The 57,671-nt window shown below is 48.3% G+C and carries 54 protein-coding genes and 1 tRNA gene (2 of these 55 cut by a window edge); 31 read left to right on the top strand and 24 right to left on the bottom strand.

All coding sequences use genetic code 11. The annotated features are described in order from the left end of the window. The 3 genes from QCB45_RS05230 to QCB45_RS05220 form a co-directional block, all read left to right on the top strand. A protein-coding gene (locus QCB45_RS05230) for an ATP-binding cassette domain-containing protein (RefSeq protein ID WP_279419794.1) crosses the window boundary here: on the top strand, nt 1–458 show its 3' portion. 379 nt of this gene lie to the left of the window's left edge; 458 of the gene's 837 nt are visible here — the last part of the coding sequence; its start codon lies off the left edge, out of view; it ends in the stop codon at nt 456–458. Between the two features lie 110 nt (nt 459–568). Next, complete coding sequence (locus QCB45_RS05225; protein ID WP_279419793.1) at nt 569–1,099, top strand: sigma-70 family RNA polymerase sigma factor; 531 nt, start codon at nt 569–571, stop codon at nt 1,097–1,099. Next, nucleotides 1,096–1,932: a DUF3379 family protein gene (locus QCB45_RS05220; protein ID WP_279419792.1), complete on the top strand. Its 837-nt coding sequence runs from the start codon at nt 1,096–1,098 to the stop codon at nt 1,930–1,932. Before QCB45_RS05225 ends, QCB45_RS05220 begins: the two co-directional genes overlap by 4 nt. A gap of 9 nt (nt 1,933–1,941) precedes the next feature. On the opposite strand, the gene QCB45_RS05215 is transcribed toward QCB45_RS05220, so the two are convergent. Then, nucleotides 1,942–2,427 (bottom strand): hypothetical protein, encoded by a 486-nt coding sequence (locus tag QCB45_RS05215; RefSeq protein ID WP_279419791.1) that lies wholly within the window; start codon nt 2,425–2,427, stop codon nt 1,942–1,944. 121 nt (nt 2,428–2,548) lie between these two features. Continuing rightward, nucleotides 2,549–5,251 carry a bifunctional acetate--CoA ligase family protein/GNAT family N-acetyltransferase gene (locus QCB45_RS05210; protein WP_279419790.1) on the bottom strand — a complete coding sequence of 901 codons (2,703 nt, stop codon included), beginning with the start codon at nt 5,249–5,251 and terminating at the stop codon, nt 2,549–2,551. Between the two features lie 28 nt (nt 5,252–5,279). Between QCB45_RS05210 and QCB45_RS05205 the strand changes: the two genes are divergently transcribed. Next, nucleotides 5,280–6,206 (top strand): histone deacetylase family protein, encoded by a 927-nt coding sequence (locus QCB45_RS05205; protein ID WP_279419789.1) that lies wholly within the window; start codon nt 5,280–5,282, stop codon nt 6,204–6,206. A gap of 337 nt (nt 6,207–6,543) precedes the next feature. Here the strand turns inward: QCB45_RS05205 and QCB45_RS05200 are convergent, their stop codons facing one another. From QCB45_RS05200 to QCB45_RS05155, 10 genes are all read right to left on the bottom strand, one after another. After that, the gene (locus QCB45_RS05200) at nt 6,544–7,716 is read right to left on the bottom strand and encodes an HprK-related kinase B (protein ID WP_279419788.1); all 1,173 of its coding nucleotides are present in this window, start codon (nt 7,714–7,716) and stop codon (nt 6,544–6,546) included. Nucleotides 7,717–7,718: 2 nt separating this feature from the next. Further along, complete coding sequence (locus QCB45_RS05195) at nt 7,719–8,627, bottom strand: GAK system ATP-grasp enzyme (RefSeq protein ID WP_279419787.1); 909 nt, start codon at nt 8,625–8,627, stop codon at nt 7,719–7,721. Next, complete coding sequence (locus tag QCB45_RS05190) at nt 8,620–10,269, bottom strand: aminoglycoside phosphotransferase family protein (RefSeq protein WP_279419786.1); 1,650 nt, start codon at nt 10,267–10,269, stop codon at nt 8,620–8,622. The genes QCB45_RS05195 and QCB45_RS05190 overlap by 8 nt, the downstream gene beginning before the upstream one ends. Before the next feature lie 11 nt (nt 10,270–10,280). Beyond that, nucleotides 10,281–10,583: an amphi-Trp domain-containing protein gene (locus QCB45_RS05185; protein ID WP_279419785.1), complete on the bottom strand. Its 303-nt coding sequence runs from the start codon at nt 10,581–10,583 to the stop codon at nt 10,281–10,283. 166 nt (nt 10,584–10,749) lie between these two features. Continuing rightward, complete coding sequence (locus QCB45_RS05180; RefSeq protein ID WP_279419784.1) at nt 10,750–11,961, bottom strand: metallophosphoesterase; 1,212 nt, start codon at nt 11,959–11,961, stop codon at nt 10,750–10,752. Nucleotides 11,962–11,973: 12 nt separating this feature from the next. After that, nucleotides 11,974–12,693, bottom strand: a complete 720-nt coding sequence (locus QCB45_RS05175) for a histidine phosphatase family protein (RefSeq protein WP_279419783.1) — start codon at nt 12,691–12,693, stop codon at nt 11,974–11,976. 167 nt (nt 12,694–12,860) lie between these two features. After that, entirely contained in the window at nt 12,861–13,994 is a 1,134-nt protein-coding gene (nrdB, locus tag QCB45_RS05170; protein ID WP_279419782.1) for a class Ia ribonucleoside-diphosphate reductase subunit beta, read from the bottom strand. A 189-nt stretch (nt 13,995–14,183) separates the two neighbouring features. Next, nucleotides 14,184–16,115, bottom strand: coding sequence for an ATP-binding cassette domain-containing protein (locus QCB45_RS05165; RefSeq protein WP_279419781.1), 1,932 nt, complete (start codon nt 16,113–16,115; stop codon nt 14,184–14,186). A gap of 71 nt (nt 16,116–16,186) precedes the next feature. After that, nucleotides 16,187–16,909, bottom strand: coding sequence for a fused MFS/spermidine synthase (locus tag QCB45_RS05160; RefSeq protein WP_279419780.1), 723 nt, complete (start codon nt 16,907–16,909; stop codon nt 16,187–16,189). Nucleotides 16,910–16,933: 24 nt separating this feature from the next. Next, a complete protein-coding gene (locus QCB45_RS05155) occupies nt 16,934–17,473 on the bottom strand; it encodes a protein disulfide oxidoreductase (protein WP_279419779.1) in 540 nt (179 codons plus the stop codon). A 97-nt stretch (nt 17,474–17,570) separates the two neighbouring features. Here QCB45_RS05155 and QCB45_RS05150 point away from each other — a divergent pair, with 97 nt between their 5' ends. Then, nucleotides 17,571–18,200: a thiopurine S-methyltransferase gene (locus tag QCB45_RS05150; RefSeq protein ID WP_279419778.1), complete on the top strand. Its 630-nt coding sequence runs from the start codon at nt 17,571–17,573 to the stop codon at nt 18,198–18,200. A 25-nt stretch (nt 18,201–18,225) separates the two neighbouring features. On the opposite strand, the gene yrfG is transcribed toward QCB45_RS05150, so the two are convergent. Next, the gene (gene yrfG / locus QCB45_RS05145) at nt 18,226–18,888 is read right to left on the bottom strand and encodes a GMP/IMP nucleotidase (protein WP_279419777.1); all 663 of its coding nucleotides are present in this window, start codon (nt 18,886–18,888) and stop codon (nt 18,226–18,228) included. A gap of 35 nt (nt 18,889–18,923) precedes the next feature. On the opposite strand from yrfG, the gene nudE reads away from it, so the two are divergent. Both nudE and cysQ read left to right on the top strand, forming a co-directional pair. Then, nucleotides 18,924–19,499, top strand: a complete 576-nt coding sequence (gene nudE, locus QCB45_RS05140) for an ADP compounds hydrolase NudE (protein WP_279419776.1) — start codon at nt 18,924–18,926, stop codon at nt 19,497–19,499. Continuing rightward, the gene (gene cysQ / locus QCB45_RS05135; RefSeq protein ID WP_279419775.1) at nt 19,500–20,348 is read left to right on the top strand and encodes a 3'(2'),5'-bisphosphate nucleotidase CysQ; all 849 of its coding nucleotides are present in this window, start codon (nt 19,500–19,502) and stop codon (nt 20,346–20,348) included. It abuts the gene before it with no gap. A gap of 23 nt (nt 20,349–20,371) precedes the next feature. Here the strand turns inward: cysQ and QCB45_RS05130 are convergent, their stop codons facing one another. Continuing rightward, nucleotides 20,372–21,205 (bottom strand): HDOD domain-containing protein, encoded by an 834-nt coding sequence (locus tag QCB45_RS05130; RefSeq protein WP_279419774.1) that lies wholly within the window; start codon nt 21,203–21,205, stop codon nt 20,372–20,374. Between the two features lie 416 nt (nt 21,206–21,621). Here QCB45_RS05130 and QCB45_RS05125 point away from each other — a divergent pair, with 416 nt between their 5' ends. From QCB45_RS05125 to QCB45_RS05075, 11 genes are all read left to right on the top strand, one after another. After that, complete coding sequence (locus QCB45_RS05125) at nt 21,622–22,299, top strand: TorF family putative porin (RefSeq protein ID WP_279419773.1); 678 nt, start codon at nt 21,622–21,624, stop codon at nt 22,297–22,299. A gap of 87 nt (nt 22,300–22,386) precedes the next feature. Beyond that, nucleotides 22,387–23,217, top strand: a complete 831-nt coding sequence (locus QCB45_RS05120) for an urease accessory protein UreD (protein WP_279419772.1) — start codon at nt 22,387–22,389, stop codon at nt 23,215–23,217. A 29-nt stretch (nt 23,218–23,246) separates the two neighbouring features. Continuing rightward, nucleotides 23,247–23,549, top strand: a complete 303-nt coding sequence (gene ureA / locus QCB45_RS05115) for an urease subunit gamma (RefSeq protein ID WP_279419771.1) — start codon at nt 23,247–23,249, stop codon at nt 23,547–23,549. A gap of 11 nt (nt 23,550–23,560) precedes the next feature. Continuing rightward, complete coding sequence (locus QCB45_RS05110) at nt 23,561–23,872, top strand: urease subunit beta (RefSeq protein WP_279419770.1); 312 nt, start codon at nt 23,561–23,563, stop codon at nt 23,870–23,872. Nucleotide 23,873: 1 nt separating this feature from the next. Further along, nucleotides 23,874–25,580 carry an urease subunit alpha gene (gene ureC, locus QCB45_RS05105; protein ID WP_279419769.1) on the top strand — a complete coding sequence of 569 codons (1,707 nt, stop codon included), beginning with the start codon at nt 23,874–23,876 and terminating at the stop codon, nt 25,578–25,580. Between the two features lie 14 nt (nt 25,581–25,594). Further along, on the top strand, nt 25,595–26,077 hold the full coding sequence (gene ureE, locus QCB45_RS05100) for an urease accessory protein UreE (RefSeq protein WP_279419768.1): 483 nt from the start codon (nt 25,595–25,597) through the stop codon (nt 26,075–26,077). 15 nt (nt 26,078–26,092) lie between these two features. Continuing rightward, on the top strand, nt 26,093–26,755 hold the full coding sequence (locus QCB45_RS05095) for an urease accessory protein UreF (protein ID WP_279419767.1): 663 nt from the start codon (nt 26,093–26,095) through the stop codon (nt 26,753–26,755). A 41-nt stretch (nt 26,756–26,796) separates the two neighbouring features. Further along, on the top strand, nt 26,797–27,399 hold the full coding sequence (ureG, locus tag QCB45_RS05090) for an urease accessory protein UreG (RefSeq protein WP_279419766.1): 603 nt from the start codon (nt 26,797–26,799) through the stop codon (nt 27,397–27,399). 3 nt (nt 27,400–27,402) lie between these two features. Then, nucleotides 27,403–28,047 (top strand): hypothetical protein, encoded by a 645-nt coding sequence (locus QCB45_RS05085; protein ID WP_279419765.1) that lies wholly within the window; start codon nt 27,403–27,405, stop codon nt 28,045–28,047. A gap of 331 nt (nt 28,048–28,378) precedes the next feature. Beyond that, nucleotides 28,379–29,422 carry an aliphatic amidase gene (locus QCB45_RS05080; protein ID WP_279419764.1) on the top strand — a complete coding sequence of 348 codons (1,044 nt, stop codon included), beginning with the start codon at nt 28,379–28,381 and terminating at the stop codon, nt 29,420–29,422. A gap of 24 nt (nt 29,423–29,446) precedes the next feature. Further along, nucleotides 29,447–31,195: a VWA domain-containing protein gene (locus tag QCB45_RS05075; protein WP_279419763.1), complete on the top strand. Its 1,749-nt coding sequence runs from the start codon at nt 29,447–29,449 to the stop codon at nt 31,193–31,195. A gap of 95 nt (nt 31,196–31,290) precedes the next feature. Here the strand turns inward: QCB45_RS05075 and QCB45_RS05070 are convergent, their stop codons facing one another. From QCB45_RS05070 to QCB45_RS05030, 9 genes are all read right to left on the bottom strand, one after another. Further along, on the bottom strand, nt 31,291–31,653 hold the full coding sequence (locus tag QCB45_RS05070) for a zinc ribbon domain-containing protein (protein WP_279419762.1): 363 nt from the start codon (nt 31,651–31,653) through the stop codon (nt 31,291–31,293). Nucleotides 31,654–31,667: 14 nt separating this feature from the next. After that, nucleotides 31,668–32,900, bottom strand: coding sequence for a formamidase (gene fmdA, locus QCB45_RS05065; RefSeq protein WP_279419761.1), 1,233 nt, complete (start codon nt 32,898–32,900; stop codon nt 31,668–31,670). Between the two features lie 41 nt (nt 32,901–32,941). After that, nucleotides 32,942–33,631 (bottom strand): urea ABC transporter ATP-binding subunit UrtE, encoded by a 690-nt coding sequence (gene urtE, locus QCB45_RS05060; RefSeq protein ID WP_279419760.1) that lies wholly within the window; start codon nt 33,629–33,631, stop codon nt 32,942–32,944. Nucleotides 33,632–33,643: 12 nt separating this feature from the next. After that, nucleotides 33,644–34,390, bottom strand: coding sequence for an urea ABC transporter ATP-binding protein UrtD (urtD, locus tag QCB45_RS05055; RefSeq protein ID WP_279419759.1), 747 nt, complete (start codon nt 34,388–34,390; stop codon nt 33,644–33,646). Nucleotides 34,391–34,436: 46 nt separating this feature from the next. Beyond that, nucleotides 34,437–35,540 (bottom strand): urea ABC transporter permease subunit UrtC, encoded by a 1,104-nt coding sequence (urtC, locus tag QCB45_RS05050; protein ID WP_279419758.1) that lies wholly within the window; start codon nt 35,538–35,540, stop codon nt 34,437–34,439. Nucleotides 35,541–35,552: 12 nt separating this feature from the next. Next, nucleotides 35,553–36,479: an urea ABC transporter permease subunit UrtB gene (urtB, locus tag QCB45_RS05045; protein WP_279419757.1), complete on the bottom strand. Its 927-nt coding sequence runs from the start codon at nt 36,477–36,479 to the stop codon at nt 35,553–35,555. A gap of 143 nt (nt 36,480–36,622) precedes the next feature. Further along, nucleotides 36,623–37,870: an urea ABC transporter substrate-binding protein gene (gene urtA, locus QCB45_RS05040; RefSeq protein ID WP_279419756.1), complete on the bottom strand. Its 1,248-nt coding sequence runs from the start codon at nt 37,868–37,870 to the stop codon at nt 36,623–36,625. A gap of 384 nt (nt 37,871–38,254) precedes the next feature. After that, nucleotides 38,255–40,522, bottom strand: coding sequence for a class 1a ribonucleoside-diphosphate reductase subunit alpha (gene nrdA / locus QCB45_RS05035; RefSeq protein WP_279419755.1), 2,268 nt, complete (start codon nt 40,520–40,522; stop codon nt 38,255–38,257). A 471-nt stretch (nt 40,523–40,993) separates the two neighbouring features. Further along, nucleotides 40,994–42,040: a GGDEF domain-containing protein gene (locus QCB45_RS05030; protein ID WP_279419754.1), complete on the bottom strand. Its 1,047-nt coding sequence runs from the start codon at nt 42,038–42,040 to the stop codon at nt 40,994–40,996. Between the two features lie 207 nt (nt 42,041–42,247). On the opposite strand from QCB45_RS05030, the gene QCB45_RS05025 reads away from it, so the two are divergent. Continuing rightward, the gene (locus tag QCB45_RS05025; protein WP_279419753.1) at nt 42,248–42,823 is read left to right on the top strand and encodes a hypothetical protein; all 576 of its coding nucleotides are present in this window, start codon (nt 42,248–42,250) and stop codon (nt 42,821–42,823) included. Nucleotides 42,824–42,890: 67 nt separating this feature from the next. On the opposite strand, the gene QCB45_RS05020 is transcribed toward QCB45_RS05025, so the two are convergent. After that, on the bottom strand, nt 42,891–43,088 hold the full coding sequence (locus tag QCB45_RS05020) for a DUF2892 domain-containing protein (RefSeq protein ID WP_279419752.1): 198 nt from the start codon (nt 43,086–43,088) through the stop codon (nt 42,891–42,893). Between the two features lie 158 nt (nt 43,089–43,246). Here QCB45_RS05020 and QCB45_RS05015 point away from each other — a divergent pair, with 158 nt between their 5' ends. From QCB45_RS05015 to QCB45_RS04960, 12 genes are all read left to right on the top strand, one after another. Then, nucleotides 43,247–43,624: a winged helix-turn-helix domain-containing protein gene (locus QCB45_RS05015; RefSeq protein ID WP_279419751.1), complete on the top strand. Its 378-nt coding sequence runs from the start codon at nt 43,247–43,249 to the stop codon at nt 43,622–43,624. 87 nt (nt 43,625–43,711) lie between these two features. After that, nucleotides 43,712–43,788, top strand: a tRNA-Met gene (locus QCB45_RS05010). A gap of 375 nt (nt 43,789–44,163) precedes the next feature. After that, complete coding sequence (locus QCB45_RS05005; RefSeq protein ID WP_279419750.1) at nt 44,164–46,173, top strand: hypothetical protein; 2,010 nt, start codon at nt 44,164–44,166, stop codon at nt 46,171–46,173. Nucleotides 46,174–46,412: 239 nt separating this feature from the next. After that, nucleotides 46,413–47,378 (top strand): ABC transporter permease, encoded by a 966-nt coding sequence (locus QCB45_RS05000; RefSeq protein WP_279419749.1) that lies wholly within the window; start codon nt 46,413–46,415, stop codon nt 47,376–47,378. A 14-nt stretch (nt 47,379–47,392) separates the two neighbouring features. Continuing rightward, nucleotides 47,393–48,319 (top strand): ABC transporter ATP-binding protein, encoded by a 927-nt coding sequence (locus QCB45_RS04995; RefSeq protein ID WP_279419748.1) that lies wholly within the window; start codon nt 47,393–47,395, stop codon nt 48,317–48,319. Nucleotides 48,320–48,321: 2 nt separating this feature from the next. Beyond that, a complete protein-coding gene (locus QCB45_RS04990) occupies nt 48,322–48,804 on the top strand; it encodes a ribbon-helix-helix protein, CopG family (RefSeq protein WP_279419747.1) in 483 nt (160 codons plus the stop codon). A 2-nt stretch (nt 48,805–48,806) separates the two neighbouring features. Beyond that, a complete protein-coding gene (locus QCB45_RS04985) occupies nt 48,807–49,550 on the top strand; it encodes an urea amidolyase associated protein UAAP1 (RefSeq protein WP_279419746.1) in 744 nt (247 codons plus the stop codon). Further along, a complete protein-coding gene (locus tag QCB45_RS04980; protein ID WP_279419745.1) occupies nt 49,534–50,175 on the top strand; it encodes an urea amidolyase associated protein UAAP2 in 642 nt (213 codons plus the stop codon). The genes QCB45_RS04985 and QCB45_RS04980 overlap by 17 nt, the downstream gene beginning before the upstream one ends. Before the next feature lie 111 nt (nt 50,176–50,286). Next, a complete protein-coding gene (uca, locus tag QCB45_RS04975) occupies nt 50,287–53,895 on the top strand; it encodes an urea carboxylase (RefSeq protein ID WP_279419744.1) in 3,609 nt (1,202 codons plus the stop codon). Further along, nucleotides 53,885–55,705, top strand: coding sequence for an allophanate hydrolase (gene atzF, locus QCB45_RS04970; RefSeq protein WP_279419743.1), 1,821 nt, complete (start codon nt 53,885–53,887; stop codon nt 55,703–55,705). Before uca ends, atzF begins: the two co-directional genes overlap by 11 nt. A 281-nt stretch (nt 55,706–55,986) precedes the next feature. Then, complete coding sequence (locus tag QCB45_RS04965; protein WP_279419742.1) at nt 55,987–56,994, top strand: fatty acid desaturase; 1,008 nt, start codon at nt 55,987–55,989, stop codon at nt 56,992–56,994. 34 nt (nt 56,995–57,028) lie between these two features. Further along, on the top strand, nt 57,029–57,671 hold the 5' portion of the coding sequence (locus tag QCB45_RS04960) for an N-acyl homoserine lactonase family protein (RefSeq protein WP_279419741.1). It continues 140 nt past the right edge of the window; only the first 643 of its 783 coding nucleotides appear in the window; it begins with the start codon at nt 57,029–57,031; the stop codon falls past the right edge of the window.

Here is a 57,671-nt window from a genome sequence, read left to right as displayed (position 1 = left end):
AGGAAGTTCTTGAAGTCTGCGATATTCTCCATTTAGCTAAACGCGATTACCTGACGCTTTCGGGCGGTGAGAAAAAACGTGCTCAACTGGCACGAGTGCTGGCGCAGATCTGGCCGAAAAACCCGGAATCCGGCGATGCCTTCTCGGGAAAGTGGCTGTTTTTGGACGAATGGTCGGATGGATTGGATTTGAAACATCAGGTTCGTCTAGGGCGGTTTTTCCGTCAGTGGAGTCGGCAAGGGTTGGGCGTGGTGATGATTCTGCATGATCTGAACCAGATATTACAGTGGTCGGATCGATGTCTGTTGTTGAAAGCGGGACGGGTATTCGCACAGGGCGACGCTTCAGAGGTGATGACGGCGGATAATATCGAAGCCGTTCTGGGGGTGAAAATCAATGTCTGGCAGCCTTCGAAGAGCGACGTGCCGATGCTGTTTCCCGACCTGAGGCAAGAGTAGATTCTTTTTTTCAGAAAATACAGCTATCTAGGAAAGATTTTCTCTGTTTTTCGGTCTATAAGGTTACTAAGGTAGTGATTATTTTTTAATAGGAAGACACCGGCGCCGATATGGACAACAAACACCGATTTTTCGAGCAGTTGGTCAGTGCATACAGCAACGACTTGTATCGCTACGCCTACTGGTTGTGCAAGCAGCCGACGGTAGCGGAGGATTTGGTGCAAGAAACCTTTTCCCGTGCTTGGAAGTCTCTGGATAAACTCCACGACGAAAAAGCGGCGAAAGCCTGGCTGATTACAATCCTGCGTCACGAGAATGCACGCATGTACGAGAAGTTTCAGCCGCAATTGGTGGAGATCGAAGAGAGTCTGGCTTCCGATGACGGTAGCAACGAACCTTCCCTGAGTTTGGAGCAGCACCAGCTTCATCAGGCGATCATGGAATTGCCCGTTGAATATAAAGAACCGTTGATACTACAGATTTTGTGGGGATTCAGTGGCGAAGAGATATCCGAGCAGCTCGATCTCAAGCTGGCAACCGTTAATACACGGTTGTTCCGGGCACGCCACCAACTCAAAGAAATATTGAACGGACACACCCATAACCCTTCTAAACAGATTTCGGGAAAGGTTAGAAAATGAATGAATTAGAATTTAGAAAAAGATTGTTGCACAACCCTCAGGTGCTGGACAATGAAATGGTGATGTTTGTGAACCGGGAGCCGGAGTTCAAGTCGCTGATCAAACAGTATCGTGAGCTGGATCAGATGGTTCACGATGTGTTGAAGGTCGAGATTCCCGAAGGGTTGAAAGCGCGGATACTTCTGAACGAAAGTTACCGTGAAATTGCAAAATCTACCCAAAAGGTTTCTGATTTCAATGACGCCTTGGATTCAGCGGACGTGATCGAATGCTCCTGTCGTGTTCAGAAATCCAAGCAGGCCGGATTGGTTTCCTGGTTTTCTCGTGGGCATTTTTCAAAACTGAACGTTAAGGCGAGAGTGGCGGCGAGTGTATTGGTCGCGGTTCTGTTTGTCGGGCTGTGGCAGGCTCAACATTACTATGACTCCACGATTACGGGTGACGAAATGGTGGCACACATTCTTGATCATATGGCGGAAGACCCCTCTTTAATGTTGGCTCAGACCCCGCCTCATTCAGCCGGCGAAATAAAGGCACTATTCACCAAGGTCGGTGCGACGCTTGAGAAACCGATCGGTTCGATGAGCTATGCCGGAGAGTGCGTGATCGAGGGACAGAAGGGGTTGCACATCGTCATGCAGGATGAAGCTGGCCCAGTCACCGTTATCGTGATGCCGGGACAGCAGTTGACCGCGATGGAAGCGTTTAAGGCTGGTGGTTACACCGGCGAGTTGATTCCGGTCAAAGGCGGCATCGTGGCGATTGTCGGCAACAGCATGGAGCAGCTGGCCTTGGCGCAGATGCGTTTCTTTGAGGCGGTTCGTTTCGCTTGAAATTGATTTCTAGCAGGCCTGTTCAGTTTTATCTGCTTTGATTTCCGAGTTGATACTGAGTTTTTGGTAGACACCTAATGCGACCAGAGCCAGTATGGACGTTGTAAAAAGCAGAGCAGGGTAAAGTAGCAGACGTAGGTCGGTGAGTCCCGCTTTGAAAATGTAGACCAATCCTTCCAAGCCGATTGCGATGATGAGAATCGTGACGATTTTGGTCAGCGTCTTGCGTGCTTCTGCAGGTGACCGCAGTTCACGATCTCGGAATAATTCTTCCTCGGCCAGATATTTGGCGACATCGATGATGGCGATTGCGACAATGGTTGCCCCTATCGCTTGCAGCATGTTTTTGATCATGGATTCTTTAGACCAGAAGTCGCTGATGATCTCCCAGATGGAGTGCAGCATTAAAATTAATGCGATTCCGAACAACATTAAAATGGCAAGAAGGTAGAGAAAGTTTCCGAAAATGGTAAAGAGATCTTTAAGTTGCTTCATGGATAATTTTCCTTTCTGTTTCTTAAATCGTGATGTTCTCATTTACAGCAGGAACTGACTGACATTCATTTCAACAGTTGTTCTTGTATTTCGTCAAGCTTGCTCGGGTTTTCGGATGGCGTTAATGAAGCGGGGTTTTCAACAGGTTTAATGAAATGGCCATGACCTGAGGATCCTCCTCTAATGGCGTCAGTTTGAAACCGAAGCTCTTCGCCAACGTCAGCATCCCCTGATTTTCCGTCAGCACCTCGCCTTCCATCTGGTGCAATCCTTTGGCTTTAGCATGTTTTATCAGGCTTTTCAGCAATAGGGCGCCGACGCCTTGATGTTGATAGTCGTCCCTGACCACAATCGCCATTTCGCAGGAGTGGCCGTCCGGATTAGTGGTGTAACGCGTTACGGCGATTTCAATCGTTTCATGGTTGTCATTTTCAGTCGTTGCAATGAGCGCCATTTCACGGTCGTAATCGATCTGGGTGAAGCGAGACAGCATTTCCGGCGTCAATTTCTGCAAGTTGTTCATGAAGCGCAGGTAACGGCTGCGTTTTGAAAGGTTGTCGACGAAATCGACCTCCATTTTGGCATCTTCCGGGCGGATTGGACGGATCGTCAATTCCAGACCGGTCTGGGTCTGGACGTTCTGAACCAATTCCGCAGGGTAAGGGTGAATTGCCATGTGCTGATAAGGCGCTTGATGGGCGCTCGGGCTTTGCACCAGAATACGCGCATCCACCGCCATGACGCCGTTTTCATCCGCAAACAGGGGATTGATGTCGAGTTCGATGATCTCCGGTAGCTGGGACACCATATCTGAAATGCGTAACAGGACGTCGACGATGGCATCTCGGTTTACTGCCGGCAGACCACGGAAACTGTCGAGCATCTTGGCGACTTTGGTCTGCGAAATCATCTTGTTGGCGATGTAATCGTTCAACGGCGGCAGCGCGACAGTCCGATCTTGTAGTACCTCGACTGCGGTGCCGCCGCTGCCGAAAGTGATGGCCGGACCAAACACTGGGTCGCGCATCACGCCCACGAGCAACTCCCGTGCATGATGTGTCGGGTACATGGGCTCGACAGTAACGCCGAGGATTTTAGCTTTTGGCTGGAGTTCCTGTATGCGTTCCATCATGACGCCGAATTCGTGGCGTACTTCCTGTGCGGTGCGCACATTGAGTTTCACGCCGCCGTTATCGGATTTATGCGTCAGGTCGGGCGAGTTGATCTTCAAGCTGACCGGAAACCCTAAAGATTCGGCCGCCACCATGGCCTGGTTGGCGTTGCCGGCTTCGATTGCTGGCGTGATAGGGATGCCGAAGGCGTGCATCACGGCACGGGTTTCGGTACTGCTTAAAATGCTTCTGTGTTCGGCAAGTGCCGCTTCGATGATCAGGCGAGAGCCGCCAACGTCCGCATGGCTGCAATATTGGTCGGCACTGGCCGGAGTCTGCATCAACAACTGTTGGTTCTGGTGATAGGCGGAGAGGAAGGCAAAAGCTTCTACTGCCGCTTCAGGTGTCCGGAAGGTAGGGATTTGATTGTTTCGGAACAGGGTTCTGGCTTCGTTCACAAGGGTTTCGCCCAACCAGGCGGTGAAAATCGGTTTGCCTTTTGGGTGTTTTTTCGTGAATTCGATCAGCGCTTCGGCAACGGCGGTCGGTTCGGTCATCGCCTGAGGGGTAAGCATCACCAGTATGCCGTCGTAAAGGTCGTTGTTCTGACAGATCTGTAATGCCTGCACGTAGCGTTCCCCTGTGGCGTCACCCAGTATGTCGATGGGGTTACCGTGTGACCAGTGCTTTGGCAGACATTCATCCAAGTCCTTGAGGCTTTGTTCACTCGGTTGTGGCAGTTGGATGCCGAGTTCCGCCGCCCTGTCTGTGGCCATAACGCCAGGCCCGCCGCCGTTGGTCAGTATCGCCAGACGGTTCTTTTTCAGTTTGATGTTGTCGGACAGGGTCTTGGCGGCGGCGAAAAGTTGGGAGATGGTCTGTACCCGGATTGCTCCGGCCCGCGCAATTGCGGAATTGAATACATCGTCTCCGCCGATGAGCGCTCCAGTGTGTGAGAAGGCGGCGCGGTTGCCTTCCGGCATGCGTCCGGATTTCAGCAGGATAACCGGTTTCATGCGCGCAGCCGCTTTCAAGCCGCTAATAAACCCGCGCGCATTGGTGATGCCTTCGATGTAGAGCAGGATGCTGTGGGTCTTGGAGTCGCTGGCGAGGAAGTCGAGGATTTCCCCGAAGTCGATGTCCGCCGCGTCGCCGGTAGAAATCACCTGTGAAAAACCGACGTCATTGGCTTCCGCCCAATCCAATACCGCAGTGCAAAGAGCACCCGATTGCGAGACCAGTGCCAGGTTGCCCGGCTTTGCCTGGTTTTTGCTGAAGGTGGCGTTCAAACCGATTTCGGGTCGAAGTATACCGAGGCAGTTGGGTCCCAGTAGGCGCATGCCGTAAGCGTGTGCGGTTGCAGTGATTTGCTGTTGTAGGCGTTTGCCGGCTTCGTCTTCAAAACCGGCCGACAGAATCACCGCATTGGCCACGCCTTTTTCGCCGCAAGCCTGGATGATCGACGCGATGGTGTGGACCGGCGTGGCGATGACGGCCAGTTCCGGCGTTTCGGGTAATTCTGCAATATTTGGATAGCACGCTTGATTTTGTACTTTGGCGTGTTTAGGATTAATCGGGTAGAGCTTCCCTTTGAATCCGGCTTTGAGCATGTTCTGCAGAGCGTTGGCACCGACCGATTCGGGCCGGTCGCTGGCACCGAAAATCGCCACGCTGTTCGGTTTGAAAAGCTTCGACAAGTAATGCGGACCCATATCAATCACCTATTTGGAGAGTGGCCTGATGAATCTCTATATTACTCATTCTCTGTGTCGTTTGCATGACAATGGCGTTTATCATCCTGAGATGCCCGAACGCATCGGCCGGATTCAGGATCAGCTCATCAGTACCCAGTTGTTCGACTGGTTTTTGCATGCGCAATCAAGAGCGGCTACTGATGAGGAATTGGCGTTGGTTCATGATCCGAGGCTGGCGCCAAAGCTTGAGGAGGCGTTGCCGGAAGAAGGGGTGCGCCAGATCGGCGAGGATGTCTACCTGAGTCCCGATTCCATGGTGGCCGCAAGACATGCCGCCGGTGCAGTGCTGGACGGCATCGACGCGGTTGAAAACGGCAAGGCGAAACGGGTGTTCTGCAATGTCCGCCCACCGGGTCATCATGCTGAATACAACGAACCGAAAGGCTTCTGCCTGTTTAACAATGTGGCAATCGGTGCGGCTTATGCTTTGCAAAAGTACGGTTACGAACGGGTGGCGATTGTTGATTTTGATGTTCATCACGGTAACGGCACCGAGTCCTATGTGCGCCGGGAACCGCGTGTCTGGTTCGGTTCGAGCTTTGAACATCCCCTTTATCCTTACAGCGATCCGGTTTCCGATCTGCCGAACATGGTAAAGATTCCGCTGGCCAAGTTCAGCGACAGCGATGTCTTCCGTGAGCACTGGCTAACGCATGGCTTTCCCGCCTTGAAAGCCTTCAAACCGCAATTGATATTGGTATCCGCCGGGTTCGACGGTCACTTTCTAGACCCTTTGGCGAATCTGCGTCTGCATGAAAACGACTATCGTTGGATTACCGGCGAGATTGTCGCGATCGCGGATGAATTTGCCGAAGGGAAAGTGGTCTCGGTTCTGGAAGGCGGTTACGATCTGGCGGCTTTAAGTATGAGCGCCGCCGAGCATATCAAAGAATTGTTCGGTTTGAATGGTTAAGTAATTGCAAACCTAAACGGACAGTCCTACCTATCTTTTTTGAGAAGCCCTTCGATTGTAGCTTTTGCACTTTAAAGTGAGAGAAGGCTTCCCGTCACTATTTTTGCTTGCCCAAAAATAGTAACCACAAAAAGGGCTCTCCATTCCATAAATCGGCAAGTTCTAAACTTGTTCACTGAAAACGCGGAACTCGTTTCACTCAAACAGCCGCGTTTTTTAACCGTTCACGGCATTAAGAACTTTGCACAATTTATTCCAGGGAGAAGGTGAACAAAACCGTTGTGCACAAACTCGATGCTCAATAATTAAAACCGTAATGATTGTTTAGATGTTCGGTTTATTTTTCGATCTTCGACAGGCGTTCGAGAACCTGTTGTTTGGCAGCATCGAAATCGATGTTTCCAGTCACTTCGTAGACATGGCAATGTTTTAGCAGGGTGTTGTAATCGTTTGCGTCGGGTTGGAAGCCGTTCGGCAGAAATCCATTTGAATCCTTTGCGAAGAAAGGCCCCGGCGTTTTCATGATGGCCGGAAGCAAATCGGTTCTTTCACTGATATCCACTTCACTGACGGACGTCGGCTGTTCGGATTGCGCCTGCCAATTGAGAATAAACAGCGCATCCATCAGCGCTTCGGATTGATAACACTCTGGATGATACAGGTTATGAACCGGCGCGTCGTATTTCTGTTCCAGAGCTCTCAGAGATTCACTCGGCATGGCCAAAAAGTCGGCACGCTCCTGTTCACTGATGAGAGGGTGCAAACGCGGGTTGTGCACAATCGTCCCTGGATTGATACGTGGTTGTTTGGGGATGCCGCGCATGTTTAGGGAGCCGTCAGGATTGATTTTCATCAGAAGACGGTCGTTACTGATGAAATGCTGGCCGTGTTCTAGAAGGTGAAGCATCAGCGTCGACTTGCCCCCGCCGGACAGACCGGCAAATGCCACGCCTTTATGGTCAAACTGCATGGCTGAGGCGTGTCCCAGTAGCCACCCATGACGCAGATGATGGTTCAGGTATTGGGTGAGGATGAAGTTGATGATCTGGCTGCTTCGGTTTTCGGCCGGGCCGAATGCCATCGGTTTCAAAGAAGCTATTGACTCGTCTTTTGGCGGAGCCGGTTGCAGGAACAGCATTCCGGTTTTGACTTTATGCAGTAGGCGTACCGGCTGATTTTGGAATTCTGTGTCGCACACAGCATCTTTACGCCCGGTTTTTCCAGGTTCGCGCTGCCAGTCAATCCAAGGCGTACGTTGGATGTCATCGTGCAGTACACCGGTTTGGTAAACGCAGACGGTTTGCGAGTTCGGGAGTTCGGGTTCATTGCCGGGAATTCGGGCGCACAAGCCGGTGAAATAGTCTTCCAGAATAGCCAGAAGCTCGGTTGAATTACTATGAATTCGGATTGGATGGTCGGTCAGGTTCAGTTGCAAGGCGTCGTTTTGAAGCGGCCACTCTTCCGTCAGTTGTAACAGTTTTTCGAGAAGAGGGTGGCCTGTCGAATACATGCTTATTCCGATTGTTGAAGTTGCTGAACGACGTATTCCGCGTACTGTTTCGCCATGTTGACGCCCAAGCCTTCTTGAGCGCCCTTGAAACCGCCGAACGCCGAGACTTCAAAACAGACCGCGCCTTGATCGGTTTCGGCAATGTCGACCGTGGTGTAGCTGAGGTTGAATTGCGCCTGGGCCCGGCGAGCCATTTCGATGATTTCCTCGCCCGGTTCGACCTTGGCGTACTTGCCGCCTGAATGAATGGTGGTGTTCCAACTCGAGCCGTTACCGACTCGGGCATAGGCGCCTTTGTATTCCCCTCCCAAAAAGATCAGTCCCATGTCATGCCCGGGAAGCTTGAGCTTTTTCTGAATGTAGAAGAATTTATGGATGGTGAAATAATCGCGAAGCTGTTGTTTGAGTTTTTTCTCCGAGGTCTTGCAGGAAAGTATTTCCATTCCGCGTGCCTTGGTTGAAAACAGCGGTTTCAAAACCACCTCGCCGAATCGTTGAACGGCTTGGTAAGCGGCGTCGAGGTCTTCGGTGATGATGGTTTCCGGCATCGGTATCTGGGCTTTGGCCAGAGAGACGGTACAGCTCATGCGGTCAACCAGACGGATGATTTCCGCCGGGTTGGAGAAGATCTGCACGCCGCAACACTCTACGAAACGCAGGATCTCAAGACGGTCCAGGACCATCGGAGAATAAGTCTGGGAGATTTTCTTAATGATAATGGCGTCGAATTCACACAGGATGTGATCCTTATATCGTACTTCCGGAACCGAAAGGTCTGCGACCACGTCTTCAATGTCGATGACGCAGCGGAATCCGGTCAAGGCCTCGATTTCATCGGCCAGTATTTCAGTTGACCATTTGCCTGGTATTCCGACAACGCCGATTTTCAGTTCGGATAATGGCTTACTCACGGAAGATTTCCTTTGAAATTCGATAGGTTTCATATTGTTTCGGTTTCAGTTTGATCACTTGTTGCAGCAGGTAGCGGCCGCGGTAGTGCATGGCCTTGGCGTGATCCGTATCCAGTACGAATCGCGTCGAACTCAGGAATGAGCGTGCCAAGCCAAGTGCCATTCTCAGGTGGTAAGTTTCATCGCCGACCTGCTGCGCATAACGTTCGCCGAACTCATAGATCCCCTGCATGGAAAGCGCGATCAGCTTGCGGACGTCAGGATCGAAATTCACCATACGGAAGTTGGAGACCATGAACACCGATAAATCCTGAACGTAATCCGAATATTCAGAGCGGTGCAGATCGATAAAGCTGATCTGTTTTTCAAGCGGATCGTAGATAATGTTGTCGATATTGAAGTCGCCGTGGATGTAGACGCTTTTAGGCGGTTTCAACCGGGCTTCCAGTTTGGCCGCTTTTTTGATCAAGGACTCCAGAGAAACTTGTTCGACATCACCGACCTTGAATCCGCTGAGATCGAAATCCGGATGCACTCTGTAGACGTCATTGAGGCGCTTGTAGAGCTGCCCCATGAAGTCGGCCGAGTGCCGATCCTTGATTTGGGTTTCATCCCAGATTTCAAGCAGCAGCGAGAAGAGTTTGTTCAGGCCCGCTTCCAGATTCGTGCGGTCGAGGTTGCTGATGAACTGGTCGAAGGTTTCACCGGTCACATATTCATATAGCAGGGCGGCTTTGTTGCCGCTCTTGTGATAGGAGTACACCTTGGGAGCGATACCCGGGAATTTTTTGTTCCAGCTTTCGATCCCTTTTTTCTCTTCCAGCAGTTTCTGCTTCTTGCCTTCTTTGAAGATTGCCAGCAACTCGTCGTCGGTTGGATCATTACTGCTGGAAACCCCGGAAATGGTGCAGCCGGATTTGGTTTCCGCAACGCTCGTGATAGAGAAGTGAGGCGCGTTCGGATCAAGATCCAACGCGCTGACGGTTTCGGTCAAGGAGTGGTAACGTTCCAGCTTGATGCTTTGTCCGAGGTTGGCGGAGAGAATCGATTCACCGATACGCAACAAGGCTTCGCCAAGCTGATTGATGTCCTTGATGATAAAGCTGGCGTCCATCAGAGCTTTGGTTTGTTGACCTCTCTTGAGACGGAGCTGGTATTTCTCTAATTGTTCCTGACAGAGTTTGGAAATGCGAAGCTGTAGGCGGCAGATGTCTACGGCGGCCTGAGAAGTGTCCAGCAGCATCGCGGGTTCGATTAGTTCCAGCCCGCTTCTTAAGGTGTCTAAGGCTTTGAATAAATTAGGCTTCTGAATCAGCTTCAGACTGCTTAGGTTCATCGCCTGATAGGCGACGGTTTCCAATTGTCTAGACAGTTCTTTAAGGCTGTGGGCGAGGTGTTGATAGCTTTGCACCAGTATCTGCGATTCGCCGTTTTCACTGTATAGCGGTTGGTTGACCAGGTATTCGGTGCTGCGGTTGAGCAGGCTGAGTTGGTAGTTGTCGATGTAGTCGACTCGGCCCAGGCTTTTTTCGGCTTGTGCACGTTCACCGGTTTCCAGAAACGATTCGACAGCCTGAAGCTGCTTATGCACCTCAATGATCAGGAAGCGTAAGGAATCGAAAAGTTCAGCCGGTGTATTCATTGGAGGCGTAATCAGTCCGCTTTTTGGGCATCAATGAACAGAGGTGTTTCGTCGAATTCCGAATCGGTATCGGACGAGGACCAGCTCAGTTTGATGGTTAGGCTTTGGGATTTCTTGCCCTGCGTCGCCTTGATTTTCAGCTGCGCAAGGGTTTCCGGTGTGAGGGTTAATTCGTCTTCATCATCTGACAGGACGATTTCGCCTTTTTTGAAGCCGCGCATGACTGCTTTCAGATAGCTGGCGATCGCGTCTTTGTCCTGTAGGGACTCGTGTACGAATTCTTGAGTTTTCTTAGCCATGGTGAATGAACTCATAATGTCTCAATGTGGGTTAAGTAGTATAACGCGAAAGCACGGGGCTTCGCGATCAATGTGGTTTAAAAACCATGAAAAATTTGTGACGAGAAAAAGACGAAACCGTCATAAAACCTCTTGTCATTTTCATGGCGCCGGTGGATCAGGAAATACTTGGAAAACCGATTTACGCTTTTTTCAGGTGCTTCGGGTGGAACATTTTGGCTTTCGGAATGTCACTGCTCATCGCCGAAACCAGACCATTGGCGAAAAAGATGGTGCTGGAATAACCGAGTGTCGATATTTTGTTCTTTTTACGACAGTTTTCGTTCAGCTGGGTGTCGCATTCAAAATTCAATAATCCATTACGGATGAAAAGCTGCTGTCCGTTCTTGTGGCTGCGATGACCGTTGACCAGCGCGTAGATGCCAGCCTGTTTCAAGGCCTGTGTACCTTTGACGGTCAATGGCTTGTCGGACGCCCGGTATTTAGTGCGGAAGACGTTTCCGAATTCGCTGTAGTAGATTTCGAATAGCTTGCCATGATCAAGTTGTTGTTGGAAATCGCGGTTAAGGCGGTCGGCCGATTCAAGAGCCACTCTTTGTGCGATGCTATCGTCCAGCCCGGCATGGCAGAACAGGTAACTGCCGGAACGGTGTAGTAGTTTGATTTCTTTAAAGAACCAACTGAATTCACCTTGGGGGTCGATGAACAGTTCACGCGCTTTCTCGACGGCTTGATAGACCTGGATTAGATTCAATCCGTGTTTGTGGCAAGCGTCCAGAAAATCCTGCTGTTTGAAGCGAATCTGTTTGATCTCTTTTTGAATTTTCTCTTCGGTCATGAATGAACGGGCGTGTTCCGGAAAACGCTCAAACCATTCTTCATTTGGGAAGAGTTTGTCGATGATTTCGTTTTCGTCCAGCGTGATCGTTGACTCGTTCTGACAATATTGACGATGAATTTCCGCAAACAGCGCAGCGGTTTTACGTCCCATGCGGGTGAAAAAATGGCTCTGGAAAGGGTCCTGTTTTAAGTCCAAAGCCGACAGGCCTGCGTAAACCCGGATGTCATGATTCCCGGCGAGCAGAACCAGGTCGGCATGCTGTTCACGCAACAGGCTTAGGAGTCTGAACAGTGCCAGATTGCTCGGCCCCTTGTCGAAGCAGTCGCCTCCGATGACGATCTGGGCATGTTGTCCCTGAGTGGTCAGGGTGATATCGTCCAGACGGCTGTCGGTGGTGACTAAGAAACTGGCTTGCAGGGAACGCAGGAACGCCGCTGCATCAGCATGCAGGTCACAGAAGAAGTAGATGTCTTTATTCGGAAACTGCCATTGGTTGACGGGTAAGTGAACCGTCTCGTCCGTTGTCCAGGGAATGATGTCTGCGGTATACATATTGGTTGCCCTTTAATCCAGTGACTCTTCAAAGTGGTGTTGGGAAGCTTGTTGGCGGACTTTCCAGTCTCCGGCAACCTTTCTCCAAGCCGGGGTCTCGTGAGGGTGGTATTCGAAAAACACCGGCACCCCGTAGTACATTGACAGGCCGCGAATCTCTTCGCGCTCCAGAACGCCCAGAATGTGGGCGGCATGGCGGAAGCTGGCCCCGTGTCCGACCATGATTTTCAAGGTGTTGTAACCGGCGTTTTCGGAGAGTTCGGAAAAGGTCTGGGTGATTTCGTCCGCTACTCTCTGTCCGGCTTGCATCAGGGATTCGGCGCCTTCGAAAGGTAACTTGTAATCGCTATCCGACTTCCATTGTTTTGGCGGATTCGGATAGCGTGGGTCTTCTTCCAGAATGGCTTCAATCTCGGAAACGGTCAGGTTGGCAGCCGCACCGACGGAGCGTTCCACCAGTTTGGCCGTTTGTCTGATTTGATAAGGAATTTGCAGTCCTTGCGCGATGTAGTCGGCGGTCTGCCAAGCTCTAAGTAATGTCGAGCTGACGACGGTCGGATCGATTTCGCAATCGTATTCTTCGGCAAATTGCTGGATCCGGATCGCGGACTCAAAGGCCTGTTCGCAGCCCAGATTGGTCAAACCATAGGGTTGCAGGGCACTGGGTACCTGATCTTTCTGTTGGTAATCGCCGTGACGGACAAAGGCGAGATAGAGGCGTGGCTGTTTCATGCGGCCTATGGTAAATAGGCAACTTTAAAGACTTGTGATGAATAAATGACAGTTTTTTAACAGATACGTCGTAAGGGGGAGGGGGAATAAATGAAAAGGCCTGTTGAAAACGCGGTGCTTTCAACAGGCCTGTTCAGAATGTTTTTGAAATAAAGCGGGTTCGACGATTACAGCGAGAAGTCGCTGAAGTCTTGTGAATCCACTTTTGAGTCGACTTGACCGACCAGGTAGGAGCTGATTTCCGACTCCTGAGGCGCAACCTGGACGTTGTCGCTGACCAGCCAGTTGTTCATCCAAGGAAGCGGGTTGCTCTTACTCTCGAAGATCGGTTCCAGTTTGATCGCTCTCAGACGGACGTTAGTGATGTATTCCACGTAGTCTTTCAGGATGCCGGCGTTCAAACCGATCATCGAACCGTCTTTGAACAAATATTCGGCCCACTGTTTTTCCTGTTCCGCGGCTTGGCGGAAGATGTCGTAGGTGGTTTCCAGCTGTTCTTTGGCGATCTCGGCCATTTCAGGGTCGTCCTTGCCTTCCGTCATCAGGGTGATCATGTTCTGGGTTCCTGAAAGGTGCAGAGCCTCGTCGCGGGCGATCAGTTTGATGACCTTGGCGTTCCCTTCCATCAACGAGCGTTCGGCGAACGAGAAGCTACAGGCGAACGATACGTAGAAACGGATCGCTTCAAGTACGTTGACGGAAACGATCGTCAGGTACAGGGCAGTCTTGATCTTCTTACGGAATTCGTCGTCCTTCGCCAGATCGATCTGGTTGGCGTACATGTGGTTGGTCAGGGCGATCAGTTCGTCGTAATATTCGGTCACGCTCACCGCACGTTTGACGATTTCGTCGTTGGTGACGATGTCGTCGAACACCACCGACGGATCGGCGACGATGTTACGGATGATGTGGGTGTACGAACGGCTGTGGATGGTTTCCGAAAAGGCCCAGGTTTCAATCCAGGTCTCCAGTTCGGGAATGGATACCAACGGCAGAAGGGCGACGTTTGGAGAACGGCCCTGTACTGAATCCAGAAGAGTCTGGTATTTCAGATTGCTGATGAAAATGTGCTGTTCGTTGGCCGGAAGATCCGAGTATTCGGTACGGTCGCTGGAAAGGTCAACCTCTTCAGGACGCCAGAAGAAGCTGAGTTGTTTCTCGATTAATTTTTCAAAAAAAGGATATTTTTGCTGATCGTAACGCGCTACGTTTACATTTTGTCCAAAAAACATCGGCTCTTTTAGTACGTTATTTTGTGAGCGACAAAAGGTTGAGTAGGTATGTTGGTCTTTACAGCTCATGTATGCTTTTCCTGAAAATGAATTAAACAACTAATCGGGCTATTTTATACATAAACCTTTGAAACGAAAACCATTAAATTAGCCCGAATGGAAGCGAATTTTTCAAACCGTTGCGAACATCGGCAAACAACCGCCAATGGACTTGTAGTTCGTCCAAATGGCGTTTGTTGGATGGAAGTTTTTCGGGTGTCAGACTTCGCCCATCACCATGGCTTCAAGCGTTTCCCAGCGTTCGAAAGCGGCTTCAAGTTCAGCCTCCTTGTCCGCCAGCTGTTTCAGGGTTTCCTGAACCGTCGCTTCGTCCTGTTGGTAGAAATCCGGTTGGTTCATGGTTTCGCCCAGGCTTTCCAGTGCCTGTTCGAGCTCTTCGATCAAACCGGGCAGGGCGTCGTATTCGCGCTGGTCTTTGTAGCTAAGCTTTTTCGGTTTCTGCTGAGCGGTTTTGGTTTCGGCAGGCCTGTCGGTTTTTTCAGCCGTTTTTTCTTCGGCTTTTTCTGTCTTGTCGCTCTCCGTCAGGTTTGAGAAATCCGGACGCTGGCGAATCCAGTCGTCGTAACCGCCGACGTATTCGTTGACGATGCCGGGGGCGTCGAAGACGATCGAGCTGGTGACCACATTGTTGAGGAACGCTCGGTCGTGGCTGACGATAAGAACCGTGCCTTTGTATTCCATCAGAATCTCTTCAAGCAGTTCGAGTGTTTCGACATCGAGGTCGTTAGTCGGCTCATCCAGTACCAGCAGGTTGGACGGCTTGGCGAACACACGCGCCAACAACAGACGGTTGCGCTCACCGCCGGACAGGGCACTGACCGGCTGGCGGGCACGATCCGGGCTGAACAGGAAGTCGCCCAGATAGCCGATGATGTGTTTGCGTACGCCGTTGATCTCGACGTAATCGCTCTCTTCAATCACACTTTCGGCCACCGTGCGATTTTCGTCAAGCTGGGCGCGGTGCTGGTCGAAATAGGCAATGTCGATGTTGGTGCCGAGTTTGACCGTTCCGTGAGTCGGTTGCAGTTTGCCCAGAATCAGTGATAGCAAAGTGGATTTACCGCAGCCGTTTTCCCCGATGATCCCGACCTTGTCGCCACGCATGATGGTGGTAGAGAAATCGGTGACAATAATACGGTTTTCGAAGTTGAAACTGAGGTCTTTGATTTCGATGACCTGTTTGCCGGATGTGGCGGTCTTGTTCAGTTGCAGGTTGGCCTTGCCTTGCTGGCTGCGGCGAGCCTGGTGTTCGGAGCGCAGCTTTTCCAAAGCACGGACACGCCCTTCGTTACGGGTGCGGCGGGCTTTGATGCCCTGACGAATCCAGGCTTCTTCCTGAGCCAGTTTCTTGTCGAATTCGGCGTTCTGTTTGGCTTCGGCTTCCAGCTGTTCGGCTTTGCGTTGCAGATAGGTGTGGTAGTCACACTCCCAATTGGACAGTTTTCCGCGATCCAGCTCGACTATGCGAGTCGCCAACGCTTGCAGGAAGGCACGGTCGTGGGTGATAAACACCAGGCTGCAACGGATGGTCTTCAAAAAGCCTTCAAGCCATTGAATCGACGGAATGTCCAAGTGGTTGGTCGGTTCGTCCAGTAGCAGAATGTCCGGTTCCTGAACCAGGGCTTTGGCCAGTAAAACACGACGCTTCATACCGCCGGAAAGGTTGGAGAATTCCGCTTCGCCCGGCAGACCGAGTTTGGAGATGATGGTTTCGACTCTTTGTTTCAATTCCCAGCCGTTCTGATTGTCGATCTGCTGTTGGACGTCGGTGAATTCTTTCATCAACTCTTCGGAATAATCGGTTTCCATCTGTAGGCTGATCTGGTGAAAACGTTCGATCAATGGTCCGGCGTTACCGAGTCCGCTGGAGATAACATGGAATACGCTGCCTTTGGTGTCGTGCGGGACTTCTTGTTGAAGTTTGGCGATTTTGACGCCGTCCTGAAGGATTCGGCTGCCGCCGTCGGCTTGAATCGCGCCTTCGATGACCTTTAATAAGGTGGATTTACCTTCACCGTTACGTCCGACAATACAGACGCGTTCGTTCGGTTCGATTTGCAGGCTGGCCTGGTTTAACAGAGGCGCGGCGCCAAAACTTAAGGTGATGTCTCGTAAAAAAAGCAGTGCCATTGAAATCCTTAGTGACTCTTTGAAGTCGGGGTTGAAAACGAATCGGTAAATTATAAACGCTGTGAGGATTTTTAGCAGTTTTGTTCCACTGCCAAAATCAGATTGTCGCTGGAGTTGATGTTGTAGCGGTTTTGACTCAATCCCTTGTTGCTGGAAACCAGGTTTTGCCAGTGGTTCAGCACTTGGCCGCTCTCTTTGGTGGGCGCCGGTTTTTTTTGGGTGGCGTTTTCGCTCTGTTTGTTCCAGAGATTAAAAATCAACAGGCCTGTCGGGTTGAGCTGTTTGAGCAGGTTTTTCTGAAAGTCTTCTTCACTGAATTCAGCCGGAATACCGTGGCTGTCGAACAGGTCGACGATGACGGCGTCGAAGCCGTAGTCGTTTTCGGCGACGAATTCCAGTGCATCGCCTTGAACGGTTTCGATTTCCGGCTCGTCCGGCAGTTGGAAAAAACGGTAGGCGCAGTCGATTACGGCTTGGCGTAGCTCCACTACGGTCATCTGCAGGTTGGGCAGGGTGTGATAAAGGTGGTGCGCCATGCTGCCGCCGCCCAGTCCGAGCATCAGTACGCGGAACGGCTTTTCGGGATCGTTGAAAGGCGGTTTTTCGGCGAACTTCAAGAGCAGGTCGATGATCTTTTGCTGGTATTCGAAGTTCAGGGTCATTGGCGCATTCAGAAAGAAACAGCTCTGTTCCACCGGAGAATCGAAATAGAGTTTGCGGGTGGAACGGTTCTCTACCACTTTGATCGTGCCGAATTCGTCTTCGGTGCTGAATATGGTGAAGCCGTTATACATAAGTGTGGCCGTTTAAGGTTGCCGTCATAGTCCTGCCCACCAGAGGCGAAGGCGTAGGCCGAGTTCGGTGGTGAAACCGACTTCGACAAATTGGATTTCGCCGTTGGAATCGACAATGAAATCCGCCGGAACGGCTTTGGCACCGAAGTGTTTTAGGATTTGGCCGTCAAGGTCGTTGACGATGATCTGCGGTTTCATGTCGTTCTGTTTGGCGTAGCTTAAGAGTTGTTCGTCGTCGCCCGACTGGGTGGCGATGTTGATGACCGGATAGTCGTCAGAGATGGATTCGATGCCGCCTTTGGTAACGCCGCAGATCGGACACCAGGTCGCCCAGATATGGATCAGGGTCGGGCGGTCGATGGATTTGAGGTCGATGGTTTCGCCGGTGATGGTCTGCATCTGCAGGGCCGGTACCGATCCTTCTACCACTTCACCCTGCATGAATGGTCGGATGCTCAGATAGACCAATACGAAGATCACAACCGTCATGAGGTTTTTGAACCAGCCCTTTTTCCACAAAGGGAGTTTAGGGGGCGTTGATTGGTTTTCCGCGGGTTGTTCCATTAGTGATTCGCCTCTGTCCGATTTCGAATTTTGGGTGGTAGATGCTATGATTGCGCCCATTATAAAGGCTTTTTGGAATTCAGTACGAGGAAGATTGATGCAGGCGGATTTTTGGCACGACATGTGGGAAAGCGGGGTAGTAGGCTTTCATCAAACCGAAATTAATGCGTTTTTACAGGGCTTTTGGCAGAAGCTGGAATTGACCGGCGACGAGACGGTTCTGGTGCCGCTGTGCGGTAAGTCGTTGGATATGCTTTGGCTGAAACAGCAAGGGCATAAGGTCTTGGGGATTGAACTGAGCCAGAAAGCGTTGGACGAATTTATCAGTGAAAACCACATCGATGCACAGCCGGTTCAGCAGGATAAATTCTGCGCTTATGGATTCGATGCAATGACTTTGTTATGCGGTGATTTCTTTCATCTGACGGCGGACGATTGCTGTGAGGTCAAAGCGGTTTATGATCGTGCAGCGATTGTGGCTCTGCCGGAGGCGATGCGACGTCAATATGTTGAACACTTGAAGATGATTCTGCCGAAAGGCACGCAGTTCTTGATGGTGACGATGGAGTACGACCAGTCTCAATTACAAGGACCGCCGTTTTCGGTGCCTGAAACCGAGGTCAGGGAACTGTTCGCCGGCTTTGCCAGCGTCGATAAAGTGTCGGAACAGGCCTTCAGCCGCAAGGGCGTTGCGGCTGTCGAGAAAGTGTTTGTAATGCGTTTTTGATCGTTGACCGCTTGGATATTGTTGTTTAGAGCGGCGTGATTTCCTTGAAGCTCTCGAAATGGTCGAAATCTTTCGGATCGATCTTGTCCATTTTGGGGCTGACATGGGTAGCGCACAGCAGGTATTCGATGCCGTAGGACTTAGCAGTTTCCAAAGCGTGCAGGTTGTCGTCGATCAGTAGGGTGTGCTTGGGATCGTACGGTTGTATGCTCTGAATCTCGGACCAGATTCGAATGTCCTCTTTAGGGATGCCGAAATCGTGTGCTGAAATCAGGTGATTGAAATAGTCGCCAATCTCGGTCATTTCCAATTTGATTGCCAAGCTGTCGCGGTGGGCGTTGGTGACCATGACCACGTTCTTATTCATTTGTTGCAGTTTGGCGAGAAATTCCATGACGTCGGGATGCGCCTGGATCAGGTGTTTCAGTTCGCGCTTGAGTTCCGCGATGGGGAGCTGCAAGGTCTCGCTCCAATAATCCAGACAGTACCAGTTCAAGGTACCTTGTTGATCCTGAATCTTGGCGTGGATGATACGGTTGGCTTCTTCCAGGCTGAGGGCGTTTTTTTCGGCATAAGCCTGTGGCAGGTATTCCATCCAGAAATGCCAGTCAAAATGCAGATCCAGCAGGGTACCGTCCATATCCAGCAGCACCGTATCAATTTTAGACCAGTCTATATTGGCACTCATTGGCAATTTCATCCCCTTGGCGTATGATGTTGTTTATGAAAAAAAATAGCCCGAACGACATGAAAAATAAACCGTTACCGACGGTCCTTTCCAAGGACGTTGTCGTCAAGTCTCGCATTTTTACGGTTGAGTCTCAAGCCCTGGAATTCTCTAACGGAACGCAAGTCGTTTACGAACGCTTGTTAGGTAATCCCCTTGGCGCAGTGTTGATTATACCAATGCTGGATGACGATACGGTGTTACTGATTCGTGAATTCTGTATCGGGGTCAATCGCTACGAGCTTGGATTTCCAAAAGGCAATATTGATCCCGGTGAGACTTGGAAAGAGGCGAGCTTGCGGGAGAGTCAGGAAGAAGTCGGTTATCTTCCCGAAAAAGTGGAGCTGATGGATTCGGTCAGTCTGGCCGCGGGTTACATGACTCATCAGACACATATTGTTCTGGCGACGGGCTTGACCCCGAAAACGGCCGAAGGCGACGAGCCGGAGCCGCTTGAGGTTGTGCCGTGGAAACTCGACGATTGGCAGACTTTACTGCAACATCCCGATTTCAGTGAGGGTCGTGCATACGCCGCCTTGATGTTGGTACTGAAAGAGACGGGACGTATTTAAATGAATTTGGATTCGCTGCGGTCATTGCTGCCGGAAGTCTGTCGTATTTCCGTCTTGGCCGGGGAGCGGATTCTTGAAGTCTATGAGGCTATCCATCCGGTTGAAGTGGAGAATAAATCCGATGGTACGCCGGTTACTTTGGCTGATAAGCAAGCTGATGAATTGATTTGTTCCGAATTGAGTCAATTAACCCCGGATATACCTTTGGTGACCGAAGAAAGTGTCGGAGAGATCGAGTTTGAAACCCGGCAGGCCTGGTCGACATTCTGGCTGGTCGATCCGCTTGATGGCACCAAGGAATTCATTGAGCGTACCGGGGAGTTCAGTGTCAATATCGCTTTGGTGCAAGACGGTAAGCCGATTTTGGGTGTCGTCTACGTTCCAATGACTCGTATCTTATACTGTGCTTATTCCGGCAAGGGGGCTTATAAGCATCTTGTGCCCGAATCTTTGGAACCGATTGTTTGGAAAGACTGTGCGGAACCTGACTACCGGATTCATGTTCACCCTGTTTCGAGTAGGTTGCCTATAAAGGTTGCGGTCAGCCGAAGACATGGAGGCAAGGTAAAGGATTTTATGCAGGCGCTGGGTGAAACTCAAACCGTGCGCATGGGATCGGCAATCAAATCCTGTCTGGTGGCGGAAGGGGTAGCGGATGTCTATCCTCGTTTCGGGCCGACGTCCCTGTGGGATACGGCTGCAGCGCAATGTGTGGTTGAAGAGGCTGGTGGCAAGGTTTTAGACCGCTTCGGTAACACACTGGAGTACCGTCAATCGCAATCCTTGTTGAATCCCTACTTTATGGTTGTTGGGGATTTGTCTTATTCGTGGCCTGACTTTCCGGGTTGAGCGGCTAACAAGTTCGTTTAAGTTCAAGCTGTTTTAAACGCGTCTGCGTGAATGATTTCCATTTCATCGTCAGTGAGCTCCAATATTCGTTGGCACTCTTTATAGATGGCGATGTTTTCTGCTGATTCCTGAACTCTTCTATTTTGTCTAAGCGCAATGGCGTGAGCCAGTTCAATAATGGCAACCAGACTGCGTAGTTTATCGTTTTTGATAGCGCTGATTCTTGGTTCGTGGTGCAGCAGTATGGTTTGTCCTATATAAGGTGGGATGCTCCAGGTACCGGCGATGACGTAGCCCAGAGCTGAATGGGTTGTACCGTATTTGCTGTATTCGTTTTTGTGTGAAGTGTAGTGTTCAAACAAGGTGCCAACAAAAGAGTTTCCATAATTCTCGTCAAGTTCGCTAAGTGCAAAAGAGCCGATATCGTGCATCAGCCCTAATAGGTAGGCTTGGTCAGACGTTACAAATTTATTGTAACGTGAAATCGTCATGGCAATGATCGCAATCATTTGGCTGTGGTAGCTGAGCCCTTTGATTTTGTTGTTGTCCAAAGCTTTTTTGACATAGATGGACAGAATGAAGTTTTTAAGTTGTTTGTTTCCAAGACGGTAGATCGCACTGTCGATGTCTCTGACGGTGATTGGATTGCCCCTCGAGATGGTTGGCAGGTTAGCTAAGCTGATCAGTTCGCCGGCTAAAAACGGGTTGGCAGATACCAGGGCTTTGATTTTGTTGGGATCGGGCATTTCGCTTTCATTAAAAAGCTTTTGCAGTCCTAGTACTTCTTTCGGCAGAAGTGGAATTTCAATCCTTGATAGTAGCTGTCTGGCCACATCAATCTGATCTTTAAAACTCATCTTGCTTGTTGAACCTGTTAAAGAATTAAAAAGGTGGTATAAGTGCGTAAACCCTGGTGTTTGTGGGTATTTGATCGAATATGCAGGGAATTGTAGCCTGTTTCTAACAACTATTATAGGGCCGATTAAGGATTCTAAGCGATAGAAAAAAGTGTTCATTTTTTATGTTGATTTAATAAAACTGTAGCATTGCTTAGGTATCATTTCTGCAAAATCGAATATTGCCCCAAAAAAAAGCATTGCACCAAAATGAAACGAAATGGTGTGGCAATTGGCACGCTTAGTGTGCACCAAACCCTTTCTATAAGTAATATTTATCAATTAACATATTGTTTTAATTGATTTTATTTGTTTTTGGCATTTAGCTTTCTATAGGCTTCCCGAGTTTAACTTCAATCAAACAAAAAGGAAGCGAAATGAAAAAAACATTCCAATTAAAAAACCTTATCGTGTCTATGGCAATCGCTGGTTCAGCTGCATTGAGCATGACTCCTGTAACTGCTCATGCTGAAGTTTCTTACAATGCAAACGTAAGTAACATGTATCTATGGCGTGGTCAGCAGATTAGTACTGCGTCCGGTGTTGTTTTTGGTGGTATCGATTATTCTCACGAGTCTGGTTTGTACGCAGGTACTTGGACTTCTTCTGAAGGTGCTTCTGGAAGTACTGAGTTTGACCTTTACGCTGGTTATGCACCGACTTTTGGTGATGTTACTTTGACTTTTGGTTATAACGCATATTTCTATCCAGATGCTGCTGGTGATTCTTATGACCGTAACGATGGAAACTTGATTACTGAGTACGTTCTTGGTGCGGCTTACAAAGGTTTCTCTGCAACTGGTTACTTCACTACTGAAGATAAAGCTAAAGGTGATAACTACAAGTATGTGTCTCTAGACTACGGAATTGGTAAGTTTGGTATTCACTATGGTATGTCTATGCAGGATACTTCTTCTAAAGAATACAACGACATCAACGTAAGCTACGCTGCAACTGACGCTCTAAGCTTCATTGTGAGCAAGGCGTTTGGTGACGGTATTGCCGATAAGAACGAGAAGCCAATGCTTCAACTTACTTACGCGCTTCCAATCTAATATACCCCGTGTATATGACGAGTTAGTTAAAACGGAAAGGGGCTTCACGGCCCCTTTTTTTATTCTTGAAAAGATTCAAAGGCGGATATGAGACTCAAGGATAACTGGAAAGGTTTTTTATCTTTTTCATTTGTGAATGAAACAGGTAAAACAGTTGTAAAAGATAAGAAACATTTTGGGCCACTGGTTCTTCAAAGACCTTATTACCAGGAAAAAGACCGGCCGAGCGTGTTGGTGATACATCCTCCAGGCGGCGTGGTAGGTGGGGATGTGCTTGAGCTGAATGCGAAACTTCGGCCTGGATCGAAGGGGGTCATCAGTACCCCCGCCGCGACCAAGTTCTACCGAAGTGACGGCCGTCTGGCCTCGCAGACCCAGACGATTACTTTTAATCAAGGCTCGGAGCTTGAATGGCTGCCACAGGAGACTTTGTTCTTCAATCAATCGGTGGTCGAGAATTCAATCAAGTTCGTGCTTGAGGAAAAGGACAATAAATTCATTGCCTGGGATATCGCTGGACTAGGCCGGCCTGCCAGTGGTGAAGGGTTTGAGCAGGGCTCGTTGCAACAGTCGCTGGAGGTGTGGATCGAGGGGAAACTTGTTTTTGTCGATCGGCTCCGGATTTCACCACAAACCAATCTTTTGAACAGCGCCAGTGCTCTGGCTGGCCATACCTTGTTCGCAACCGCGCTGTTCTATCAGAACGAACCCGAATCTCAAAAACAATTATTGGAAGCATTACAGGCTTACGAATGGCCATTGCCGGTAGGTGTTACCCAACTGGATTCGTTGGTGGTATTGCGCGTGTTGGCAACCGAACTGGACGAAATCAAAGGGGTCTTGTTTGAAGCGTGGAAAATCGCCCGGCCTGTCGTTTTGGGGATTCCCGTCGTCAAACCGAGGATTTGGAATACTTAATTGCCGGATTCATATTTATTGGAGGGTATATGGAACTATTACCGAGAGAGAAAGATAAATTATTGTTATTTACAGCCGGCCTGCTTGCCGAACGCCGTTTGAATCGAGGAATCAAATTGAATTATCCCGAATCGGTCGCCTATATCAGCTGCGCGATTTTGGAAGGCGCGCGTGAGGGTAAGACAGTAGCAGAATTGATGGACTTGGGCACCACGGTTCTAACAAGAGCCGACGTCATGGACGGCATACCTGAAATGATCCACGAGGTTCAAGTGGAAGCCACATTCCCGGACGGTACCAAGCTGGTAACAGTCCATCAACCGATCGTATAGGAGGCAGCAAGATGATTCCTGGAGAGTTGATTGTCCAAGAGGGCGAAATCGAATTGAACGTCGGGCGGGAGACCGTCGAAGTGGTGGTGGCCAATTCCGGTGACCGTCCGATACAGGTGGGATCACACTATCATTTTTACGAAACCAATACCGGACTGGTGTTTGATCGGGAAGCTGCCAAAGGTTTTCGCCTGGACATTCCGGCCGGAACGGCGGTGCGTTTCGAACCGGGACAGAAGCGAAAGGTTCAACTGGTAAAGATCGCTGGAAAAGAGGTCGTTTACGGTTTCAATCAGTTAGTTATGGGGCCATTGGAGGGGTAGGATGAGTTACAAAATCGATCGAAAAGCCTATGCGGAAATGTATGGCCCGACAGTGGGAGACAAAATCAGACTGGGGGATACCGATCTACTGATTGAGGTGGAGAAAGATTTCACAACATATGGTGAAGAGGTTAAGTTTGGCGGCGGAAAAGTCATTCGTGACGGTATGGGGCAAGGCCAGCTGTGCGCGGATGAAGTCGTCGATACAGTCATCACCAATGCGCTGATTCTAGACACTTGGGGAATCGTGAAAGCGGACATTGGTATCAAGGACGGCATGATTGTCGCCATTGGTAAAGGCGGGAATTCGGACATTCAGCCGGATGTTGATTTTGAAATCGGTGCCGGTACTGAAGTCATTGCTGGAGAGGGTCAGATCCTGACGGCAGGGGGTGTCGATTCACACATTCACTTTATTTGTCCGCAACAGGTTGAAGAGGCGTTGATGTCGGGTGTTACCACCATGTTGGGTGGTGGAACCGGACCGGCGGCAGGTACTAATGCAACCACCTGTACATCCGGGGTCTGGTACATGCACCGCATGCTGGAAGCGGCCGAAGGGTTGCCGATGAACCTGGGCTTTTTAGGTAAAGGAAATGCCTCGCTTCCGGAACCTTTGAAAGAACAGGTCGAAGCCGGTGCAATCGGGCTTAAGTTGCACGAGGACTGGGGAACCACTCCGGGCGCGATCGACAACTGTCTGAGTGTAGCCGACGAGTACGATGTTCAGGTCGCGATCCATACCGATACCTTGAATGAATCCGGTTTTGTCGAAAACACCTTGGCGGCCTTCAAAGATCGCACAATCCATACTTACCATACGGAAGGAGCTGGCGGCGGTCATGCACCGGACATCATTAAGGCGTGCGGATTCGGCAATGTATTGCCGTCTTCGACCAACCCGACGCGTCCTTTCACCGTCAATACCATTGACGAACACTTGGATATGTTAATGGTCTGTCACCACCTTGATCCGAACATTGTTGAAGACGTGGCGTTTGCGGAATCCCGTATCCGTCGTGAAACGATTGCGGCCGAAGATATTTTGCACGACCTTGGCGCATTCTCAATGATCTCGTCGGATTCCCAGGCGATGGGGCGTGTTGGTGAAGTGATTACCCGTACCTGGCAGACGGCTCATAAGATGAAACAGCAAAGAGGACCATTGCCGGAAGACGGCGAGGGTAATGATAATTTCCGTGCTAAACGTTATGTAGCGAAGTACACGATCAACCCGGCCATTACACATGGAATGGCGGATATCATCGGTTCGGTCGAAGTCGGTAAGCTGGCCGATTTGGTTTTATGGAAACCGGCTTTCTTCGCTGCGAAACCGTCGATGATCATCAAGGGCGGCATGATTGTCGCTGCGCCGATGGGGGATGCCAACGCATCCATTCCGACCCCACAGCCGGTGCACTACCGCAATATGTTTGCGGCTCAGGGTAAGGCGATCTTTAAAACGTCGATCACATTCGTCTCGCGGGCGGCTTTCGATCAAGACATTAAGGGTCAGCTCGGTCTGGAAAAAATTATTCGTCCCGTCGCGAATACTCGAAACATCACCAAGAAGGATATGGTTCTGAACGATTTGCAGCCTGATATTTCGGTCGACCCGGAAACCTACGAGGTTAAAGCGGACGGCGAATTGTTGATCTGTGAACCGGCGGAAAGTCTGCCTCTGGCACAAAGGTATTTCTTGTTCTAAAAAAGGATTGGCACGTGAGAGAGTTTACGAAAATCGTCAATGAAGACGTACAGGGCAACGCCGAAGAGTTGGTGTTGACGTTCAAACAACGTGAAAAAAGCCGATTGAAAGTCGTCATGGCGAATGGCGAGGAAATCGGCCTATTCATGCCTCGTGGTACGGTGTTAAAAGAGGGCGATGTCATTGCATCGGAATCCGGCGAACAATTGAAGATCGTCGCCGCACCGGAAACCGTATCAACGATCACCACCGATGACACCCATCTGTTGTTGCGTATTGCCTATCACCTGGGTAACCGTCATGTTCCGTTACAGGTTGAACCGAACTGGCTGCGCTATGCACACGATCATGTTCTGGATGATATGGTGCGCTTGTTAGGCGGTACGGTTGTGGTTGAAGCGCAGCCGTTACAACCTGAGAGCGGTGCCTATGGGGGCGGTCATAATCATGGCCATTCTCACTCTCATTCTGACGAACACCACCATCACCATCATTAAAGGTTGGAGGGTCGGATGCAAAGTTCCCTATTGAGATTGTTGCAACTGTCCAGTCCGACGCTTCCGGTCGGAGCCTACGCCTATTCCCAGGGGGTAGAGCCGGCCGTGCATGCCGGGATTGTTCATGATGAGTCGACTTCTCTGACTTGGGTCCAGGACGTTTTGTTGAACAATCTGGTCTATGGTGATTTGGCGCTTTTAAGTCATTTCTACCAGGCCTGGTCGGAAAACGATTTCGATAAACTGACATCCTGTTCGGAACTGAGTGTGGCTCTAAGGGAATCGGCGGAACTTAGACAGGAAGACCTGCATATCGCTATGGCGCTGCTGCGTCTTGCCGAACCTTTGGAAGTTGATATTTTCAAAGGCCTCTCCTTTGAAAAGACCTACCCGTTGGTGTTCGCAGGCTTTGCCCAGCATTGGAATATCCCTCTTGAAGAGACCTTACAGGCCTTCGCCTGGAGTTGGATGGAAAATCAGGTGGCGGCCATGATCAAACTGGTTCCGTTGGGGCAGACCCAGGGACAGAAAATCTTATTGCAAATGGATTCGTCGATTCATCTGGCGGTGAAATCGGCACAACAGATTCCATTGGAAAACATCGGCAACAGTTTGCCGCATCTGGCGATCTTGAGCAGTCAGCACGAGACGCAGTACAGTCGTTTGTTCCGGTCTTAGGCCCTTTCGACGACAGATAAAAAAACAGAAAAAGGAATAGTATGAAACCAGCACTTAGATTAGGAATCGGCGGACCGGTCGGTTCGGGAAAAACCGCATTAGTGGAAGTTCTTTGTAAAAAAATGCGGGATAAATATAATCTGGCAGTCGTTACCAACGACATCTACACCAAGGAAGACCAGCAGATTCTGATTCGTCAGCAGGCGCTTTCGGAAGACCGTATTGTCGGCGTTGAAACCGGAGGTTGTCCACATACCGCTATTCGTGAAGATGCGTCGATGAACCTGACCGCCATTGAGGCTTTGCAGGAAAAGTTTGACGGATTGGAGATGGTTATTATCGAGTCGGGCGGAGACAATCTGAGTGCAACCTTTAGCCCCGAACTGTCCGATCTGACGATTTATGTCATCGATGTCGCCGCCGGGGACAAACTGCCGCGTAAAGGTGGTCCGGGAATCACGCAATCGGATTTGCTGGTGATCAATAAGGTGGATTTGGCCCCTTACGTTGGAGCAGATCTGGATGTTATGGATCGGGATACCAAGATTCAGCGTAAAGACCGTCCTTATGTCTTCACCAATCTCAAGACTCAGCAGGGTGTCGACGAGATTGTCGATTTCATCGTCGATAAAGGGATGTTGTAAATCATGGAGATGGGATTGCTGATTATTTTCTGGTACGGGGTGTTGCATGCCTTCGGACCGGATCATCTGACTGCAATCGCCGATTTTTCCATCGGCCGTCAACGCAAAAAAGTGATGATGGTTACATTGGGCTTTGCAATCGGGCATGGCGCGAGTCTGTATCTGTTCGCATTACTGTTGTCATCCTTGCAGATTCCTGAAGGTTGGCTGGCTTATGGCGATGTGATTGCTTCCAGTGTCATTATTCTGATGGGGTTGTATCTTTTGTATCTGGTTCTGGCGGATCGTATTCATGTTTCGAAACACGAGCATGAAGGAAAGGAGCACATTCACATCTGGTTCGGCAAAGAGCACCATCACCGTCGACCGTTCTTTAATTGGCTATCGACCTCGGCCATGCTTGGTATTCTGATGGGGATGGGCGGAGCTCGCGGTATGTTGGTAAGTTTATCGGCGATTTCCAGTCAGGATGTAAGCGGATGGATGGTTTTGAGTTTCACGCTTGGAGTGGCGCTTGTATTCATGGTTTTCGGAGGCTTGTTGGCTTTGATAAACGCTCGTCTTATGACTTCCAAGCAGTGGCTTAAAGGCACTTTTACGTTTGCAGGATTGATTTCTTGCTGGGTAGGGTTGCAGGCGTTTCTGTAAACAGTGTCGGTCAGTTTATTTTGCACTATTGTTGTGCCGGAATGCCCTTAATGGGCTAGAAATTCTTTTCGGTTTTCTTTTTTTACCATCAGGTTTGAATTTTCCCTTGTTATTTTTTTGTTAGTTAAAACAAGTACATAGTTTTGCATTCATTTCTTGATAGTTAAAAATGTTTCCTGTGGCACAAGTCTTGTTATGGATATTTATTGTTGGGTGCATTTTAGGATGCAAATGCTTTGCTTGACGTGATATTCGGCAATGGCCTTGGCGCTAGACAGCGGCTCAACCCAGTTTTAGTTATGTGTAATCCAAATAGATGGGGTAAAAAGAAATGAGACACGGTGATATATCCTCTAGTAACGATACAGTGGGTGTAGCGGTAGTAAACTACAAGATGCCACGCTTGCATACTAAGGCGGAAGTCTTGGACAACGCCCAGAAGATCGCCGATATGATTATCGGTATGAAGCAAGGTCTGCCTGGTATGGATTTGGTCATTTTCCCAGAGTATTCCACTCACGGGATCATGTACGATGCAAAAGAGATGTATGACACCGCATCAACTATTCCTGGTGATGAAACACGCATCTTTTCGGAAGCTTGTAAGAAAGCGAAAACATGGGGTGTATTCTCTCTTACCGGTGAACAGCATGAAGAGCACCCTAACAAGGCGCCATACAACACTTTGATCCTGATCAATGATCAGGGTGAAATCGTTCAGAAGTATAGAAAGATCATGCCTTGGTGTCCGGTTGAAGGTTGGTACCCAGGTGACAAGACTTATGTGACTGAAGGTCCTAAAGGGATGATGATCAGTTTGATCATCTGTGATGACGGTAACTATCCTGAAATCTGGCGTGATTGCGCGATGAAAGGGGCGGAATTGATCGTACGTTGTCAGGGTTATATGTATCCTGCCAAAGAACAGCAGATCATGGTTTCTAAAGCGATGGCTTGGATGAACAACACGTATGTTGCAGTTGCCAACGCGAGTGGTTTTGACGGTGTTTATTCTTATTTCGGTCACTCTGCGATTGTCGGTTTCGACGGTCATACGTTGGGTGAGTGTGGTGAAGAAGATTACGGAATCCAGTACGCTGAGTTGTCAGTTTCCCAGATCCGTGACTTCCGTAAGAACGCACAGTCTCAGAACCACCTGTTCAAGTTGTTGCACCGTGGTTACACCGGTAAGATCAACTCTGGTGAAGGAGATCAAGGTGTTGCGGCTTGTCCTTACGAGTTCTATTCAACTTGGATCAACGATCCTGAAAAAGCGAAAGAGCAAGTTGAGAAAATCACTCGTAAGACGGTTGGAACGGCTGAATGTCCGATTGACGGCATTCCAAACGAAGAGACCACAACAGAGCACCGCTAAGCTCTTCAGATTGACGATGTTTTCATGAAATATAAGTTGTTGTTAAATGAGGTACAGCGTCAATTAGAACTTACATTATTAGCGGTCTACGAGGAGCACTTTCGTGTGCTTCCTCTGTCTGAAAATGAAATAGCGCCCGCCGTTCGTGCCGGCGCTATTTTTTTACCCGAATTCATAGAAGCGGATTCTGTGCAGGAAGCGCAGCAATTCTTTCTCAGTGCAGCCCTGCATGCGGCGGCACATCTTGTATTTTCCCTGCCCACCGATTCATCAGGACTGAATAACCGCCAATTGGTTTTGAGTTCCCTGATCGAAGACGCGCGTATCGAACGTCTGGCGTCACAAAAATTCCCGGGTATGGCGAAACTGTTTAAACGTAATTTCACAAAACAGCCTACCAGTTCTCTATTGTTTGAAGAGATCGCCTATTCGGTTGCTTATGCTTTAGCAAACGGCTCCAGCAAGTTTGACAATCCGTTTATTGAAAAAGCGGTGAGATTGTTCAATGAGGCGGTGGCCGAAGATATTCATGACCCGAATTTGTTCAAATCGGTCGGCTTGGCATTGGCGAATGACATCGGCCAGATGCGAATCAGTATGAACGAAAGGGATGAATTCGTTCTGGTACCTTACCGGGACGATAACTCCTATTTGTGGGATAAGTTCGAAGAGGTGGCTTCCCAGCAGGATGACCAGTCTTCCGATGTCCAGGAATCGGTCAGTGTGACCGGTATGGGGTATGAGGAAGTGCTGGACGGTCGTTCAGTTGCCGATTACGATGAAAAAGCTCTTCCGGACGAAGGTCTGGTGTTTAAGGCTGTTGAGGAAGAGGTCCAGTCTCAATTGCTCAGTAAGTCGAAAGTGTTGAGCGAATACAGTTATCCCGAGTGGGATTATAAAATCGCGCGCTGGAAGCGTGACTGGTGCTCATTGAATGAAATTGTTTTCACTGAGCGTGCGCAAGATGCATTAGAGCATCGCGTCGATAAATATCGTAATTTCGTCAAGAAACTTCAGCAGATTATTAATTCCTATCAGTCTGAAATGCATCGCCGTAAGAAACAGGAAGACGGTACGGAACTGGATTTTGAATCGATCATCCAGTATATGGTCGACTTCAAGATGGGCAGTGCCGGAGCTGAGTCGAGAATCTACATCGATCACATCAAAGAGAGGCAGCATGAACTTTCTTTGTTGGTGCTGTTGGACCTTTCTGAATCGATGAACGATCCGGACGTTGATGGCAAAAACACGGTTTTGGATCTGACGTTGGATTCAACCGTGGTGCTATCCGAGTTGTTGGATTCCCTTGGACATTCTTATGCGCTTCATGGCTTTAACTCGAACGGTCGCGGAGAAATCTCTTATTACAATATTAAGGACTTCGATCAGGACTCAGAGAGTTCTCTGCAGTCTCTAGGATTGGTAGAGGCGGCGTATTCGACGCGTTTAGGTGCAGCATTAAGACATGCATTTCATAAGATCTCAAAACGCCGTGAGCGCCATAAATTGATTCTGGTGATTACGGATGGTCAGCCTTCGGATATCGACGTCTATGACGCCCAGTATTTGATCGAGGATTCCGCGATTGCCGTGAAAGAGATCGAATCGGCCGGATGCAAGACATTCTGTCTGTCGCTCGATAAGAATGCAGACGAATATGTTCAGAAAATATTCAGAAAAGGGCACTACGAGGTGGTCGAGCAGCCTAGTAAGCTTCCTCAGGTTTTGACCAAGCTGTATTTGAAGGTATTCAAGTCCTTCCTGGCTTGAACGATCTGAGTAAAGCGGTGATTTAAAGATTTATGGTTTGAAAGTTTACAAAATAAAAAGCCCCGCATTGCGGGGCTTTTTTGTTTCTATGCCTATTAATGACTAATCATCCAAGGGCGCATTGAAGGGAACATTTTCTTTCCGTCTGCCGTCCACATAAGCTTGGAACTTCCTCGCTTATGGTGTTGGCATCCGCAGCCTTTTTTGTGCTTGAGTCTTTCTTCGTTCTCGGCACGCGTATCGGCGTTGGAGATTTGAGGCTCGTATTGAGCCTTCTCGTTTCTTGCAATGGCTTCCTTTTTATTAGGATCCATCTCGAAAAGCTCTGGTGGAAGCACTAGCACACGTGGAGCAAGTGTACTGCAATGTGGGCAAGCCATCGGTTTTGCAGAGTCTTCCATAGTGGCTAGTTCAAAAAATATTCCATGCTCAGGGCATTTGTAATCATATACTGGCATAGTTCACATACTCCTTATTTAAGGTCTGGAGCGGTTGGTACTTTGACGCTGTCGTCAACCTGCTTCGTAGGACCTTCAGCATTAGGGTTGATATCGAAATCGAAGATTCCGGTTGGTACCCATAGCGTAGCACTTGCGTTAGGGATATCAACAACACCACTGATATGACCCTGCATAGGCGCAGTACCAAGTAGTGAGTAAACCTGTTCACCGGAATAACCGAATTTCTTCAGGTATTCGATCGCGTTCAAACAGGCCTGCTGATAAGCAACGTTCACATCTAGGTAGTGCTGCTTGCCGTCGCCGTCAACAGAGATACCTTCGAATACAACGTAATCGTTATAATGTGGTGTCATTACGCTTGGCTTGAAGACAGGGTTTTTGATTGCATACTTACGCATACCGTCTTTGATCAGGTTGACGCGTAGGTGAATCCATCCCGCCATCTCGATCGCACCACAGAAAGTGATTTCACCGTCACCCTGGCTGAAGTGAAGGTCACCAACTGAAAGACCGGCATCTTTAACATAAACAGGGAAGTAGATCTTAGAACCTTTTGTAAGGTCTTTGATGTCACAGTTACCACCGTGTTCACGAGGAGGAACGGTACGCGCTGCTTCTTTTGCTGCTTCTTTTGCTGCTTCAGGCTTCATGCGACCCATGTGAGCCGTTTCAGCATATGGCAGGGTAGCCAAAGCTGGAACGCGATCCGGTTCTGTGTCATACAGTTCTTTTTCACGCTCGTTCCACTCTTTCAACATTTCTTTTGATGGAAGACAACCGATTAGACCAGGGTGCATCAAGCCGGCAAATTCAACACCAGGGATGTGGCGTGATTTTGTGTAGATACCGTTGAAATCCCAGATAGTCTTCTGTGCTTCAGGGTAGTAGTCTGTTAGGAATCCACCACCGTTCTGCTTTGAAAACAGACCGTTGAAACCCCAGTTGCTTTCTGCAAAGGTTCCGATATCCATGATGTCTACTTCAAGCAAGTCACCTGGCTCGGCACCTTCGATACCGACAGGACCTGATAGGAAGTGTACCTGTGAAAGGTCAACGTCGCGAACGTCAGATGCGTCATCGCTGCTGTCGATTTGTCCACCAGTCCAGTCCACACATTCGATGATGAAATCATCACCAGGCTTAACCATTTTGGCCATCGGAATGTCCGGGTGCCAACGGTTGTGGATGTCTTCGTTTTCGTAAGCGGATTTTGTAAGGTCGACTTTAATGATAGTTTCGGCCATTTTGGTTCTCCTGTTGTTGTATAAATTCAACTTGGTTAAGGTTAAACAGATAAATATGAAGCCACTTTCTCTTCGTCGACTTCATCGCGCGGTTGATCGTGGATGATCTTGCCTTTTTCGATAACGATAATTCGATCGGCCACATCCAGCGCGAAGCTTAAAACCTGCTCGGAAACGATGATCGATAAACCGCGTGAGTCGCGGATTTCTTTCAATGTGTGGGCCATCTCCTTGATGATCGAAGGCTGAATACCTTCGGTCGGTTCGTCCAGCAATAAAACTTCCGGGTTACTTGCAAGTGCACGGGCAATTGCCAGCTGCTGCTGCTGACCACCAGATAGGTTACCGCCACGGCGTTTGCTCATTTCACGTAGCACAGGAAAAATGTTGTACAGGTCTTCAGGTACTTCGGTTTCACCGGTTGTGGTAAGACCAGTCTCGATGTTTTCCTTTACGGTCATAGTCGAGAAGATCATACGACCTTGAGGTACGAAACCGACTCCGGCTTTGACACGTTCGTGACTTTTCATTCCGAATAGTTCTGTTTCTCCCAGCTTGACGCTTCCCGACTTTGAAGGAATCATTCCGATTAAGGATTTCATAAGGGTGGTTTTACCCATTCCGTTACGACCCATGATCGCGATGATCTCATTCTTTTTAAGGGAGAGGTTCAAGCCTTTGATAACTTCACTTTCTCCATAGGCTACATGCAAATCTTGTATCTCTAACATCTCTCTACTCCCTTAGTGTCCCAGGTAAACTTCAATAACTTTCGGATCGTTCTGGACTTTTTCCATCGATCCTTCTGAAAGTACCTGTCCTTGGTGAAGTACCGTTACCTTATCGGCAATCTCTTCAACGAAGTGCATGTCGTGCTCGATAACAAGGATTGAACGGTCTTTGGTAATTTTCTGAAGCAGTTCAGCGGTTTGCTTACGTTCGGAAACAGACATCCCGGCAACCGGCTCATCCAGCATCAGGAGTTCCGGATCCTGGATAAGAAGCATTCCGATTTCAAGCCACTGCTTCTGTCCATGGCTGAGAAGAGCCGCCTGACTATCAAGCTTGTCCTCAAGGAAGATCATCGAAGCGATCTCATTGACCTTGTCGATTACTTCCTGGTCACGGCTGAAGGTCAGGGCGCCCCAGACCTTTTTGCCTCTCGGGAAAGAGAGTTCCAGGTTTTCGAAAACCGTCAAGTCTTCATAGATAGATGGGTTCTGGAACTTTCTTCCAACGCCGGCATGTACGATTTCATGCTCTTTAAGCTTGGTCAGTTCCTTGCCTTTAAACTTGATTGACCCTTCGGTCGCTTTGGTGCGTCCGCAGATCAAATCTAGTACGGTGGTTTTACCAGCTCCGTTTGGACCTACGATGACCCGGATCTCCTGTTCTTCGATGTATAAAGACACGTCGTTTACGGCTTTGAATCCATCGAACGAAACAGTAAGCCCTTCAATAGTTAATACAAAATCTTTTTGTTGGTACATGGTGTTCTCCAATACCTAAGTCATTAATCGTTAATTATTCGTCGGCTTACTTGTCTTGCGTCGACTTGAATTTTTTATTTAGCAATGGCTGTACATAGGATTCGTAGATTCCTGCCAAACCTTTAGGGAATGCAAGTACCACGGCGATGAATAAACCACCCATCGCGAAAAGCCATAATTCAGGGTAAGATTCGGAAAGAATCGTCTTAGCCCAGTTAACAATTAACGCTCCATAAACCGCACCGAAAATGGATAGGTTTCCACCTACGGCTGCGAAGATAACCATTTCGATCGAAGGTACGATCCCGATCAACGAAGGCGACATGAATCCAACCTGAAGGGTGAACATGGCACCACCGAGAGCAGAGAAAACACCGGCGACACAGAAGATGAAAATCTTGAAGTTTGCAACGTCGTAACCCGAGAAGCGAACACGGTCTTCACTGTCACGCATCGCAACCAGCAGACGCCCAAGTTTACTCTTACGGATATATTGAGCCACTACCAATGTTGCCAGTAGCAGAATCGAGTTGACGAAGTACAGGATGTATTTAGCGGAATCCGTACGGATGTCCCATCCCAACAAGGTTCTCAAGTCAGTGATACCGTTTACACCACCGGTGTAACCCTGCTGACCGATGACCAGGATGGTCATGATTGCAGCGATCGCCTGAGTGATGATCGCGAAGTACACCCCGCCGACTCGGCGTTTGAACATCGCAGCACCGATGATGTATGCAAACAAAGCCGGTAGAGCGAAGATTGCGAAAATGGTGAATCCTAGGCTGTGGAACGGTTCCCAGAACCATGGAAGTTCAGTCAACTGGTTCCAGTCCATAAAGTCAGGAATACCCGGAGTGGACTGGATCTTGGTGTTTTCAGGGGATGAAGCCTCAAGCTTCAGGAACATCGCCATGGCATAGCCACCGATTCCGAAGAAGATACCTTGGCCCAAACTCAGAATACCGCCAAGTCCCCAGGAAAGAACCAATCCCAACGCGACGAATGCGAAAGTCAGGTACTTTCCGATCAGGTTCAATCGGAAGATGTCGAATAATAGTGGCAGGGCGACCAATAGGATCGCTGCCAGGATCAGGAATGATATGACATCATTCTTAGGGGTTAATGAACGTAGTTTACTTTGTAACATCTTATTATTCTCCTAGCGACGAACTTTAAGTGAGAACAAGCCTTGTGGTCGAAGCATCAGAATCACAATGACTGTTAGTAGCGTTAATACCTTCGCCATGGAACCACTCATAAAGAACTCCATGATCGACTGTGCTTGCGAAATACTGAATGCAGACGCAATTGTTCCCAGAAGACTTGCCGCCCCACCAAATACAACGACCAGGAAGGTGTCAACGATGTATAACTGTCCGGAAGTTGGGCCGGTTGAACCGATCATGGTGAATGTCGCACCAGCGATACCTGCGATACCGCAACCTAGTGCAAATGTGAATCTGTCTACTCGTGCCGTATCGATACCGACGGCACCTGCCATCGCACGGTTTAGGACAACCGCTCGAGATTGCTTACCTCTTCTGGATTTCTGTAGGAAAAGGAATACGCCGATGGTGATGACTAATGTGATGACCATAACGATCATCCCGTTTACAGGAATTTCGATTGAGTCGCTCACTGCGTAAGATCCCATCATCCAGTCTGGAAGTGTGACCCCTACTTCACGTGGACCGAAAACGGTTCTGTAAAGCTGTTGAAGGATCAAGCTAAGCCCCCAAGTTGCCAGAAGGGTGTCAAGTGGACGCTTGTATAAGTGTCTGATCAACGTCCATTCGACCAGGGACCCGAGGAGGAAGGTTCCTATAAATGCAAAAATCATTGCTATGAAGAAGTAAATACCGAATAGATCCGGTAGATAAGTTGAGAACAGGTTGGACGTCAGATACGTGATGTAGGCACCCAGGATCATGAACTCCCCGTGTGCCATGTTAATAACTCCCATTTGCCCGAAAATGATCGCCAAACCTAGTGCCATCAATAACAGCACCGAGAATAGGATCAGGCCGGCAAAGCCCTGCATCGCAAAAATTGAGCCCAGTTCGGCCCATGTATAGTCAGCAAACATTTATTTTTCCTCCTGGCAGGTAAAATAATCTAAGTAAAAAAATCGAAAGTGTTCTTTGTATGTCGGACACCTAATTAAAGACTCTATGCTGTACTAGAGTCTTTAATTAGGTGCAGCCCACGAATGGACTGCACACGGTTAACTTACTGGTAACCTTTAGGGAATGGGTTTGGTTCGATCAAGTCTTTAGACTCGTAAACCACGTCAAACGTACCATCTGCCTTAGCGTGACCAATACGTGACTTAGACCATAGGTGATGGTTAGGGTGAACCTTCACATAACCTTCTGGAGCAGTAGTCAACTCGATACCAGGAAGTGTTTTCTTGATAGCGTCAACATCGAAAGAACCAGCTTTCTCTACCGCTGCTTTCCAGATCCAAGGACCAAGGTAAGCGGCCTGAGTTACGTCACCGATAACACTCTTTTCGCCCCACATCTTCTTGAATTCTGCAACGAACTTCTTGTTGTTGTCGTTAGGCAGGCTCTGGAAGTACTTCATTGAAGCGTATAGACCATCAACGTTCTCACCACCAATACCTAGGATTTCATCTTCGGTAACAGATAGAGTAAGTACTAATGGCTTCTCTTTAGTTAGATCGATACCAGCTGCTTTAAGCTGCTTGTAGAATGCAACGTTAGAACCACCAACAACAGTTGTGAAGATAACGTCAGGCTTCTTAAGTTTGATTTTGTTGATTACAGAGTTGAACTGTGTGTGACCTAGTGGGTAGTACTCTTCACCTACAACTTTCAAACCAAGTTTCTCGATGTGCTTACGAGCGATTTTGTTTGAAGTACGTGGCCAGATGTAGTCAGAACCAAGCAAGAAGAATTTCTTAGCGCCTTTGGTTTCTTTCGCCCAGTCGATACCTTTAAGGATCTGCTGAGTCGCTTCTTGACCTGTGTAGATTACGTTAGGAGACTGTTCCAACCCTTCGTAGAAAGTAGGGTAGAAAAGCATACCGTTATACTGTTCGAAAACAGGAAGAGCCGCTTTACGAGAAGCAGATGTCCAGCATCCGAATACAGCCGCTACTTTGTCGTTTACAAGTAGTTTCTTAGATTTTTCAGCGAAAGTAGGCCAGTCACTAGCACCATCTTCCTGGATGTATTCGATCTTGCGTCCCAATACACCACCCATATCGTTGATCTGTTGGATAGCTAGTTTTTCAGCCTGAACAGAACCGGTTTCACTGATCGCCATAGTACCGGTGATTGAGTGAAGGATACCTACTTTTACAGTATCGTCAGTAACAGCTAGACCAGTTGTGTTAACGTCTGCCGCGTAAGAGCTTGAAGCAAGTACCATTGCTGCAGGAAGTGCTGCCAAGCCTTTTAGTAAAGTACGACGGGTAGTCCCTAGTCGACTTGAAGAAATCTCTTTTTTCATGAGTTTTTAGCCTCTCTTGTTTAGAACATTCAGTGGTTAAATGGACAATAAAGTCAGCTATGTCTAGCATGAGATGTGCCATGTGGTAAAAATAGTTTATTTTTAGGAAACATTGAGAAAACTTTGATTTGTTGCATCAGAGTCTGCACACCAATGGTGCTTAATTTGTAATTTTGTGGTGCTTTATGAGGTGGTTTGTTTTGCGGTGGTATTTTTTAATGAAAGAGAAGGTTTAACGGAGGTAGGTGGTAAGTTACTTGTTTCTTAAGTAGTTGATATTATAGGTTTCTGGGTGGTTTCGGGGGATGGTAAATCATATTCAGGGAAAGGGTAGGGCATCGTTGCGATGCCCTGAATGGATGAGGGTTTAGGGGTGGGAGCGGGTTAGAGTTTGCACGCTCCGCCAGCGCATCCGTCATCTTCTTGAGAGTCGTCTGCACCATCACGCGTATTATGGTAATAAAGCGTTTTAAGTCCCATTTTGTATGCAAGTAACAGGTCTTGCAGAACCAATTTGATCGGCACTTTGTCTTCATCGAATTTGGCTGGATCGTAGTTCGTATTAGCCGAGATGGCTTGGTCTACGAACTTCTGCATGATGCCGACCAATTGTAGGTAACCACGGTTATTTGGGATGTGCCAAAGAAGTTCATAATCGTTGCGGTGTTCCTTGAAGCCAGGTACTACTTGTTTCAGGATACCGTCCTTTGAAGCTTTTACCGACACATAGCCGCGAGGAGGTTCGATCCCGTTGGTCGAGTTGGTGATTTGCGAAGAGGTTTCGCAAGGCATCAACGCGGTCAATGTTGAGTTACGTAAGCCGTGCTCTTGAATCTCTGTGCGCAAGGTTTCCCAGTCAAGGTGTAGAGGTTCGTCACACACTTCATTGAGATCTTTCTTGTAGGTATCAATAGGAAGAATGCCTTGAGCATAGGTTGTCTCATTGAAGAGTTCACATTTACCTTGTTCTTTGGCCAGATTGTTAGATGCTTTAAGCAAGTTGTACTGGATTGCTTCAAAAGTGCGATGGATCAATCCGTTTGCCGAGCCGTCAGAGTATTTAGTTTTGTTCTTAGCCAGATAGTAGGCCAGGTTTGTGACCCCGATACCAAGGGTTCTTCTTCCCATGCTGGCACGGCGCGCAGCTTCAACTGGATAATCTTGGTAATCAAGCAAGCTGTCCAGGGCGCGAACAATCAGGTCGGAAAGTTGTGCCAATTCGTCAAGGTTTTCCAAGGCGCCGAGGTTGAAGGCAGAAAGCGTACATAGAGCAATTTCACCATTTGGATCTTCAACCGATTCAAGTGATTTGGTCGGTAGGGCGATTTCCAGGCATAGGTTTGACTGGTGTACCGGAGCCTGTTTTGGATCGAACGGGCTGTGTGTATTACAGTGGTCGACGTTCTGGATGTAGATACGGCCTGTCTGTGCACGTTCCTGTGCGATCTGAGTGAACAGTTCCAGTGCTTTGACTTTCTTTTTACGAATGCTTTCATCCGCTTCATAAATCTTATATAGGCGCTCGAACTCTTCCTGGTCCTCGAAGAAAGCATCGTATAGACCAGGTACGTCAGACGGACTGAATAGTGCGATTTCACCACCTTCGATCATGCGTTGATACATCAGGCGGTTAATCTGTACGCCGTAATCCAGGTGGCGGGCGCGGTTTTCTTCAACGCCTCGGTTGTTCTTCAAGACAATTAGCGATTCAACTTCCAAGTGCCAGATTGGGAAGAACAGAGTTGCGGCACCACCACGGACGCCACCTTGTGAACAAGACTTTACAGCTGTCTGGAAGTGTTTGATGAATGGAATCATCCCTGTGTGATAGGCTTCACCACCACGAATTTCACTTCCTAGTGCGCGAATTCGCCCGACGTTGACCCCGATCCCCGCACGTTGGGAAACGTACTTGACGATTGAAGAGGAGGTCGCGTTGATGGAGTCAAGGGAGTCGCCGCACTCGATCAGTACGCAAGAGCTGAACTGGCGTGTTGGGGTACGGACACCGGACATGATTGGTGTCGGTAGAGACAGCTTGAATAGGGAAGCTGCATCGTAAAAATCTTTGATGTACTGTAAACGGGTTTCTTCAGGGTAATGTGCAAACAAGCACATCGGAACCAGCATGTAAATGAACTGCGGGCTTTCATAGATTTTACCGGTGACGCGATTCTGAACCAGATATTTACCTTCTAGCTGTTTGACTGCCGCGTAGCTGAAGCTCATGTCGCGGTCGTGTTTGATGTAGGTGTCCAGCTCGTCAATTTCCTGCTTGCTGTAATCTTCAAGAACCTGTGCGTCGTAAAGACGGGTACGAACCATTTTGTTCAGGTGTTCGAACAGCGTTGGAGGTGTGAAACGGTCAAATGCCTTTTTACGTAGATGGAAGATTGCCAAGCGAGCTGCCAGATGTTGATAGTCCGGCGCGTTTTCTGAAATCAGGTCTGCTGCAGATTTAACAATTGTCTCATGGATATCGGAGGTGGTAATTCCATCATAAAATTGGATATGCGAGCGCAATTCCACTTCTGATACGGAAACATTTTCTAAGCCTTCCGCAGCCCAAGTAATCACGCGATGGATTTTTTCTAAATCAATGGCTTCCGTTGTGCCATTACGTTTGGTGACTTGGATGTTCTGATTCGTCATGAGCTTTTTTAGACCTGTGTATAAAAAGTTGGCAATGGTTTTTTATGTATAAAATGGTTTTTTTAGCAAATTCAGAAGCTTAGGGATGTAAGGAAAATTACACTCTAATTTGTGTAACTAATACATTGTGCCTTACAAATTATCTACTACTAGATATAGTTAAATTTTATATTTGCTAACGCAAAATATAGTGGATTTTTAAATTGCATGCAATACAGGAAAAAGGGAGTTTTTTAATGGAATAAGAGGTAGATTCCTGTGGAAAACTTCTAAGATTGCGTAGAAATCAATGCTTTTAGGCCTGTGGATAACTTTGTGAGTTTCTTTCAAAAAAATATAAATAAATTTTTCTATTGGCGGGTAAAAAATTCTATTTCTGTTTTTTGAAAAAAATGCGAAAAAACGATTGGCTTTTTTCTTGTTATAAGATAAAGCCAATTGGAATGATGGCTGTTGATGATTTGGACGAGATTATAGTTCGCTTTCGCCGCAGACAACGTTTCGGCCTTTGGATTTGGCCAAATATAGGCACTGATCTACGCGGTGGAATAGTTTTTCCAGGTCTTCGCCCATTTGATACATGGCAACGCCGGATGAAACGGTAAGTTTCAATGTCTGATAGTTTGCTTTGATTTGTAAAGGGCGTGCTGCGATTTTCTTGCGGATATTGTTCGCAACTTGGATTGCAGAATCGTAAGTTGTGCCCGGTAACAGGACAACAAACTCTTCACCGCCGAAGCGTGCGATGCTGTCCTGTCCTTTGGTTTCATTGTGTAGTAGTTTGGCGACATATCTAAGAACGCTGTCACCAATCAGGTGCCCAAAGGTATCGTTGACGTTTTTGAAATGATCAAGGTCAAGCAGGATGATTGCAAAGCTGGATTGGGCTTCTTGAGCTTCCAGGCTTATTTTGTGAATGATTTCGTTAAAGCCGCGACGGTTTGGGATGTTTGTCAATTCATCTGTTTTTGCGATGATTGATGTCCGTTCCAACTCTTCTTTCAACAGCCGAATTTCCTCGGACGATTTGATGACCTGACGCTCTAGTTCACTTGCGTCGTTATTTAAGCTTTTAAGAAGAGGTAGGATTCGGTCGTTTAAAGCAACGCTAGCTTCTTCCGGGAGGTCGAAATCCGAGAGGGTGCTGATTTCGTTATTTAGCGTTTCTTGTTTTTTGTTGTTTTCAGCTACCCAACGATTGAGCTTGGAGAGTAGTTCGTTAAGCAGAGTGCACGCTTTTTCTGTAGGCAGTGTTTTGTAAAGGAGTTGCGTGATCAAGCCGATAAACATGTTTTCGGCTGTTTTGTCATCGTAATTGCCTTGGCGAATGATGCGATCCATTTCTTCACTGTAATATGGATCGGCTTGACTGAGCCATTCATAGATAAGTGTGAAATGAATCGGATTGCTGCTTAGTTTGAGTTCGTCGATTTTTTCAAGGCTTTGTTTGGATAGTGCTTCAGATCTGTTTTTATCTGCTTGATAGCGCTGTAAAACGGAAGTGGGGGTGCGATTCATCTAACAAAGTCTCGTTTTTTCTTTTTTTATTATTTATATAAAAATTGTGGGATTTGAGCAATTATATTAAAGGTTTGTTGCTTGGAAGAGAAATTTTTCTTTTTATTGTAGGCGGTTTCATTTTTTTGTAACAAAGTGGTCATCTAATTGTTACGTAGGTTATTTAAACTAGCGTGGTTTTTAAAAATCTATCTAGGAGAGATTGTTATGAAGAAGTTGTTGGTAGCCGTATTGGCATCAAGCGTCATGGCTGGTTGTTCCATGAACCAGGAAAAGCCGGAAGCGAAAGAAGAAGTTAAGAAGGTTGAAGCTAAAGCTGCAGAACAAGCCTTGAACAATGACGATCTATACATTGTTTATCATGAAGGTCGTATGAACGTTTTTTACGATGCTGATCTTTATAAAGGATTCTTGGCAGTAGGTGAAACGCCTTTCCGTAAAACTTTCATTGGTGCAGGTCCTAAAGGTGAGACTGTTGTTCATGGTTTGACTAAGGCAGACAAGAAGAAGTTGAGCGGAATTCCTTCTATTGAAATGCTTGAAGGCCGTATGCCTCCTGCAGATCCATTCTATGGAGAAATCGTTTCTGAAGGTCGTATCAACGTGTTTGATAACTGGGACCTATTCAAAGCGTTCATGGCTCACGGTGAAGTTCCGTTCCGTTTGACTGTTATCGGTGGTGGACCAAAAGGTGAAACGGTTGTTTACGCTTTGACTAAAGCAGAGAAGAAGAAGCGTCCTGAAGCTTTGATTTCTAAGTTCAAGGCATTTCACGGAATGTAATTAGAAGTACTCTTAAAACGTTTTAGAGTGTTCAGTGTAAAAAGCCGGGAATTTCCCGGCTTTTTTTTTAGCGCTTTGCACTCTCGTGTAGTGGGCAGGTTTGAATTCCCAATAATTTATAGAGCGGACACCAGCGGAAGAATCCTGTAAGAAGTGGGATGATACCAATGTAACCCCATGCTCCAATCAGTCCTGCCAAGGATGCGATAATCAGTAACGCGCCGACAATGATGCGAATCATTTGATCCAGTCTGCCAACATTCATTTAAAACTCCTTTGCCTTTTAAGTTGCTTATAAATGGTTTTCTGATGTTGCTTTCAATATACTGTCCTTATAATTATAGAGTGTCAATAGACATTAGATTTAAGTGATATGAAAATGACATATTTAATATATGTGGTTTGATTTTTGGAGTTGTTTTGTTGGAAAAAGAAAAGGTTTCCGAGGCCATAAAGTTACCGGGCGAAAAGTATTCCAGTCGGATTCGTGCCCGGTTCTGGATTACCGGTGAAAAACAAGGGTATCTCGGAATAGGCCGGATTCAGTTGCTGGAGAACGTTGCCCGTTATGGTTCGATCAATCGTGCTGCCAAGGAGATGGGGATGTCCTACAAAAAGGCTTGGAAGTTGATTGAGGAGATGAATAACATGTCCGACCGGCCTTTGGTTGTTAAGGCTCAAGGAGGGAAATCTGGGGGCGGAACTTCTTTGACGGAAGAGGGGGAATCCCTCATAAAGCGCTTCAGGGAGCTTGAATCGGAATTGATCGAATTCCTGGAAAATGCATCAAAAAGGTTCTAATGGATTTTTTGTTGAAAACCGGTTTAAAAAAGTCGTGATAGATGTTGACATCTGTTGCCAAGAATCTATAATACGCGCATTCTTTTTGGCTACATAGCTCAGCTGGTTAGAGCACATCACTCATAATGATGGGGTCCCAAGTTCGAATCTCGGTGTAGCCACCATATTCTTGAAAAGCCCGCCTTGTGCGGGTTTTTTTGTGTCTGTCTTTTTTGTCTCTCAATTCCTTTCTGTTTGTTGTTTGCAGGTGTGTATGTCCGGGTGCCTTGATGCGCAATTATGGTGCTGTTGTGCCCATAATTGTTGCAGTTGTTTTTTTGCGTGCGGGGGCGAGAGGATGGTCGTTAAGTTTTTTTACGAATAGTAATTGTTCATGTTTGTAAACAAATGCAGTTTTTCATCTTTCTGATTTAATTCTCTTTTTCCCTTTGTTTGCGGTCTTGGGTGGTGTGGTTGTTTGCGGCTTGAAGGTTGGCAGGCGGACATGGAATGTTGTTTGCTTGTTGCTAGGCCTAATTGTTAATCTTTGGTGACGATAAATGCAGGGAAGCTCCGATTCGTATAGAGAATTTATTCAGTATTTGCCACAAGTAAAAAAGTACCTTTCAGAGTTGGAACATCAAGATCTTTGGTGGACCACGGTCGCTATGGTTGGAAAGATCAATAACGAGAATATTGATCCCCAGCTGCTGGTGTCGATCGTTGAAACTCAGAAAGAGTTTCAGCAACTTCGTGATGTGATGATCGAGGGTTTGATCGGGCGTTATATGAACCAGGCGAATAGCGAAATCATTCTTAAGGCCCAGGCGTCGATTGATATTCTTATTCGAAATCTTTTTGAGCGTACGGCGGATGTTGGGTTCCTGGCTACGGATGACGATTTGGTCGAGTACATGGCGTCGGAGAGTGTCAGTGATGATGACCGTGCCTTCATTCATCGTCGTATTCAAGAGTATGTTGCAAAATATACCGTTTACGATGATGTGTTGTTGATTTCTCCAGGGGGAGAGGTTTGGGCAAAGCTCGATCCCTCCAATCCGGTTGAAAGAAGTTCCGATCCGATTATCCAGCAGGCGTTGTCTACCGATGAAGAGTATCTTGAGGTTTATCGTCATTCTGACTTGTTCCCGAATAAGCCTTCGAGCTTGATTTATGCCAAGAAAATCGAGGCGGACATTGATGGTAGAAGGCAGTCTGTCGGCGTGCTTTGTTTGAGTTTCGATTTCGAAGACGAGATGGCTCGTTTGTTTAAAACGTTGAACTCGGATCAAGATGGTTATGGGATTTCATTATTGGATGATCGTGGCCGGGTGATTGCAACAAATATGCCGAACAAATATCCGATCGGTGAAAAGCGAGTGGATCCGGAAGGGTTTACTCAGCCGGTCCGTGTCGGAGCCAATCTTCATTTTTCGGCCAAGACAGGTGGTTATCAGGGGTTCTACGGCTTGCCTTGGTTTGGTTACGTTGATGTTCCGAATGAGGTTGCCTTTGATGATAAGAGTAGCGGTAAGGATCTGGATGTCTCAATACCTAAAGATTCGCCGTTGTATTTAAGGGATCTTGAAGAAACGAACCTGAAAGTCAGTACCTTGTTATTAATTGTAATCCTCAACGGTAAGATCATTTCGATCAAGCGTGACGTTAAGGCTTTCCTACCGATTCTGGATAGTTTCCAGGATATCAGTGTTGATATTCAGGAAATTTTCAGTGGTTTCATTCATCATATTCATTACGTTCTGATCAAAACCATTCAGGGGAAGGTGGCGTTTAGTGCGACCTTGGGTGTTGAGGTTATGGATCGAAATCTGTACGAACGTGCCAACGACTGTCGCTGGTGGGCTTTGAACAGTACTTTCCGAAAGGTTTTGACTAAGCAGAATGAAACGCATGAAATTTCGGCAGACGAAACACGTTCATTGTGTGACATTCTCTCCTACATCAATAAGCTTTATACGGTTTATACCAATATCATGCTTTACGACCGTCAGGGCAGAATTCTGGCTGTGTCTAATCCGGCTGAGAACGAGTTGATCGGTACCATTATTCCGCGTCCTACAGATACTTCCCGCTGTATGGGGTTGAAGGACACGCAGGAGTATGTGGTTTCCGACTTCCATAAAACCGAGTTGTATGGTGGGGATTACACCTATATCTATCATGCGGCCGTCAAGGATTGGAATGATATGGATCGCAATGTCGGTGGTATTGCTTTGGTGTTCGACAGTAAGCCTCAGTTTGAGGCAATGCTGAAAGAGACTCAGCCGAAATATATCAATCAGGTGATCAATGATACGACGTTCAGTGCTTTTGTAGACAGGTTTGGTAATGTTATTTCCTCTACTCTGCCGGAGTTGGAGGTGGGAACGCTTCTTGAGGTGCCGAAAGAGGTGCTTGAGGCTGACAATGGCGTAAGCGATACCGTTTACTGGGAGTGGAGCGATCGTCCTTATTTATTGGGTTATCGTGTCGGTGAGGGGTATCGCGAGTATAAAAATGGCGATGGTTATGATAACGATGTCATTGCGTTGGTAATGACCGGTATTTAATCCGTTGTTTTGTTTGGCATCCCTTTGCGTTTCTAGCAGGCCACTTTTGTGGCCTTTTTTATTTGTCATATTAGGGTGCATTCAAGGATGATAACGGTGCACATTTTGATCTAATTTTCCATGTGAAATGCATTATTTTTGCATAACATTATGATTTAATTGCGTTATTACGAAATTGGAATTTCGTATGCTTTTCTTGTTATTACGTTTTTAGAAAAATGTAATAAATAGGCGAAAAAATGCAGTTATTACCCAAAACATGGTTTACACCAAGAGCATCTCTAGATGCAAAATCCAATTACACTCTGACTTTGGCAAGTTTCTTACTGCCATTATTGCTTTGGTCTTTGGTGAGTTACGTTCCTCAAATCTGGCACCCTAAGATTGAGATTACCAATTCGGGCGACGCCGGTTATCTGAGAGTGGGCATGTTGGTCGATAAAGAGGTTTTCTACCGAGAAGTCGAGAAGAAAACTTCCGAATCGAAAATCCCTCCTGAAGGTGTTTCATCCAATCCGGTCTATCTTCCAGCGCCCCACGAAGTGGCTACCGCTTTGTATACTGCATTTACCACTCCACCAAAGCGCAGCAACGAACCATGGTTGCATGAGAGTTTGTTGCACAGTATCAAGATTATCGCGCTTGGTTTCTTCTGGTCGGTACTGATTGGTGTTCCGCTGGGGATCTTGGCGGGGACTTACGAGTCTATTTCAAAGCTGGTTGAGCCTTTTACCGAATTCTTCCGTTATCTTCCTGCTCCTGCTTTTGGGGCGCTGGCAGTCGCAATTCTTGGGATTTACGATGCGCCGAAGGTGGCCATCATCTTTATCGGAACGGTATTCCAGATGATTCTAATCGTGGCTAATACGACACGTAAATTAAGTCCGGCGCTGATTGAGGCGGCTTTGACCTTGGGTTGTAGTGGCCTGTCTCTATTGAAGCGCGTCATTATTCCTGGTGTGCTGCCGGATATGTATCGAGATATGCGTATCCTTTTGGGTTGGGCGTGGACTTATTTGATTGTTGCCGAATTGATTGGGACGAGCTCGGGTATCACATGGTTCATCACTCAGCAGGCCCGCTACAAGAACTTTGATAACGTATTCGCAGCAATCCTCATTATCGGAATTATCGGGGTGACGACCGACCTTATCCTTGGTTGGTTAGGTAAAAAATTCTTCCCATGGCACAGCGGTTCAAAATAAGGAGTTAGAGGCTTATGAAAAAAGAGAACTATACAACCCAAAAGCACGCTCTGGATGCCTATTACACACCCGAAATCATGGAGCGTTTCGAGAGAATTGAAAAGCGCCCGGTTTCCATTGAAGTGAAGGACCTGCAAAAGTCATTTGAACATAAGGGGCAGGTCAACCAAGTGTTGGGTGGAATTAATTTTGATGCTTATCGTCGTGAGTTTATGTGTGTGGTTGGGCCTTCAGGTTGCGGTAAGTCGACTTTGGCAAGAACCATCGCTGGGTTGGAAACAGCTGATGATGGCTTGATGGTAGTGGCCGGTTCTCCGGTTGAAGGTCCGGGCCAGGATCGTGGGATGGTGTTTCAGCGTTATACCTTGTTCCCGTGGATGACCGTTAAGAAGAATGTCATGTTTGGTATGGTCCAGTCAGGAATGGCTGAACCGGATGCTGAAACCGAGGCGCTTCAATGGATCGATTTGGTTGGCTTGTCGAAATACACCGAAGCCTATCCACATCAGCTTTCGGGAGGGATGCAGCAGCGTGTTGCCATCGCTCGAGCTTTGGCAACGCAGCCTAAAGTATTGTTGATGGATGAGCCTTTCTCGGCATTGGATCCGCAGAACCGCGCGAAGATGCAGCAGTATCTGCTTGAGATCTGGCAGAACATCGACATCACCATTCTGTTTATCACGCACGATCTGGATGAGGCGGTTTATCTGTCTGACAGAGTGTTAGTGTTGGATGCGCATCCTGGACGCGTTCGTGAAGTGTTGAAAGTGCCGCTTCCACGTCCACGTCCGTTGGACATTATGTTGAGCGAGCCGTTTTTGGCGACCAAGCGTTATTTAGAAACTCTGGTTCATCCGCCAATCACTGATCTGGATATTGAGGAAAAGCTCAGTATGGTTCAGATGGTTCCGGTGAATGCAGAAGTACCGAGTATCTTTTAATTATGAATGTGAATAAGTCATCACTAGTCAGAGTCAGCGCATCAATGCCTGCTCAATTATTGGAGAATCTGGATCGCTTGGTAAAGCGTCGCGGCTTCAATAACCGCTCTGCTTTGCTGATGGAGATGATCCAGAAAGAGGTGGCGCTGCAGAATCAGAAGCACAGTGATGAGGTGATGGCCGGAACGGTCACGCTTTATTACGATCATACGGTACCGGGTTTGCAGCACCGTTTGAATGGCATTAAACACAAATATGTGGCGGAAATTATCTCTTCCACACAGATTCAGTTGGTGGATCAGCATACTTTGGAAGTGAATCTTCTGCAGGGTTCTGCACAACAATTACAGTTAATCAGCGATGAGATGATCGCTAACAGAGGGGTTAAAACCGGAAATCTTTATCTGGTCAATTCGGCGTTGCCGCCAATCCAAAGCCAGGAAGAGACGGTCCCACAAAATATGTACGAAAGGAAAGAAGGGTAATTATGAGTGATCAAAATTCAATTATCTGGTCCGAGCAGCTTCCGGGTGGAGCGCACTGGTCAGGCGTGATGCGTCGCGGTACGACTTTGAGAATCAAGGACTTGGAAGGCGGAGCCAATGTTTCTGCGCTGATGTACAACATCGAAGTTCCGAGTGAACGTTACAACATGCCGGATACGCTTAAAGGGCAAAAAACGGCATTTTTGACGACACCTAATGTCTGTTATTCGGATATGGGCCGTGTTATGTGTTCGATCGTCGAAGATACTTGCGGCTGGCACGATACCATCGGCGGTATCTCGGATGCGGCTATGGTCAAAGAGAAATACGGTGAAGCGGATTATCAGTCAGTCCATAACGACTACTTCAAGAATGGCTATGACAGCCTGATCAATGAATTGGAGAAATGGGGATTGGATGCTAAGGATTTGGTTCCTAACGCCAACTTCTTTTCTAAAATTCGAGTCGAGTTGGACGGCGCCATGACTTACGTTGCAGACAATAGCCAAGCTGGTGATTATGTCGACTTACGTTTCGAGATGGATTGCATCGTCGTATTGGCAACCGCCCAGCATCCTTTGGATCCGAATACTGAGTATGCACCAAAACCGATTGAGTTGACGGCTATGAAAGCCGAACCTGTGCAGAGCGACGATGCCTGCCTGAGACACAAAAAAGAAAACGAACGAGCGTTTTACAACACAGCGATTTACTATGGAGAGAAGCCTTATGACTTTAGCAACTGAACAGATTCCGGACAACAAGATCGTTCACCGTGAAGTGGTAAAGGCGGGTGATCCATGGATGTATGTGGTCAAAGCCGGCCAAAAATTCCGTATCGTCGACTTGGAAGGAAACCAAGCGGTGGATACGCTGTTCTATAACGCCAACGATACCGAAGAGCGTTACAGTGCCACGGATACGATTAAGGGGCAAGGGAACATCTATCTGACAACGGGGTCGGTTTTACGTTCTAACCTGAACAACCCGATGTTGACCATCACTGACGATACCTGTGGTCGCCATGATACTTTGGGCGGAGCGTGTTCGGCTGAGAGTAACACGGTCCGTTACTCGATCGATAAGCGACACATGCACTCTTGCCGAGACAGCTTTCTGACGGCATTGAGCAAGTGGGATTACGATATGACCAAGCGTGACTTGTCGAGCAACATCAACTTCTTCATGAACGTGCCGGTTTCTCCGGACGGGCATCTGGATTTTGACGACGGGATTTCAGCTCCGGGACGTTATGTCGAAATGACTGCGCATATGGATACGTTGGTATTGGTTTCGAACTGTCCTCAATTGAACAACCCATGTAACGGTTATAACCCGACACCGGTTGAAATGGTGATTTGGGAAGAATAACGGTCGAGAATGGCCGAGGCACCACTTGGACGGCCAGGTGGTGCGACCGTTTGGCGAGAAGTTAAAAGTGGGACGACTCACTTAGCAAAGAAGCAAAAAGAGAGAAAGGTAATGTTTTCAAAGGTATTAGTAGCAAACCGCGGTGCCATTGCGACGCGCATCATGAGAACTCTGAAGAAGATGAATATCCGTTCGGTAGCGCTGGCTTCCGAAGTGGATCAGGGTTCGTTGCATGTGCAGATGGCGGACGAAGTTATCTTGTTGAAGGGCGCGACGGCGACCGAGACTTATCTGAATGTCCCATTGATTTTGGAAGAAGCCAAACGCTTGAATGTGGATGCAATCCACCCGGGTTACGGTTTTTTGAGTGAAAACGCTTCATTTGCGGAAATGTGTGAAGCAAGCGGCATCACCTTTATCGGTCCGAGCCCGGATCATATTCGTGACTTTGGTCTGAAACACACGGCTCGTGAGCTTGCGATCAAGAGTAAGGTGCCTCTGCTGCCTGGTTCCGACCTGTTGGATAGCAAGGAAGAGGCGCTGGAAGAAGCCGAGCGTATCGGTTATCCGGTTATGTTGAAAAGTACCGCGGGTGGCGGCGGAATCGGGATGCAGAAGTGCCATAATTCCCAGGAATTGGATGACGCCTTTGAGCAAGTCGTGCGCATGAGTCAGAACGCCTTCGGTCAGAACGGCGTATTCCTTGAAAAATTCGTGACAAATGCACGCCATATCGAAATTCAGATCTTCGGTGACGGACGAGGCAACGTTGTATCGTTCGGTGAGCGTGACTGTTCTTTACAGCGCCGTAACCAGAAAGTGGTCGAAGAAACACCAGTCGTCGACATCGATCGTGATCTGGTCGAATCAATGGAATACGATGCGATTCGTTTAGGTGAGTCGGTTTCCTACCAGTCCGCCGGTACGGTCGAATATGTTTATGACGGCGATACCAATGAATATTACTTCTTGGAAGTAAACACGCGTCTGCAGGTAGAGCACGGAATCACTGAAGCGGTTCGCGACGTTGATTTGGTTCAATGGATGGTGGAAATCGCCTACAGCAATAAGTTTCCGGAAGCTGTTAAGCCGGCGAGAGGCCATGCGATCGAAGTGCGTGTCTACGCTGAAGACCCGGCTAAAAACTTCCAGCCTAGCAGTGGTAAGGTTACCAAATGGCAGATGCCGGAAGGTGTGCGTGTCGATACCTGGGTAACAGGCGGGCAAGAAGTCAGCTCTTACTATGATCCGATGCTGGCGAAAATTATCGTACATGAAGCGGACCGTGAAGAAGCAACCGAGAAGCTTCAGGAAGCGATGGAGGAAACCAAAATTTACGGTTTCGAGACCAACGTGCGTTATTTGACAGCCTTGTCAAAAGACCCTCAGTTTTTGAGCGGTAAAAATTTATATACCAAATACTTGGCCGGTTTTGCGCCGACGCCTTCTACCATTGAAGTCCTGAATCCGGGAACGCACTCGATGATCATCAGCTACCCGGGCCGTACCGGTTTCTGGGACATCGGGGTTCCGCCTTCCGGGCCGATGGATGCTTTGGCACACCGTTTGGCGAACCGCGCTTTGGGTAACGCCCTGGAAGCGTCGACGATCGAAATGACGGTTTCCGGCGCGAGCCTGAAATTCAATCAGGATACGGTCATCTGTTTGACTGGTGCGGACGTCAAGCCGACTTTGGATAAAGAGCCGATTGCCATGTGGGAGCCGGTTGCGGTCAAGGCTGGTCAGGTTTTGAAGTCTAAAGTCATCAAAGAAGCCGGTCAGCGCGCTTATATTGCGGTTCAAGGTGGTTTTGACGTGCCGGATTACATGGGCAGTCAGACTACGTTCTCGCTAGGTGGTTTCGGTGGTCACGGTGGGCGCTTGTTGCGTGCCGGTGACGTATTGCCAATCCACGAATTGGATAAGAGTGCCGAGTTTGCTGCCATTCCTCTGGAGTTGGTTCCGCAATACGGCAACGAATACGAAATCGCGGTCACTTACGGTCCTCAGGGAGCGCCGGACTTCTTCACTGACGAAGATATTGAGACATTCTTCTCGACCGAGTGGGAAGTGCACTATAACTCAAGCCGTACCGGTATCCGCTTGATCGGTCCGAAACCTAAGTGGGCACGTAAGGACGGTGGTGAGGCCGGATTGCATCCGTCCAACATCCACGATAACCCTTATGCAATCGGTGCGATCGACTTTACTGGAGACATGCCGGTTATCCTGGCTCAGGACGGTCCGAGTTTAGGTGGCTTCGTCTGCCCTGCAACCATTATCCAAGCACAGCAATGGAAGATGGGGCAGTTGCGTCCGGGCGATAAGGTTAAATTCAAGGCCGTCTCAATAGAGACCGCTGAAGAACAGCTTAAGGCGTTGGAAGGATTCATCGACGAATTCAAACTGTTGCCTGAAATGTCGTTCCTGAAAGAGCCGACAGAAAGCTCGTGTATCTTGATGGAATTGGACGACACTCAACACGAAGTTGGTATCCGTTACCGCCGTTCGGGTGACAGCAACTTGTTGATCGAATTCGGTAAGATGGAGCTGGATATCGCCCTGCGTTTCCGTGCTCAGGTGTTGTATGAAAAACTGAAGGGGCTGGAGTGGCCTTGCATCGTTGATTTGACGCCGGGGATTCGCAGTCTTCAGGTGCATTACGATGCCAAACAGGTTTCTCAGCTTGACCTTGTGAAACAGATTCACGAAGTTGAATCTCAACTGTCCAGCGGCAGTGACATGGTTGTGAAGAGCCGTATCGTTCATTTGCCGTTGTCTTGGGATGATCCAAGCACGCAGTTGGCGATCGACAAATATACTCAATCGGTTCGTCCGGATGCTCCGTGGTGTCCGAGTAACATCGAGTTCATTCGTCGTATCAACGGTCTGGATTCGATCGAAGAAGTTAAGAAAATTGTCTTTGATGCCAACTATCTGGTTATGGGTCTGGGGGACGTTTATCTGGGTGCGCCGGTGGCGACACCTTTGGATCCGCGTCACCGTCTGGTCACGACCAAATATAATCCGGCCCGTACCTGGACGCCGGAGAACGCCGTCGGTATCGGTGGGGCTTATATGTGTATCTACGGTATGGAAGGCCCGGGTGGTTACCAGTTCGTAGGACGTACCATCCAGGTTTGGAACGCTTATCATCAGACGCCGTTCTTCAATACCGAAAAGCCATGGTTGTTGCAGTTCTTCGATCAGATCAAGTTCTATCCGGTTTCGCATGAAGAGCTAACACAAGCGCGTCAGGACTTCCCGTTGGGACGTTTTGATATCAAGATCGAAGAGACCGAATTGTCGTTGGCGGATTACCAGCAGTTCCTGGAAAACGAATCTTCGTCGATCGAAGAGTTCCAGGCCAAGCAGCAGCAGGCCTTCCAGGAAGAGCGTCAGCGCTGGGAAGAGAACGGACAGGCGAATTACGAGTCCGGCAGCGGACAGGAAGAAGTGGTCAGTGAGCCGGAAGCGGAAATTCCGGACGGATTTGAAGCCGCGCTTTCACCAATCACCGGTAGCGTTTGGAAGATTCCGGTTCGCCCTGGTGATAAAGTGAAAGAGGGCGACGTCATCGCCAGCCTGGAAACCATGAAGATCGAAATCCATATCGAAGCGGAAGTGGACGGTACGGTCACCGAAATTCTGGTGAATGAAGGGGATTTGATTCAAAACGGCCAGCGTTTGATGGTATTGGAGTTGGACAATGAAGCTTAATGATAAGGCTCAAAATCAATATGCATTGAATGTCGGTGAGCTGCACAAGCAGTACGCTGAAGGTAAGCTCAAGCCGCAAGAGTTGTTTGCAACCTTGCATGAAAAGGCGGGCGAATTGTCCGAATATAACATCTGGATTCATCTGTTGTCGTTCGATGAGATTCAGGCTTATCTGGACAACTTGGGTGACTTTGATCCCCAAGCCAAGCCGCTGTGGGGTGTTCCGTTCGCAATCAAAGATAACATTGATTTGGCGAACGTACCGACTTCGGCGGCGTGTCCGTCTTATGCCTTCACGCCAAGCGAAGATGCGGAAGTGGTTCGTTTATTGATCGAGGCCGGTGCGATTCCATTGGGTAAAACCAACTTGGATCAATTCGCGACAGGCCTGGTGGGAACGCGTTCTCCTTATGGCGTTTGCCACAACAGTTTCGATTTTGATTACGTCTCGGGTGGTTCCAGCTCCGGTTCGGCAATTTCGGTTGCGATGGGTCTGTGTAGCTTCTCGTTGGGAACCGATACCGCCGGTTCGGGTCGTGTACCGGCCGCCTTCAATAACCTATTGGGTCTGAAACCGAGCAAGGGTGCGTTGAGTACCCGTGGTGTGGTTCCTGCGGTGAAGTCGCAGGACGTCGTTTCAATTTTTGCCTTGGACAGTGTCGATGCCGAGAAGGTGTTCGCTGTGGCGGCGAAACAGGATGAGAAAGATTCGTTCAGCCGTGACATGGCCGATTTGACTGTGCCGGCTTGGGGATCAAAACCGGTTATCGGGATTCCGGATGCGCAAAGTCTGGTTTTCTACGGCGATACTCAGGCGGAAGCCAATTTCAAGCAGAGTGTCGAAACACTTAAAAAGCTGGGGTATGAGGTCAAAGAGATCGATTTCACGCCTTGGCTGGAAACGGCTAAATTGCTTTATGGTGGAGCTTGGGTTGCTGAGCGTTATGCGGCGATTGCCGAATTTATCGAGTCCGATCCGAAAGACATGGATCCGACCGTGGAAGGGATTATCCGTTCCGCTTGCGATTTGAGCGCGGCGGATGCATACCGCGGCGCTTACCAGTTGCAGGATGCCATCAGACAGACCGAATCGATCTGGAACGAGATCGACTGTTTTGTGACACCGACCACGCCAACCATCTTCAAGATCGAAGAGGTTCAGAAAGAACCGGTTGCACTGAACAGTGCTCTGGGCACTTACACTAATTTCATGAACCTGCTGGATTACAGTGCGGTGGCGATGCCGACCGGTTTCCGTGAAGACGGTATGCCTTGCGGTATCACTTTGTTTGCCCCGGCGGGCAGTGACAATAAGTTGCTTAACCTTACCAAACAGTGGCATGGTGAATTTGTGGACTTTGCCGCGGTTAATCGCAGTCCGATCCAGTCGGCTGACATGACGGTGGACGACAAGTCGATTCCGTTGGCGGTTGTTGGCGCACACTTGACCGGATTCCCGTTGAACGGACAGTTGATCGAGCGTGGTGCGAAACTTCTGAAAGTGACTAAAACGGCACCGAAGTACCAGTTCTTTGAATTGAGCAGCCGTCCGATCTTGAAACCAGGCCTGGTGAAAACCGACGGTTCGGCAGGCGCGTCGATTGAATTGGAAGTCTGGGCGATGCCGAAAGAGCATTTGGGCAGTTTCCTGGCGCTGATTCCTTCGCCTTTAGGGCTTGGGAAAGTAGAGCTGGAAGATGGGTCGGAAGTGGTCGGTTTCATCTGCGAGCCGAACGGCGTAGTCGGAGCCAGAGAGATTACCGAACACGGCGGTTGGCGTAACTGGATGAAGGTGCGCCCGCAGGATTAGGTTTGAATTACACGCCGGATTTGCGTGTTTCGTAAAGTGAACAGGCCTGTTCACTTTGCGGGTTCGTAAGTTTTGGTGAGATGTAACCGTTTGATTCGATTCAGCCCGATCCGTTCGGGCTATTGTCGTTTAGGCTTTGCCGTTTATTTAGGGAAAGCATTTTTTACTAGTGCTGGATGAAAGCCGCAAGAAATTTAGAGTGAGAATGACGTATCGGGACGGCCCGGTATTTGAATTGTGATTGCGGGACGACCCGCCGATGCTTTTGAAGGGGTGAAAAAGTGTTCAAGTCACTGTTTCGTTATGACGATGCCTTGTGGCCGAACGTGATGGCGTTGGGCTATGTGCTGTTCGGTTATGGCTTCGGTTTTTACGGTCTGGTCTCGGATTTAATGGTCCTCAATGTCATCGGTGTCGTTCTGGTGGCGCATAGTATGGTGATCGCCGCTTACCTGATTCATGAATGCGCGCATGAGAGTCTGTTCAAAGATCGTCGATACAATCGCTGGTACAGCGAGCTGCTGCTTTGGGTGTGCGGTTCCAGCTACAGCAGTTTTGAGGATATCAAGCACAAGCACAACCGTCATCACAGCGACCGTGCCGATATCGTCTCCTTCGATTTCCGTACCCGCCTGTTGCAGTATCCCAAGACGCTTAAACTGATCCGGTTGTTGGAGTGGTTCTATATTCCGGCACTGGAAATTATGATGCATGCCTTGGTGATCGTATTACCTTTCGTGAAGCCAAGCCGCAAACAACGTCGTGGACGAGTTGTCTTGTTTATCATTCTGAGAGGCCTGTTCTTTATCGGATTGGCGTCTGTTTCCTTGAAGGTGCTGATTCTTTATCCAGTTGCTTATATGTTGTTCCTGACGGTGATGCGTTTCATGGATGTGCACCAGCACACTTATGAACTGTTCGAAACTCTAGATCAAAAGCGCGGTCCGGAAGCCAAGTTGAGGGATCGTGAGTTTGAGCATCACAACACCTATTCAAATTTGTTGTCGGAACGTTATCCGTGGTTGAACCTTTTCGTGCTGAATTTCTGTTACCACAATGTGCACCACGATCAACAGGCTCAACCCTGGTATCGCTTGCGACGCCTGCATGAGCAGATGTATGGCCATGACGAACGCCAGGTTTTGACGCTCAGACATCTGATTAAAAGTTATCACCGTTACCGGGTTCCGAGAATCCTGAATGCGGACCCAATCAATCTTGACGTTAAACACGATGAAGGTGAGACCTTTATCGGTGTGGACGGCGTCTCTTTTCTGACGGCGCACTAAGTGCGCCGTATCAACGGTTTCAAAGGATAAGGATATGACACAAGTAAAGAAGTTTTGGCCGATTCTGACCGGTACACACCATTATGAAAAGACTCTTTCGACACGCAACAAGGGAGAGGGGACGTTTATCGATGCACCGATTCTGGCGTATTTGATTGAAACCAATAATGGCCGCATCCTGTTTGACGTGGGATGTGATTATCACAAGATCAAAGAGCAAGAGCAGCGTAAACATTATTATGAGAACGAGGCGTTTCCGTTTGGGCCGCCTGAAATGACCGAAGAGCAACGTTTGCCGAACAAACTTGAGATTTTAGGTTTGTCGCCTTTGGATGTGGATCTGGTGTTCTGTAGTCATCTGCATTTTGACCATGCCGGAGGTCTATGTGAATTCTGTCATGCCGACGTTCACGTACACCAACGTGAATTGGAAGCGGCGAAACAACCTGCGGACGATGCCTATTTTGCTGAGGATTTCTCCATGCCGTTGAACTGGAAAATCCAGACTGGCGAGTACGACTTGATTGAGGGGGTTCGTGCAATCGAGACACCGGGACACACCGCTGGGCACATGTCGATGCTGATCGAGCTGCCTAAAGGTTCTCCGATTCTATTAGCAGGGGACGCAGCGGATTTGACCGAAAACCTGGAGCAAGAGATTGCACCGGGATTGTGTT

Origin of the sequence: Thiomicrorhabdus sp. ZW0627 (assembly GCF_029767005.1) — a bacterium.
GTDB lineage: Bacteria > Pseudomonadota > Gammaproteobacteria > Thiomicrospirales > Thiomicrospiraceae > Thiomicrorhabdus.
The sequence above is the reverse complement of the archived record's forward strand: the minus strand, read 5'-3'. Positions and strand labels throughout refer to the sequence as shown.

Excerpts from the sequence above, each read along its gene's own strand:
- QCB45_RS05180 (WP_279419784.1), bottom strand. The coding sequence starts at position 11,961 with ATGTATACCGCAGACATCATTCCCTGGACAACGGACGAGACGGTTCAC.
- QCB45_RS04990 (WP_279419747.1), top strand. The coding sequence starts at position 48,322 with ATGAATGTGAATAAGTCATCACTAGTCAGAGTCAGCGCATCAATGCCT.
- urtE (WP_279419760.1), bottom strand. The coding sequence starts at position 33,631 with ATGTTAGAGATACAAGATTTGCATGTAGCCTATGGAGAAAGTGAAGTT.
- QCB45_RS05215 (WP_279419791.1), bottom strand. The coding sequence starts at position 2,427 with ATGAAGCAACTTAAAGATCTCTTTACCATTTTCGGAAACTTTCTCTAC.
- QCB45_RS05160 (WP_279419780.1), bottom strand. The coding sequence starts at position 16,909 with ATGTATAACGGCTTCACCATATTCAGCACCGAAGACGAATTCGGCACG.
- urtC (WP_279419758.1), bottom strand. The coding sequence starts at position 35,540 with ATGTTACAAAGTAAACTACGTTCATTAACCCCTAAGAATGATGTCATA.
- QCB45_RS04985 (WP_279419746.1), top strand. The coding sequence starts at position 48,807 with ATGAGTGATCAAAATTCAATTATCTGGTCCGAGCAGCTTCCGGGTGGA.
- QCB45_RS05125 (WP_279419773.1), top strand. The coding sequence starts at position 21,622 with ATGAAAAAAACATTCCAATTAAAAAACCTTATCGTGTCTATGGCAATC.
- QCB45_RS05200 (WP_279419788.1), bottom strand. The coding sequence starts at position 7,716 with ATGTATTCGACAGGCCACCCTCTTCTCGAAAAACTGTTACAACTGACG.
- QCB45_RS05030 (WP_279419754.1), bottom strand. The coding sequence starts at position 42,040 with ATGAATCGCACCCCCACTTCCGTTTTACAGCGCTATCAAGCAGATAAA.
- QCB45_RS05080 (WP_279419764.1), top strand. The coding sequence starts at position 28,379 with ATGAGACACGGTGATATATCCTCTAGTAACGATACAGTGGGTGTAGCG.
- QCB45_RS05225 (WP_279419793.1), top strand. The coding sequence starts at position 569 with ATGGACAACAAACACCGATTTTTCGAGCAGTTGGTCAGTGCATACAGC.
- cysQ (WP_279419775.1), top strand. The coding sequence starts at position 19,500 with ATGAATTTGGATTCGCTGCGGTCATTGCTGCCGGAAGTCTGTCGTATT.
- urtD (WP_279419759.1), bottom strand. The coding sequence starts at position 34,390 with ATGTACCAACAAAAAGATTTTGTATTAACTATTGAAGGGCTTACTGTT.
- QCB45_RS05190 (WP_279419786.1), bottom strand. The coding sequence starts at position 10,269 with ATGAATACACCGGCTGAACTTTTCGATTCCTTACGCTTCCTGATCATT.
- QCB45_RS05150 (WP_279419778.1), top strand. The coding sequence starts at position 17,571 with ATGCAGGCGGATTTTTGGCACGACATGTGGGAAAGCGGGGTAGTAGGC.
- QCB45_RS05070 (WP_279419762.1), bottom strand. The coding sequence starts at position 31,653 with ATGCCAGTATATGATTACAAATGCCCTGAGCATGGAATATTTTTTGAA.
- QCB45_RS05130 (WP_279419774.1), bottom strand. The coding sequence starts at position 21,205 with ATGAGTTTTAAAGATCAGATTGATGTGGCCAGACAGCTACTATCAAGG.
- QCB45_RS05210 (WP_279419790.1), bottom strand. The coding sequence starts at position 5,251 with ATGGGTCCGCATTACTTGTCGAAGCTTTTCAAACCGAACAGCGTGGCG.
- atzF (WP_279419743.1), top strand. The coding sequence starts at position 53,885 with ATGAAGCTTAATGATAAGGCTCAAAATCAATATGCATTGAATGTCGGT.
- QCB45_RS05185 (WP_279419785.1), bottom strand. The coding sequence starts at position 10,583 with ATGAGTTCATTCACCATGGCTAAGAAAACTCAAGAATTCGTACACGAG.
- QCB45_RS05205 (WP_279419789.1), top strand. The coding sequence starts at position 5,280 with ATGAATCTCTATATTACTCATTCTCTGTGTCGTTTGCATGACAATGGC.
- QCB45_RS05110 (WP_279419770.1), top strand. The coding sequence starts at position 23,561 with ATGATTCCTGGAGAGTTGATTGTCCAAGAGGGCGAAATCGAATTGAAC.
- uca (WP_279419744.1), top strand. The coding sequence starts at position 50,287 with ATGTTTTCAAAGGTATTAGTAGCAAACCGCGGTGCCATTGCGACGCGC.
- urtB (WP_279419757.1), bottom strand. The coding sequence starts at position 36,479 with ATGTTTGCTGACTATACATGGGCCGAACTGGGCTCAATTTTTGCGATG.
- QCB45_RS05165 (WP_279419781.1), bottom strand. The coding sequence starts at position 16,115 with ATGGCACTGCTTTTTTTACGAGACATCACCTTAAGTTTTGGCGCCGCG.
- QCB45_RS05000 (WP_279419749.1), top strand. The coding sequence starts at position 46,413 with ATGCAGTTATTACCCAAAACATGGTTTACACCAAGAGCATCTCTAGAT.
- QCB45_RS05175 (WP_279419783.1), bottom strand. The coding sequence starts at position 12,693 with ATGAAACAGCCACGCCTCTATCTCGCCTTTGTCCGTCACGGCGATTAC.
- ureG (WP_279419766.1), top strand. The coding sequence starts at position 26,797 with ATGAAACCAGCACTTAGATTAGGAATCGGCGGACCGGTCGGTTCGGGA.
- QCB45_RS05220 (WP_279419792.1), top strand. The coding sequence starts at position 1,096 with ATGAATGAATTAGAATTTAGAAAAAGATTGTTGCACAACCCTCAGGTG.
- QCB45_RS05005 (WP_279419750.1), top strand. The coding sequence starts at position 44,164 with ATGCAGGGAAGCTCCGATTCGTATAGAGAATTTATTCAGTATTTGCCA.
- QCB45_RS05155 (WP_279419779.1), bottom strand. The coding sequence starts at position 17,473 with ATGGAACAACCCGCGGAAAACCAATCAACGCCCCCTAAACTCCCTTTG.
- QCB45_RS04980 (WP_279419745.1), top strand. The coding sequence starts at position 49,534 with ATGACTTTAGCAACTGAACAGATTCCGGACAACAAGATCGTTCACCGT.
- QCB45_RS05025 (WP_279419753.1), top strand. The coding sequence starts at position 42,248 with ATGAAGAAGTTGTTGGTAGCCGTATTGGCATCAAGCGTCATGGCTGGT.
- QCB45_RS04995 (WP_279419748.1), top strand. The coding sequence starts at position 47,393 with ATGAAAAAAGAGAACTATACAACCCAAAAGCACGCTCTGGATGCCTAT.
- ureA (WP_279419771.1), top strand. The coding sequence starts at position 23,247 with ATGGAACTATTACCGAGAGAGAAAGATAAATTATTGTTATTTACAGCC.
- QCB45_RS05075 (WP_279419763.1), top strand. The coding sequence starts at position 29,447 with ATGAAATATAAGTTGTTGTTAAATGAGGTACAGCGTCAATTAGAACTT.
- QCB45_RS05020 (WP_279419752.1), bottom strand. The coding sequence starts at position 43,088 with ATGAATGTTGGCAGACTGGATCAAATGATTCGCATCATTGTCGGCGCG.
- fmdA (WP_279419761.1), bottom strand. The coding sequence starts at position 32,900 with ATGGCCGAAACTATCATTAAAGTCGACCTTACAAAATCCGCTTACGAA.
- nrdB (WP_279419782.1), bottom strand. The coding sequence starts at position 13,994 with ATGAGCTGTAAAGACCAACATACCTACTCAACCTTTTGTCGCTCACAA.
- QCB45_RS05120 (WP_279419772.1), top strand. The coding sequence starts at position 22,387 with ATGAGACTCAAGGATAACTGGAAAGGTTTTTTATCTTTTTCATTTGTG.
- ureC (WP_279419769.1), top strand. The coding sequence starts at position 23,874 with ATGAGTTACAAAATCGATCGAAAAGCCTATGCGGAAATGTATGGCCCG.
- yrfG (WP_279419777.1), bottom strand. The coding sequence starts at position 18,888 with ATGAGTGCCAATATAGACTGGTCTAAAATTGATACGGTGCTGCTGGAT.
- QCB45_RS05095 (WP_279419767.1), top strand. The coding sequence starts at position 26,093 with ATGCAAAGTTCCCTATTGAGATTGTTGCAACTGTCCAGTCCGACGCTT.
- QCB45_RS05085 (WP_279419765.1), top strand. The coding sequence starts at position 27,403 with ATGGAGATGGGATTGCTGATTATTTTCTGGTACGGGGTGTTGCATGCC.
- urtA (WP_279419756.1), bottom strand. The coding sequence starts at position 37,870 with ATGAAAAAAGAGATTTCTTCAAGTCGACTAGGGACTACCCGTCGTACT.
- nudE (WP_279419776.1), top strand. The coding sequence starts at position 18,924 with ATGAAAAAAAATAGCCCGAACGACATGAAAAATAAACCGTTACCGACG.
- nrdA (WP_279419755.1), bottom strand. The coding sequence starts at position 40,522 with ATGACGAATCAGAACATCCAAGTCACCAAACGTAATGGCACAACGGAA.